This window comes from Reinekea sp. (genome assembly GCF_046710285.1).
Classification (GTDB): domain Bacteria; phylum Pseudomonadota; class Gammaproteobacteria; order Pseudomonadales; family Natronospirillaceae; genus Reinekea.
In genome coordinates this window covers 115,344-172,099 of the sequence record NZ_JBKEGY010000004.1, presented here as the reverse complement: position 1 = coordinate 172,099, position 56,756 = coordinate 115,344, and the positions used below count along the sequence as shown (strand labels likewise).

Genomic DNA, 56,756 nt, shown 5'->3' with positions numbered 1-56,756 from the left:
ATTGAGATGGGCGACAAAGAAACCCGATTGGGGAGTTAAGCGAATGTAGCCTTTATCGGTTTGTGCTTTTTCAAGCGCGACTTGGATTTCTTGCTCGTGCTCAGCGACCCAATCTGATAGTTCGCCTTTCATGGTTTTATGCAGATAGGTAAATATGGGTTCTTGTGATCGCAAGTGCAAATTATTGTCAAACTCATACTGATCAACAAAGTCGAAATATTTAGAGAGCATTCTATAGCCGTTTTCCAACCCAAATTGTGTAGCCCATTGCTCTGAAGACCAAGGTAAATCAGCGTTAATACTGCGTAATATGGCAATTAATTCATGCAAATGCGATGTACCAACGGTTGAACACACTAAGGCTCCACCTGGCAAAATATGCTGACTCAGTGTTGCGAGCAGGTCATCGAGGTCATCAGCGTAGAATAAGTTGTGATTAGCAATAATGACATCAAACTTTTGCTCACCAAGATCTAGCTGATTAAAGTCGATTACATCATAGTTCAGTGACTTTAATGACTGTGCGTAAGGCTCCAGTATCTCTTTTGCTTTATTCAAATACAGCTTCGAGATATCGGTAAGCAACACCTCGGCATTTTCGCATCGCGGCAATAAATCTTGCCACAAATTACCATTACCCGCACCGAGTTCTAACACGGTTTTACCTTGTAAATCGGGCATCAAACCAGCCTGCCACTGGTAAAATGTTTGTTTGCCTTTGGTAAAATCGTATAGCCGTATACGAGCAAAAGTTTCATCATCGGTATTCATTTCTATTGAAGACTGCATAAAAAACGTACCTACTTGTGTCGATTTTCAATCTATTACGATGCATTAAATGCAAAACAGACTTAAGTGTTATTGTTATAGGAGAGCCAAGTTATTGTATTTCGCGGGCCATTGTAGGGCGGCTTTTTTGAAACGCAATAACTAGGCAAAACGATCAATTCCAGCGAAACACAAGGTAGGTAATCTTCAGCAGAGGCTTGCCTTACTTGCTATTGAACAGAGCCGGCCATCATTAATCAAACTGAATAACGTATCTCGCTTCTTATTTAGAACTGATGTCTTTGCAACTTTATCCCCTATCCAGCCCACTAAATTAGCCTCAGAACACCCTCAGTATGCACTTATAAACCGCTAAGTCTTTGGCATCAATCAAGTTTTCCTTAGAAACGAGAGCATGTAGGCTCGTCTATGGGCTGGTTTGCTGCTGCGCATACTTATATAATCAAATTAGGCAAAGTTAGTTGCCCACCTTTTTACATAAATGACTAAAGAGAGATCACTATGAGTCGCCAAGCGACGGTTCAGCGCAATACCAATGAAACGAAAATAAACGTTTCAGTCAACTTGGACGGTACAGGCCAAGCAACCCTTAACTCTGGTATGCCATTCCTAGACCATATGCTCGATCAAATAGCACGCCACGGCCTAATAGATTTAGATATCCATTGCGACGGCGACACCCATATTGATGATCACCACAGCGCAGAAGATGTTGGCATTACGCTTGGTATGGCGGTCGCACAGGCGGTAGGTGATAAAAAAGGTCTAACTCGTTATGGCCACAGCTATGTACCTCTAGATGAAGCGCTGTCTCGTGTCGTGATCGACTTTTCTGGCCGCCCGGGCTTAGAGCTTAACTGTGAATTTACCCGTGGCCGTATAGGTTCATTCGATGTTGATCTGTTTGGCGAATTTTTTCAAGGTTTTGTCAATCACGCCTTGGTGACCTTGCACATTGATAACCTTAAGGGTAAAAATTCACACCACCAAGCCGAGACCATCTTTAAAGCATTCGGACGCGCACTTCGCATGGCCTTGTCTGTTGATGAGCGTATGGGTGATGTTATTCCATCGACCAAGGGCAGCTTGTGAGCCAAAAACTTCTCACTATCATTGATTACGGCATGGGTAACCTACACTCCGTGGCCAAAGCCTTGGAGTGCGTCGCCCCTAATTTCAATATAGAAATCACCAATGACCGTGCACGCATTTTAGAAGCTGATCACGTGGTTTTACCCGGGGTTGGCGCTATTCGAGATTGCATGGCCGAAATTAGACGTCAAAAAGTTGATGAAGTCGTGGTTGAGAACCTTGCTAGCGGCAAGCCATTTCTAGGTATTTGCGTAGGCATGCAGGCGCTTATGGAGCACAGCGATGAGAACCAAGGTGTCGATTGCTTAAATCATTTTGATGGTCGAGTTCACCGTTTCAAATCAGGATTGGTTGACAAACACGGCTTACCGATGAAAGTGCCGCATATGGGCTGGAACCAGGTGCGTAAAACCAGCGAGCACCCCATTTGGCATAACATTGCTTCTGACAGCCATTTTTACTTCGTCCACAGCTACTTTGTTGAAGCGCATGACGAATACAGCGCTGGCGTTTGTAATTACGGCACTGATTTCGCGGCGATGATTTATCGAGACAATATTTTTGCGACGCAATTTCACCCAGAAAAAAGTGCCGATGCTGGTTTGCAGCTGTTGAAAAACTTTACTCAATGGGACGGGACCAACTAAATGCCACTCGCTAAACGTATTATCCCCTGCTTAGATGTAGACCAAGGTCGAGTAGTCAAAGGTGTTAACTTTTTAAATATCCGCGACGCCGGTGACCCGGTCGAAGTGGCTCGCCGTTATAATGAGCAAGGTGCCGACGAAATTACCATGCTCGACATTACCGCGACGCATGAAGGCCGCGATACCATGATCGACACGGTAAGAGCCATTGCCGGCCAAGTTTTTATTCCCCTTACCGTGGGTGGTGGCATTCGTAAGATTGAAGATATCCGTGCCATGCTTAATGCCGGTGCCGATAAAGTTGGTATTAACAGTGCGGCCATTCATAACCCTGAATTCGTCAAACAAGCCTCTGAACGTTTTGGCGCTCAATGCATTGTCGTCGCGATAGATGCCAAGCAAGTTGGTGATCATTGGGAAATATTTACCCACGGCGGTCGCAACCCGACCGGTATTAACGCTGTTGAATGGGCGAAAAAGATGGCCGACTACGGTGCAGGTGAAATACTTCTAACCAGTATGGATCAGGACGGCGTAAAAAATGGTTTTGACTTAGCCTTAACTCGCGCCGTTGCCGATGCCGTTGATATTCCAGTTATCGCCAGCGGTGGCGTTGGTAATTTAGATCACCTAGCGGATGGTGTACTCGAAGGCCACGCCGACGCGGTTTTAGCAGCGAGTATTTTTCACTTTGGTGAATACTCAATTCTAGAAGCCAAACAGCACATGCAGAGCCGCGGTATTGAGATGCGGGTTTAGTAGAGAGAATAAGTTGAAAGTAGTCAGCTAAGCGTTCAGCTTACAGGGTCATTTAACGCTTAGCGGCTCACCCCTAAAACAAATGAGTTCTATTCATTTTTTATGAAGTAATGCCGTTCAACATTTTTAGTCACCTCACCCCACCTAGACGCTTTCACTCTTGCTTGATGAATGTCGAATGCTTCCTGGCTAATAAATTCTTCATATACATTATATTTAAATGGGTCTTGCTCATCAGGTGTGACCTGAAAAATCAAACATCCACTTTCTTTCAAGGTTAAGTTTTTATGGTTTTCCAGCTCAGCTTTGACTTGGTCTAAGTCAGCGGCGGGAACAAGTATGTGCCCTTTCAATATCACTTTATAAGTCACAACTTTGCCACTTCGTCATTATTTGAAAACGCTCCCATTACTCACTAGGCTTACGCGCCAGCAAGGTTGCAAACTGCAGCTGCGCTCCGTTATGCATGGTACCTAAGTCTTCGTTATACTTTATTATCTCCCAGCCTTGATACTCTTCACTTAACTGACCTGTATTCAATGTAAACGGGAATCGGACTGGGCAGGGGAATTCTTCTGTGCTCATTGCGCAAACAATCAGGTTATAGCCGCCTGGTAAGGTATGGGACTTCATGTCTTCTATGACAGCATTCACACGAGATGGATCGAGAAACATTAGGGTAACAGTACAGTTTATAAAGCCATAGTCTTGATCTAAGCTCGCTTGGTTAATATCGTACAGGTTCGGTGTAATATTAGTCATGCCTTCTTCATTGATAATGTTTTGCAACATATCAATAGCACCCTGATTCGCATCGACGGCATCAACGTTAAACCCAAGCTGCCCTAGATACAACGTATTGCGACCATTCGAACAACCCATGTCCAAGGCATCGCAAGGGCCAATAAGTTTGCAAGCATCTACTACTTCACTGTGCACTGCAGATAAGCCGTAACGGCTATTTAGATCAACGGTCATGGGTGGCTCTTTTCTTAAATAAATAGGTGGAGGCTACTTTCAAACAAGTAATTCTTACCTTAGTTGAAGCGCACTGTTTCGCCGTCTCTGGTAAACGCCATATAACTTGATAAATCACCACCTTGCTGAACATTCTCCACCATTTTTGTTAGAAACGGTTCGGCAGCCTCGGAGTCGGGTTCAACACCATTGTGGCCAGAAAGTGAAGCAACCAATACTATTTGCCATTGTTGCTCAAGCTGCTCTGATTCTTTGACTAAGTCGGAAAAATCGCCTAATTCTTTCAACGATTTATCAACGCACATAACAGGGTCTAATGTGCCGCCTTGACCAGCTTGGAAGTTTGCTTTTTCTTCGTCTTTATAATCATCTGGTAGAGATACCGTTAAGAAAACGAACAGTAAGCGCTGTGGTTCAGCTTGCAGATGAGCTGCTTTTAAAAGAGATTCATAATCTGTAATATTAATTTTAATTTCTCCCATAGGATTTTTTTGTATGGCGAAAACACAAATATTAGATAGCTAGAAATGTGTGACGCAAAACGTCTAATCGAGTATTACTTACTAACCTATTACTATCTTTGAGGTTCAGTAAGCAACCAAAATGCGTATTCCAGTTGAAGTAATGATAGTTGGAAATCACGCGTAACTAAATACCACCAAAGTGGCAATAGTTATCTTTATGTCCAGAAGTGATTACTAATACTGAAGAAGCTCGTCATTGTTTTGATACAGTCAGGCTATTACTGCTAACAACCTGACCCGTTTTGCTACAGTTCAATTTTTGAATTCAACTTGCTTCTGCATTAACCAGCTGATCCCACAGGCCAATTTTTTGCATCATCTGTTTTCCTGCCATGAGCTTAATGCGTTGCAGCGGATGTTTATTGCCACCCCATAAGTATCGTTTCACCCATTGTTGCTTATAGGCATCAAACTGTCGGAACCAGGGTGCCGGCAGTGACCCGCCTCTATTGAGTAATAACCGAACAGCCTCTCCTCCTATCATTGCTGATGCCAATTGAGTGCCGAGTATTGAGCTTGGACCCGTTTGTTTTTCACCGTCAGCAAACGATAAATCCATGTAAGAACGCTGAAGCCCTTTTGGTGCCAAGCCTACTAAAAACTTCAAAATTTGTTCGGCGTAGGTATCTGTCACTCTGAAATCAAAAAACTCATCAAAGCTCATGCCTTTATTGGGTAGATATACTTGCAAGGTAGCGGAAAAACCTAAAGGGGCTGCGGTCATCGCTGGCAGCTGTGCATCTTTTGCCGCTTGAAATAACGCACGTCGTGCGTCAATCGCATAAAAATCAATACCATCCAAAACTAGATCACAACCAAACACAAATCGATCTGCGTTCTCACGCGATACAGGTTCTCTAACTATTTCAACAACGGCAGCGGGGTTAATGATAAGAATCCTATCTCGTACCGCTTCGGCTTTATTTTGATGCATGCTCAAAGTCGTTGCGCCAAGCTGACGATTAATATTTGCGATATCGAATGTATCGGGGTCACACAACCTGAACTTCCCTACGCCTAAACGGGCAAGTGTTTCTGCTACGGTGCTACCTATTCCACCGCAACCAGGAATTGCAACTAGGCAATCCATTAAGTGCTTCTGCTCTGCAGGACTAATTAATCCAGCGTTACGCGAGAATGCTTGTTCACATGACCAAGGCGAATTCATGAGCAACTCCTCCGTTTCGTTTAGGTTGGTTGGCTAAGTTAACGTCTAAAGGGCAGGCATAAAGCAGCACAGGTAACTGAGCGTGACCGTCAAAACTAATCGTTTTTGCGCCGACAACTTCGCCGATCATTTTACGTTTATAGAAGTTCAATAAGCGTTCATTAAAATAAAGAACCACGGTGTCCACATTAAATGTACCTGCTTGAGCCCAAAAATATTCAAAAGATTGTTTTCTTAACAACGCGCTGTGAAACAGAGGTGACATTGAAAAACGCCATGCATTCAATAGAGAACCCTGTGCTCGCAACTTATTGATTTCACTTTCAAAATGTCGAGAAACGGGCATGCCGTCGGCGCTATCGAGCGTAAATGAGAAAGTACCTGCCAAACGACCACTTTCGTGCGCAATTGAGATTACGTGCGTGCTTGGGTGGGCATCGAATACAGAGTCGGTCACCGCAGCTAAGGCATTTTCTGGTGTTACATCGCCTTCCATTAAAAGGTTTGCTGCCGCTAGCCGATGCAATTTATCCATGTCGGATACTTGTTGGCTAGGATTAAGTCGAGAATAGCTGAACGTCTGTACGGCATTCTCCTGAACGGGAGAACTAGTCGTTAATATCGACTTAGCTGTTGAAGTCATATTTTCACCTTATAAGCGAAGAGGCTTAGTACTCATTAGCGTACTCGCGCGACTAACCTCTTGTTAATAAAATGACGTTGGCCGCTAATGTTTTCGACCCACGTCACAACTTTGATCGGGGAATACAACTTCTAAGACAACATTTTGACGCTTTACCAAAATAACACTAAAAACTCACCGACAATTAACCATATTGCAAAGCTAGTGCCAGCTAGACTTTCTTTGCCCGTTTCTGAAACGCTTTAAGGAAGAATGCGCATTTTCGCCTAAAAATGGACTAAGCTAGGCAAAATGTAGTTTAATTACATTTACTTAATTCATATCAAATACTCTGCGGCTCGATGAGATACAATGCAGACAATTACTTAAAGCAAAGGCGACCCTTCCATGATTAAGAAGATCGGTGTTTTAACCAGTGGCGGTGATGCACCTGGTATGAACGCGGCACTGCGCGCAGTTGTGCGCACGGCATTAGGCAAAGGTTTAGAGGTATACGGTGTACGTGACGGTTATTTAGGCCTACACCAAAACCGAATTGAAAAACTTGAGCGCCATGATGTATCCAACATGATCAACCGTGGCGGTACCTTTTTAGGTTCGGCGCGCTTCCCGCCATTTAAGGAAGAGTCTGTACGAAAAGAGGCCATTAAGAACCTAGAAGCTCACGGTATTGAAGCGTTGGTCGTGGTCGGCGGCGATGGCTCATACATGGGTGCCAAAATGATCACCGAAATGGGGTTTCCGTGCATTGGCCTACCAGGCACGATCGATAATGATATTACCGGAACCGATTACACTATTGGCTTTCATTCAGCCCTTAATACTGTGTTAGATGCAATTGATCGTCTACGTGATACTTGCTCGTCACATCATCGCATATCTATTGTTGAAATTATGGGCCGCTACTGCGGAGATCTAACCATTCAAGCCTCTATTGGCGGTGGTGCTGAATTTACGGTTATCCCAGAAAAAGAGTTTGATGAAGAAGAGCTAATTAGTGCTATCAGCTCAGACGTCAAAAAAGGCAAGAATCACGGAATTATAGCCATTACTGAACACGTCACCGATGTGAGTGCACTAGCGCGCCGCATTGAATCTCGTACCGGCTTAGAAACTAGAGCCACCATTCTTGGTCATACGCAACGTGGCGGAGCACCTTGTGCGTTTGACCGTGTTATGGCAAGTCAAATGGGGGCCTTTGCGGTTGAGCTTTTGCTGCAAGGAGAAGGCGGCCGTTGTGTGGGCATTCAGTCTAATAAGCTGGTTCATCACGATATTATTGATGCCATCGAAAACATGACCCGCCCTTTTAACCAAGAACTATACGATTTAACGAAAACATTGTCGTAAAACCCCCTCCATCTCTACGATAAAAGGCGCTAATTTAGCGCTTTTTTTTTGCATTGATTACTCTTTTAAGTCAAAAAACAATCTAAACTTTTCTGTAATACTTCAAGGGCTGAATAGCATCATTTATAAAATTTATATCGACTAAAGTTATTAATCCAAACCTCGTTTATATATATATCAAATTTATGTCATCTATTTACTTGCAACTGACGTAAATACTGTACTTAAAAATCGGAGTAGATATTAATGAATGCTCGTGCCCAAAAGATTGTTTACCCCATCATCGTACTTGTCATTGGCGTGGCTGTTGCTGGCTGGTTAGTTAAAACACCGAAATCGAGCATTTCAACGGTTGATCAAAGCGAGATTGATCCATTAGCAGACGCTCCGACCATCACCGCTCTAAATGCACAAGAAGGCACTTACGCGCCACAATTGTTGCTTTATAGCCAGCTCAAAAGTGCGCAACAAGTTAAAATTAGCAGCTCAATTGCTACCGACATTATTTCAGTTGATGTCAATGAGGGTGATCGAGTTGAAAAAGGTGCCCGCCTTGTCGTTTTAGATACCGCACCGTTGCAGCGCCAACTTGACCAGCTTGAGTCCAAAAGACTTGATCTAGCTGCACGTTTCAACTTAGAAAAAAAGCAGTTTGATGCAAACAAAGCCGCGTTGCCCATTGAACAAAATCTAGTGGATATTGCCCAGCGAAGTGTCAATAGGCTTACTAATTTAAAAAGCCAAAACCTGACTTCAAATGCAGATATTGAAAATTCTGAGCGTGCGCTCCAAAATCAAATCCTTTCGCTGCAGAACCGTGAGCTGTCGGTCAGCCGGTTTGAAGCTGTAGAGCAGCAATACCGAGCCCAGTTTGCAGAGTTAGACAGTCAGATAACGCAAGCACGCTCAGCACTTGAAAAAGCATTTATCAATGCGCCATTTTCTGGCCAAATTTCAAAAATCAAAGTCCAAAATGGCGCTAACGTAACAGTTGGTGCTGAGTTGCTAACTCTCGTTGATCTTCGTCAACAGCAATTAGTTGCCTGGGTAGCGGCGAAAGCAATCGAAAACGTTATCATAAATACACCCCTAACCGGTTATGTAGAATCGAATAATTCACTAAAGCCCGTTGTGCTCAAGAGCATCGACCCAACCGCTGAGGCGGGCAGTTTACGAATACTATTTTCCCTTCTAGATCCAAGTGCGGCATTAACGCTCAACCGATATTACCGTCTTTGGTTAGAGCTACCTAAGACAAACGCATTCGCCGTTCCTGAATCTGCCATCTATAGCAATGCTTATGTCTATGTTGTCGAAGACAGTGAGCTGAAGCGAGTTGATGTGAGTATTATTGGTGACCGCCAAGAAGCCGGTGAACTTTGGCGATTGGTACAAGGTGACATTAACAACAACAAAATATTAGTTACACGCTTGCAAGATGCGACTCAAGGCTTAAAAGTTCGCTTAGCAAATTCCATTGACCCGATTGCTTCACGCTAGGAGTATGACAATGCATTCTATTTTAGAAGCGTTCGCAAAACACCGCATAGCGCCGAACGCCGTGATGTTTATCGTTATATTCCTTGGCTTAGTTGGCTTAAACCGAATAAACACACAGTATTTACCCGATTTCGACTTCAGTGTCGTTATTGTCAGTACTCCATGGGATGGCGCCAGCGCCGAGGATGTTCAAGAGGGTCTAGCAATACCTGTAGAGCAAGCTATCTTAAATCTCGCAGATGTTGACAGAGTATCAACCACCAGCATTGAAGGCCGAGCATCAATGACCGTCACGCTAAAAGATTCAGCAGAATCGGTTAGCAAAATGATGACTGAAATTGAAAAAGCGATAGCAAACTTACAACTGCCTACTGGTGTGGGTGATTCAGAAATTGAAGCCCTTACTATTTTAGACCCCGTCGCCGACGTGCTCCTTTACGCAGATATGAGCTTAGCTGAACTTCAGAATTTGACCGACAGAGCCGAGAAAACTTTAAAATCTTCTGGCATTAGTCAAATAGCCATTACCGGTCTACCAACACAGCGAATTGAAGCAACTATCGCAGTCGATGACTTATTAAGCTTAAACAAAGGCTTGAGAGTAATTAGTCAGCAACTTAGCAATAAAAATGTTAATGCACCGGCAGGTATTACCGGAGAAGAAGGCGTTGCCGCGCAAATCCGTATTCGCAATGAGGCCCTGTCGTCAGAATCAATTGCACGTAAAGCGGTGTCAATAGGCGAAAGTATTATTCCACTAAAGCAAATCGCCGATGTCAGCTATGAAAACGACGAAAATGAAACAAGAATTTATTATCAAGGCTTACCTGCCGTTAAACTATCGTTAAGCCGAGGTCCTGGCGAAGACACGCTTGAAATGGCTGAGATTTTGGCTGGTTGGAAAACAAACTTTGAAACACAAATACCAGAGTCCGCATCGATTCACGTTTACAATGAAGCTTATGATTTTGTAAGGTCACGAATCAAGATCATTTTGGAGAATGGGTTAGGTGGATTCCTTGTTGTCTTAGTGGTTCTCTTTGTGTTTTTAAATCATCGTTTAGCATGGTGGGTTGCCGCTGGTGTCCCAGTTTCTTTTTTAGCAACCTTTATCTTATTGGAATTAACCGGTAACTCTATAAATGTTATCAGTTTACTCGGTTTCCTAATTGCACTCGGAGTGATTGTTGACGACGCTATTGTAGTGGGTGAAAACGCCTATGCAAATATGGAGCAAGGCGACGACGCAGAAACAGCAGCCATTAAAGCGGCGAAAAAAATGTTACCGGCTGTTTTAGCTTCTTCCGTAACAACGATTGCCGCATTCTTACCGTTGCTACTTGTCGGTGGTACCGCTGGTGCGTTTGCTAAAGGTGTTCCGATTGTTATTATCATGGCTATTGCCGCCTCGCTGATAGAGTGCTTTATTATTCTACCAGGTCACCTAGCGCACAGCTTTAAAAAAGGTGACGTGAAAAAACCTAGCAAGTACCGTGTTGCTTTTGAAAAGTACTTTAATCATTTTCGTGAAACCTATATTCGAGCAATGGTCACTAAAGCAGTAAACTACCGTGCTACAACCTTTAGCGTTGTGGTTATCTTACTGGTGCTATCGATAACTTTAGTCACTTCTGGTCGCGTTAAGTTTGTATTCTTTCCTGAAATACAGGTACCGGAACTTCAGGTATCCGCTAATTTCTCAGAAGGCACATCAAGCGCAACCGTAAAGGGCTATTTGGAAAACTTAAAGACGGCACTTCTAGAGTTTGAAGAAGAAGTTGATCAAAAACTGGTTGAAACAATCGTGCTTGAAACCAACAAAGGTGCTGTTGAAAATGGCGGCCTATATATTCAATTTGTCACCAACCGCGATGCCTCCATTACTAACCAAGATATTATTGATTCGTGGCGCAAGAAACTACCTAACCCTGCGAATTTAAAAGAGCTAACCTTTGTCGAAGGCGCTCAAGGCCCTTCTAGCAATGGTATCAGTATTAGACTCGTCAATGAAAATATCGATCAACTTATGCAGGCAACAGACTATGTGAAGGAAGAATTGTTAACCCTTAATAGTTTAATAGAAATCGAAGACGATATTCCGCTAGGGTCAGAACAATTAAATCTAACCCTGACTCCGGATGCTGAGGCACTTGGACTTAGCCCAACAGCCCTAGCAGCGACATTACGGGACTTAGTTGATGGCGTTAATGTGCAAAGCTTGCAAGTGGATGGCAAAGACATTGACGTTGTCTTCAGGATTGATGGCAAAGATACCGACAATTGGTTTTCTTTAGCACAAATGCCTGTCGATGTTGGCAATGGTGAATTGCGACCGTTATCCGCACTTGCACAACCTACTTCGGGCCGCTCCATTCAACAGTTGAGTCGAGTTAACGGTGAACTAAGCTCAGTTATCACTGCTAAAAAAGTAAATTCATCCATTAACATCACAGAAGTAAATCAGTTAATTAATACTCAGGTACGCGCCAACCTCACCGCTAAATACCCGAATGTCAAACTTGAACTGGAAGGCGATCAAGCTTCTCAAGATGACTTTTTTGCCGATGTAAAAATTGGTGGGATGCTTGGAGCTTTGCTTATTTTCATCGCCCTCGCTTGGGTCTTTGAAAGCTGGACTTGGCCGTTTGCGGTGATGAGCGCGATTCCATTTGCGTTAACTGGCGCTATTGCAGGGCATTGGGTTCTTGGTTTGGAGCTTAGCGTTCTGAGTATTTACGGTCTTTTCGGGCTGTCGGGGATTATCATTAATGATTCGATCGTATTGGTTAGTTTTTATCGTGATTTACGCAATCAAGGCAAGGAAATAAAAGAAGCGGTTATTGAGGCAAGTGTTCGGCGTTTTCGTGCCGTTTTACTGACAACCTTAACCACTGTCGGTGGCTTAAGTCCATTGCTTTTAGAGACATCTTTTGATGCGCAGTTCTTGATACCTTTAGCCGCCGTTATCGCGTTTGGATTGATGTACGGGATTATACTGATACTATTTTTTGTACCTGCCATGCTGGTCAGTATTGAGAATTTTACCGTTAAATTTAAAAGCAAGAAATCAAACGGACACGCTTCAACCCCAGTGTTTGAAGGTAGTTTGTAACTAACTATTAGAGAACCCCCTACTTAGGCATGTTAAGACGATTTCTTAACATGCCTCTTTTTTTATCGGTTACTCATTCAGAGCAATGATAAAACTTAAGCAGAAGTTATTTAACCGTGGGCAATTTTCTTATCAGTAAAGAGGTAATCTTTAAGTTCTTTATCGAAGGTTGAGTCTTTACGTCTAATCCACTCTAGAACCATAGCTGCGTGCTCTTTTTCTTCATCACGGTTGTGAATCAAGATAGCTTTTAGGTCTTCATCTTTACAGGCGTCAACTCGCTGGTTGTACCAATCAACAGCTTCTAGCTCTTCCATTAGTGAACTAATAGCTCGGTGCATGTCGCGAGTTTCATCTGAAATTTCATTAATGGGTTCGTGATAACCTTCATTGGCCATTTTTTGCTCCTCATTGATGTATATGACACTAAACACTCTAACAAAGTAAGTTCTAACTTACATTGCCAGATGTCAATTTTATTGAGCCTAAGCCCTTCTTTTTAATGCCCGACTCGGCCACAGCTGTATGGGGTCAGATGATGGTTTATAGCGTAATAAACTATCGTAGTCAAAGCCGCGCCAACTGGAAAGGTATTGACGAATTATAGGCATGCCCATGGTTTCTTCTGGAATGGTAGCGGTATTTTCATGCTGATCAATTAGATGCCAATATATTTGGTGGCGGTAAGTAAAAACACTCACCTGCTTAAGATTATCAATAATAATTCGAGTCAGCACACCGTTGTTGCGATACCAATGTAACTCGCCATACTCAATAAATACACCTTGAGGGTGCTGCTTGTCTAAAGACCACCATTTTACCATTGTTATCTTGCCTCAAACTTAGGTAGACCTTTAAGCGGGTCATTAGGATCATCGTCAATACGATCGAACTGTACCGTCACTCGGCGGTTTTTTGCACGTCCAGCAGCCGTATCATTATTCGCAATGGGGTAACGCTCGCCATGGTAGCGAGTCAATATCATTCCCGCATTTATTCCTCTATTCACTAAATAGTCTGTTACTTTATAAGCCCTTTGCTCTGTGAGCCTGCGGTTATCGTATCGACTCCCCACGCTATCACTGTGCGCATCAATATAGATGGCGGTGACCAAGTCATCTGCCTTTAAATAAGTAACAATGTCGTCAAGTTGTATTTTAGCGCGCGCATTTAGATCGACTCCGCCATTTGCAAAACTCACTGAGCTGCGCTCTATTTGGCGGTAATTAACCGGCAATAAACCTGCTTGGCAGGCTAGATAGTCGTTATAGAATTGCTTGAAATTAACCGGCGACACTTGCACCCGCACTCGGTCATCGCCAAATTTGGCTTTACGAGTCAAGGTTGGTGCCATGCCCAAACCCAGTTCATCCATCATTCGACCTGCTCGAGCGGTTTCGATCCGTATGGGGATATGTTTATCAGTGACACGGGTATAGCCTAACTCGTCTGTTAAAGCGCTCGACCGCCAAGGAGGAGCCTCTATCGTTAAAGCGGCACTGCCTTCGGCCATTAAGTTGCGGGTAGACTCTAGATAAAACTCTAAGGTCTCTCCAGCTTCATGGAAAAACACCGCAACACCGTATTGAGGGATAGGCTGATAAAAGCTGCAATAGTACTGGTTAGCGTCCATGTGCCACTCAGTATCGGTCAACCCCGTGCCAAATTGCACCGCAGGGGCCAGCCCAGATAATAAAAAGGCGCAGGCTAAAATTGCCAAATAGGAAAATATTCGCCTGTTCGTTACGTGTTTTTGCCGCATTTTATCCAGTCCATTCATACTTATCATTCATAGTGCAAAGCATGCGCCAACATTTTCATTATTGGACAGAGAGGCCTACCATCATTAACATAAGCGACCCCGTAGGTTTTAGCGCCTGCGTCAATCTCGTATTTGGAGTCTTTGTGTCCGAAATTGCACCAGAAAACCTGCTTTGTCATCGTTTTCGCGGTTATTACCCTGTTGTTATCGACGTCGAAACCGCCGGCTTTAACGCCCAGACCGATGCTTTACTTGAAATTGCTGCCGTTACCTTAAAAATGGACGAATTTGGTGTGCTATCACCCGATCAAACACAGTTTTTCAATGTAGAGCCGTTTGAAGGCGCTAATTTAGAAAAAGCAGCGCTAGATTTTACCGGTATTGACCCATACAACCCTCTCCGCCAAGCCGTTGATGAATCTGAAGCATTGAAAGAAATATTTAAGACGATACGCACAGGCATGAAAGAAGCAGGCTGTAAGCGCGCCATATTAGTGGGCCATAACGCAACCTTTGACCACAACTTTGTCATGGCAGCCTCTGCCCGAGCGAATAGCAAACGCAATCCATTTCACCCGTTTTCAACCTTTGATACCTCGGCATTATCGGGATTAGCCTATGGCCAAACCGTTTTAAAGAAAGCTTGCGAGCTATCGGGTATCGAGTTTTCAGATAAAGAAGCCCATAATGCCGAATACGACACTATAAAAACGGCTGAGTTATTCTGCAATATAGTGAATAAATGGAAAGCACTTGGCGGCTGGCCACTACCTGGGGTTGAACAAACAGAGCCCGCAGAACCTTCGGAGTCATAACATGAAATGCATGGCAGATTTATGCGTCATCCCGTTCAACGGCCAAATATCGGTTGCAGATGAAATAGCCCAATGTCACCGTATTTTGAAGCAATTCGATATTGAAATCGCCTTACATGGTTACGGTACTAATTTACATGGCGAGTGGGATGAAGTGTTTGCGGCAATTAAAGCTTGTCATGAGCAATTACATGAGCAAGGCATCGTACGTATTTCGTCTACCATCAAAGTAGGCACACGTACCGATAAAGATCAAAGTATCGATGATAAAGTGCATGCTGTAGAAACTCGGTTATTAAACGAATTCTAGGTTTTAAATCGGAACCGGCCCTGCGCTATGCCTAACGACAAGTTGAGTGGGGAAAGAAATATGTTGTATGGCCTTATTGCCATGTAACTGATCAAGAAGTAGATTCATAGTCCGCTTCCCTATTTCATACCTTGGCTGTTGTACCGTGGTTAATGCTGGTTCGCAATATTCACCAAATTGAATATTATCAAAACCAACAACTGATAATTGAGAAGGGATAGCTACATTTAATTCCTTTGCAATGTTCAATACGCCTATTGCCATTGCATCATTTTGACAAAAAATTGCAGTTGGTGGATCCTCTGACAGTAAAAGTGTCCGGCCTAAATCATAGCCAGATTGAAAGCTAAAATTACCTTCTAAAATATAATCCTCTCTAAGCGGCAATTGCATCCGATTCAGTGCCAACTGGTAACCAAGATGCCGCTCGAAGCTGATAGTACTTGAGCTTGGACCCGTTATAGTAGCAATAGAGCTGTGCCCTAAATTGCATAAATATTGTACCGCCCTTGCCGCGCTTTGCTCATTTTCTATTTGCACATCGCTATAAGGTGAACCTGGGAAATATTCACTAGTCATTACAATCGGCATTTCTCGATTGCCACTTTGTGTCGCTAAACTCGAAATATCGACCTCCGCTGTCAATAAGATAATGCCATCAACTTGTCGACTAATGAATAAATCCATAAAAGAGCTTGTTCTTGCTTGGCTTTTGCGTGCATCGCCTAACAGCAAACTGTAACCCGCCTTATGAGCGATTGCTTCGATTCCATGGATGATTTCATAAAAGAAGGAATCACCAATATCAGGCAAGATAACCAAAATAGTTTTAGATTCTTGCTTGCGTAAGCTTCGCGCCATAATATTGATAGAATAGCCAAGTTTTTTGGCAACAGCGTGTACTTTTTCACGAGTAACAACGTTAACTTTGTCAGGGTTCGACAAAGCACGGGAAGCAGTGGCAGTTGATACACCAGCCTGTTTAGCAACATCTTTCAGCGTATACATAGATTAATTTATTAAACTTCTCTTTGATATTCCAATAGTTGAACGAATTGACACAGAATAAGTTGCAATTATAGATCAACTTTCAATCGATGTTCAATCGGAGGTGGAGCAGAACTATCACGCACGATCAATTGAGTAGGCAAGGTCATCTCTGGATTTGGCTTTTTACCCGCGAGTATATCTAGCAACAATTTCATCGCTGTTTCGCCTATCAAACCTCTAGGCTGATGCACTGTCGTGAGCTTGGGATCACAATACTCACCGTACAATATATTATCAAAGCCAACGACTGTTAATTCAGAAGGTACAGCTATATTCATCTCTTTAGCGACTTTTAACACACCAATGGCCATTTCATCGCTATGGCAGAAAATGGCGGTGGGTCGATTTTCACTGATTAATAACTGTTGCCCTAAGCTGTAACCCGCGTAGAAGTTAAAATCTCCTTCAACAATCCAACCTTCCTCAATAGGTAGCTTCCATTTTTTCATACAATTACGCTGACCTTGCAGGCGAGCAATCGTTAACGGATTGGTCAATGGTCCGCATATACAAGCAATTTTATAATGCCCCATCACAATGAGGTATTCGATGGCTTTTGCAGCTGAATATTCATTATCAATGTGAACTGTTGGTAAACTGATTTTTTTAAAATACTCACTTGCCACAACCATAGGAAATCTAGCATCGCCTTGCTCATCCACAAGCAAATTAATGGGCACTTCCGATGTTAACAATAAAACTCCGTCAACTAGCTTGCTGTCGACTAAATCAAAGTAATGTTGAGTTCGTTCGTTATCGTTATTTGCATCGCCTATTAGAACTTTATAACCACGACGATGTGCAAAATCTTCCATGCCATTAATTATATCCGCAAAAAATGGATTGGACAGGTTTGGTACGACAACAACTACTGTTTTTGTTTCGTTCGTCCGCAAGCTTCTCGCCATTGCATTTGGTGAATAGCCTACTGATTTCGCAGCATCTTCAACTTTTTTCCGAGTTGAGACTGCTACTTTTTCTGGTGATGAAAGTGCACGCGAAACGGTCGCAGTTGAAACACCTGCTATTTTTGCGATGTCCTTAACTGTGGCCATAAATGACCTTAGTAGTTAAATTGCACACTAATTCGCTATTCCTTGAAACGACTTGTCGTTAAAACGTGGCTCATAATGTAAGTTATTTATGACCACGACTAAAAACTCAAACATATAGACCTGCATGAAAAACAATTTCTAAAAAATACGGTGGCTTGCACTTATTAATCCTTGTAGGCACCACCAATAAACTGAAAATAGCCTAGAAAGAACGAGAGGCTGAGACTTCAACCTCTCCATTACCTTTATCACTCGTCAATATCACAACTTAACGAGTTTCAAGAGGCATTTCAAATAACCCGATGATTAAAATGCAGCATCTGGGAAGTAGAAATCTTTTGCATTCTCTGGTGTCACTAATTCAGCTTCCAAGATAACACGTGAAGGTGCATGGTAAAGACTGCCCACTAATTCACCTTTTGCACCAGCAACAGCAAAGACGATACCGTCAGCAACCATCGACGGGCTGTAAGTCACTGTAGATCGAACAACATCATCTCCGTCCATGACCATTTTAATGATATCTTTAGAGCCTGCACCACCTAATACAGTTTTGATATCAGTACGGCCAGATTCCTTGATTGCCTGCATAACGCCTTTCAACATGTCATCGTCTTGGCACCACACTGCATCAATTTTAGGGTGCTTTTGTAAGAAGTTTTCCATGACAGCTAGTGCTTTTTGTGTAGACCAGTCACCAGGTTGAGAATCTAAAACTTTAATATTAGAGTGGTTTGCCATAACCTCATTGAAGGCGTCAACACGTTGTTTATTAATAGGTATTTGCAAGCCTTCAATAACAACAATATTGCCTTTACCGTTCATTTCTTCGGCTAACCATTCTGCGCCAACTCGACCTAAGCCTGCATTATCTCCCGCAATATACAGGTTCTGAGCAGAGGTTCCTAATTCACGGTCAACAACGACTGTGTAGATCCCAGAATTAAACGCTTCTTCGATTACTTTTTGCAACGTTGCAGGGTTATGAGGAAGAATAACCAATGCATCAATGCCTTTAATCATTAGATCTTCAACGTCGCCTACTTGCTTTGAGCCTGAGCTCGCTGCAACAACGAAGAATTCAACATCATCATGCTTCTTGGAAAGCTCATCAGTCGCCTTATTTGCCCACCAAAGCAATCCGGCTGTCCAGCCATGGTCTGCAGATGGAACACTTACGCCCACTCGATACTTATCTGCGGAAAAACTAGCGCCTGCTATGGTCATTAACATTGCAGCAGCTGCTACTATTTTCATGATCTTATTTTTGTACTTCATGAAGTGTTATCCTTCTAATTGAACACTGAGGTTTAAAATAGATTGAGACAATCCCAATCCGACTACTACCCTATTGAAGCTCTCTTTTCCTTCAATTGGTTTTTTGCTTTGTAAGCAAAGCAAATTCATTTATCGATCACCTTTAAATTGAGCTAATACAGCGATCAAGATCACCAGGCCTTTCACCGTACCTTGTAAGTACGGCGAAACACCCAATAAATTCAACATATTATTAATGATACCTAAGATGATAGCGCCAATAACGGTGCCCCAAATTGTACCGCGCCCACCCGATAGCGCTGTGCCGCCAATGACAACCGCTGCAATCGCATCGAGCTCATAAAATAGGCCTGCATCACTTGGGCTAACTGAATTTAAGCGTGAGGTTAATAGCACCGAAGCAATACCTACCGTAGCGCCCGCGATGACAAAGGTCACAAAATAAACTCGTCGAACATTAATTGCAGAGTATGAAGCAACTTTTGAGTTAGAACCTACTGCGCAAACATGACGACCGTAGGCCGTATGTTTAAGTAAAATATGAAAGCCAACCGCTAGGATTAAAAACGTCCAAACTGGAAACGGTATGCCTAAGAAATAACCACCACCGATATCGGCGTAATTCGAATTTGTAGAAACCACCTCGCCAGCATCACTAATATAGAGCGTAATTGAACGAAAAATGGACATAGTGGCTAATGTTGCAATAAATGCCGCTACCCGACCCCTAGTAATAACAACACCATTTATCGCACCTAGCCCACCTCCGATAACAACCGCAGCACTCATAGCCAAGACGACAGGCCACCAACCATCACCTAACCAATTTACTAATAAAATAGTTAAAGTGCCTACCAGTGCGACCATGGAACCAACTGATAAATCTATACCACCGGCAATAATCACAAAGGTCATGCCCAGTGCAATAATCCCGGTATACGAGACTTGTCGAAGTACGTTCGTGATGTTTCTTGGTACAAGAAAGTGTTCACTCGCAAACGCTGAAAAGGCGATCAGAATCAACAAAGCGATCAATGGTGCATAAGTTGCAAAATCAAATCTTGGTAACTTAAGCAAGATTTCCTTCATCGGCGATTTTTTTACATTTGTTACTTTCGTATTCATTTTTTTATTCTCTCAAGCTGTTTTTTGCTTTAAACCAGAGGCGTAATACATAATTTCTTGTTCATTAATATCTTCACCGGTTAACTCACCCATGATCTCACCAGATCGCATGACGATGACGCGGCTGGATAAACCAATTATTTCTTCAAGCTCTGAAGAAATCACAATGACGGATATACCTTTTTCAGTCAGAGAGTGAATAAAGTGGTAAATTTCCTTTTTAGTATTAATATCAATGCCACGAGTGGGCTCATCTAAAATCAAAATCTCAGGTTCGGTATCCATCCATTTAGACAAATAGACCTTTTGTTGATTACCTCCACTTAAATTCAGAAGATGTGTACCTAGCGACGCCGCCTTAATGTCGAAACGTTCAACATATTCTTTAGATTTTTCGACTTCTTTCTTTTTCTGAATCAAGCCTTTCACATAAGATTTTAATGAAATTAGGGTAATATTTTCCGGTATATCAAAGTTCATCACCAAGCCTTTGCCTTGGCGATCTTCAGATAAATATGCCAAATTCAATTTAACCGCATCTGCCGCATTTTGAATTACCACATCTTGACCCATTACCTGTATCGAACCTGAATCTTTTCGGCGCAAGCCCATTATGGCTTCGGCTGTTTCTGTTCGACCAGCACCAATTAACCCAGCAAAACCTAATACTTCACCTCTTTTCAATTCAAAGTTTATATTTTTAAGTATGTCCTTAATCTTTAAATCTCGAATCGAAAGCACGACTTCATCACTGGCTGTTGATTTTGGTGGGTAGATCTTATTAAGCTCACGTCCGACCATTTTTTCAGCCATATCTTGCTCATCTATGGCCTCAACTTCATCAATGCTAATTAGGTGACCATCACGCAAAATTACTAAACGATCACACAATCGTTTTATTTCTTTCAACTTGTGAGAAATAAACAGAATTGTGACACCACGTTCTTTCAAGCGCTCAACTAGTTTAAACAAGATATTCACTTCATGATTTGTCAATACCGTAGTGGGTTCATCCATAATTAAGATTTTTGAGTCATTAACGAGCGCCTTGGCAATCTCAACCATCTGTTTTTGCGCCACACTGAGTGATTCAATCAGTGAATCTGGATCAATACTTGTTTCAAGGTCATCTAATAGCTCCCTAGTTCGTTCACGCATTTTGGATTTATTGAGAAAAAGACCTTTTTTCTTTTCATTACCTAAGAAGATATTTTCAAAAACATTCAAACTACTGATTAGATTAAATTCCTGTGGGATCATAGCGATGCCAAGGTCCTTGGCATCCTGCGTTGAATCGATATCAACATGAACGCCTTTCACAAGAATTTCACCCTGTGTCTTGCGATAGATGCCACTGATAATTTTCAACAACGTTGACTTACCAGCACCATTTTCCCCCAAGACACCGAGCACCTCACCTTCATAAATATCTAAGGTGATCTTGTGCAATACGCGCACACCAGAGAATTCTTTTACTATGCTTTTTATCTGCATATATGGGTTGTCTAACGCTACGCTATCCATTATTTGTGCCCATCGAGAGAAGTCCAGACGCCATTATCACGAGAAGATTGAACAACCTTTTCAATGAATTCCATGCCGGCAATACCCGCCGCAATACCAGGGATATGGTTAGAAAATTCAGGTGCGGGCAGGTTTTCGTTGTGAGCCAAAATGGCATCAGCAACGTCACTGTACAAGTTTGCAAAACCTTCAAGATAACCTTCTGGATGGCCTGCCGGTGTACGCGAAACTCGATTCGCAACTTCGCCAACGCCATGCCCTGCACGGGTTAGTTTTTGGACTGGCTCACCAAAAGGTGAAAACCATAATTCATTTGGATTTTCTTGGGCCCATTCCAACCCACCTTTGTCACCATAGATTCGTACTTTTAAACCGTTTTCATTGCCGGGAGCCACCTGACTACTCCAGAGCAGACCTTTAGCACCATTGGCGTAACGCAACATCACGTGAGCATTATCATCAAGTACACGGCCAGGCACGAAAGCGGTAAGCTCTGCTGAGACTTCGGTTACATCTAAGCCTGAAATAAAGCTAGCGAGATTAAACGCATGAGTACCAATATCACCCAACGAGCCTCCTGCCCCAGCTTTTTCAGGATCGGTGCGCCACTGTGCTTGCTTGTTGTCTGTTTGTTCTTGAGCATCGGTTAACCAATCTTGAATGTATTCAGATTGCACTAAGCGAATATCACCTAACAATCCATCGGCAACCATTTTTCGTGCTTGGCGCACTAATGGGTAGCCAGTGTAGTTATGCGTTAAGGCAAATATTTTTCCGGATTCCGCAACGATTTTTTTCAGCTCTAAGGCTTGCGCTAAATCTATAGTGACGGGCTTATCACAGATAACGTGAATGCCCTGCTCTAAGAACGCTTTGGCGACCGGAAAATGCATGTGATTCGGCGTCACAATAGAAACGGCATCAATACCGTCTTCACGAGCTGCTTCTGCTTTCGCCATTTCTTCAAACGAGGCATAGCTACGTGTCTCATCAATACCTAACGCAAGTGCCGAGCGCTTAGCGCGAACGGCATCTGATGACAACGCGCCGGCTACTAACTCATATCGATCATCAATTCTTGACGCTATCCGATGAACAGCACCAATGAAAGCACCTTCACCACCACCGACCATCCCAAGCTTTAACTTTTTAGACATGGCTTACGACTCCCATCTATCTAAACCAAGTGATTTTCGATTAGCAGCGTCATCAACCCCACTATCGGCAAAATCATCGAACGCTTTGTCTGTTACTCGAATAATATGCTCATTAACAAACTTCACACCTTCTTCCGCACCTGCTTCTGGATGCTTTAAACAACACTCCCACTCAATCACAGCCCAGCCATCGAAATCATATTGAGCGAGCTTTGAGAAAATACTCTTAAAGTCTACTTGACCATCTCCAAGTGAACGGAACCGCGCTGCACGATCAGTCCACCCTTGATAACCGCCATAAACGCCCTGGCGGCCAGTCGGGTTAAACTCAGCATCTTTGACATGGAACATCTTGATACGGTCCCGATAAATATCAATAAAATCGAGATAATCAAGTTGCTGTAACAAGAAGTGGGAAGGGTCGAATAAAATATTGGCTCTTGGATGGTTATCCACTGCCTTTAAAAACATTTCGAAGGTAACTCCATCATGTAAATCTTCGCCAGGGTGTATTTCGTAGCACACATTCACACCGCAACGGTCAAACTCATTCAGAATAGGTAGCCAAAGACGAGCAAGTTCCTCAAAACCTGCTTCGACTAGCCCTGCTGGTCTTTGTGGCCAAGGGTACATATACGGCCAAAGTAAGGCTCCTGAGAATGAAGCATGGTTTGTTAAGCCTAAATTCTTAGAGGCTTGAGCGGCTTTCATCATTTGATCTACGGCCCAAGCTTGACGTGCCTTGGGGTTGCCATGAACACTTTCAGGTGCAAATCCATCAAACATTTGATCATAAGCGGGGTGAACAGCAACTAATTGACCTTGCAAATGCGTAGATAACTCAGTGAGTTCAAGGCCATACTTAGCCAACTTTTCTTTTACCTCGTGGCAATAGCTTAGGTCGCTTGCGGCTCTATCTAAATCAAACAAGCGAGCATCCCACGATGGCATTTGAACCCCTTTAAAACCAAGTCCACCTGCCCACTTGGCAATAGAATCGAGTGAATTAAAGGGCGCTTCATCACTAGCAAACTGCGCCAAGAACAGCGCAGGACCTTTTAAGTTTTTCATAGCTGAAACCTCAAATGTTTTTATTTTCTGAGTAGCGCTCAATATGCATTGCGATAACTGAGCTGCAAAAATGTAATCGATTGCATTGAATTGCAAATAAAAAGCGGCCAATTATTATATTTAGAGTTGGTCACGCCTGATTAACTCATGCTAAACCTTGTTCAAGACCTATGTCAACGACAAAAACACCCTTTATCTATAACCTTTTATACCCTTTTAGCTTATTTTTAGAGTGAAAAACAATAATAAAAACAAAAACATTCACACCACAATGTAATCGTTTGCATTAAATCGAATAAAAAACACAGCTGAGCTTGGCATTGCACCTCATTCTCCGAGACATCAAACTCTGCCTCCCTTATAATCCGCGACCCTTCAAAATATTTAGGCCACGACTAATATGACAACACAAACCGATCGACTCGGCACGGCCCCTATTGGCAAGCTTTTTATTACCATGTCGTTGCCAATTATCATGGGGATGTTAGTGAATGGCCTCTACAACATTGTTGATGCCATTTTTGTAACGCGTGGTGTAGGCAGCCTGGCCATTGGCGGCATTTCAATTGTCTTCCCTGTCCAAATGCTAATATTTGCCTTTGCTGCCGTATTAGGCAGTGGTGCAGCATCTATTGTTTCCCGCAAGTTGGGCGCGAAAAAACACGATGAGGCACGTCATACCGCGCAAACCGCCTTAAGCTTTAGTATTTTCTTCTCGGTTATTTTAGCGGCCATCGTTTTGATCGCGATGAAACCTATTTTACGGTTGCTGGGTGTAACCGAAGCGCTCTGGCTGTATTCGGTCGATTACCTAACGCCTATTTTATTTGCCACACCTATCGCAATTATTGGGACGGTATTCAATGACCTGCTGCGCGCCGAAGGCAAAATGCAGTTTATGATGATGACCATGTTGCTTGGATCAATTCTAAATATCATTCTCGATGCCGTCTTCATTTTTGGCTTTGGCATGGGCGTTACTGGTGCCGCCGTTGCGACAGTTATCTCTCAAACCTGTGCCATGCTATTAGCCTTTAGCTTTTATTTTCGTGGTAAAACCACGTTACATTTATCACTTAAAGACTGGAAGATAGATTGGAAGGTATTGGTTGGGATTATTGCATTAGGATTACCCTTTTTCATCTCACATGCGGGCGCCAGCTTTATGATAGCCACAGCAAATAACGCTTTATCAAGCGTAGGCGGAGATGCAGCTGATATTTACATCAGTGCTTATGGCTTAGTTGGCCGAGTCATTATGTTTGTTATCTTGCCATTGATCGGCATTATGATCGCGTTCCAAACCATTGTAGGTTACAACTATGGTGCGCAAAACTTTGAACGAGTAAGAAAGACTGTCAACATGGGGCTGGTTGCTTCGTCAGTGATTTGTATTTCGGTTAGCGCCTTAATGGTATTTCAGCCAGAGCTGTTTTTAAGCCTGTTTACCAGTGATCCTGTACTACTTGCTAAATCCGCAGAAATTGCGCGGGTTATTTTCCTTGGGTTTTCTTTAGCTGGCGTCACTTTTATGATCACCGGTTATTTCCAAGCAACAGGGCACGCGCGCATGGCGCTCTTTGCCTCCAGTGCTCGGGTCTATATTTTTCTAATACCCTTAGTGATTATTTTACCGAAGTATTTAGGCATAGATGGCATTTGGTTTGCGTTTCCTATTGCCGATATCTCAGCTTGCTTATTAGCAACTGCGTTTTTTATTCGTTACTACCGAAAGCTTCTAGTTCGCACCAGCTAAAAAAATGGGCGCTTGAGTAATCAAGTGCCCTTAAGCCTTGTTATAAACTTTTCTCAATAAACTGCTTCAATGCGGACCCTGGCTGAGCACCGACAGCAACATCAATTGGCTTACCATCTTTAAACATCATTAAAGTGGGTAGGCCACGTACACCGTACTTAGATAACACTTCAGGATGGTCATCGGCATTAAGCTTAACGATAGACACCTTGCCTTCGTATTCACTACTCAATGTATCCAAAACTGGTGCAATCATCTTACAAGGGCCACACCAATCGGCATAAAAGTCGACCAGAGATAAACCAGAACCTTGCTCGACTTGATCTTTAAATTTAACCGCATCAATCATCGTTACATTCGACATTTTCTAATCTCCTTTGATTTAATGCAGCCAGTCTAACGGGCAAAATAGCACTGCACTAGACGGCAAAATGCGCCTATACTGTTCCATAAATGGCACAATCGAAGAAAAATCATGGAATTAGATAACTTAGCTCTTTTTATTGAGACCATTAACCAGGGTTCAATCACCAAAGCCGCCGAAAAACTCAACAAGCCAAAATCGACCATATCAAGGCAGTTGTCGGTGCTAGAACAGCAAATTGGTGTAAAACTCATGGAACGTACAACACGACGTCTCGAGTTGACTGAGGCTGGGCAAGCACTCTATTCCCGTTCAGCCCCCTATATTGAAGAACTCAAAGAAATAGGCGAAGAAGTAAATGCCTTTGCTCGCGAACCAAAAGGCATGCTTAGAATTCTCTGGCCACAAGAACTGTTCACCGAAACCATGTCTGAATTAATCACTGAGTTTTTACAGGCCTACCCTCAAGTGCAATTTTGCGGCACACAATACAATGGCGTGACACCGAACTTACAAAACGATATTGATATTCACTTTGTACTGCACCAGCACGCCCTACCCGACAGCGACTGGATTGCTCGCTCGTTGATGAGTATTCCTCAAGGCCTTTACATTGCGGCACACTGCGCAAAAAAAGCACCCATTCAACTGAAAGAGCTATCGCAAAGCCCCTGCATTTTACAAGGCGGCGAACACCAATGGTTGTTTCGCAACCAAGACTCAATTGATGCCATTGACGTATCGGGTCGACTCACGTTAAACAGTCCCGACATGCGCCTGCAAGCGGCGATTCGTGGTTTAGGCATTGTACGCTTACCAGTTTATGTTGCAGAACCTTACATACGACGTGGCGCATTAGCGCCTTTAACGTTTAAAGAAAAACCACTGGCTGATCAGCTCAGCGTTATCTACAAAAGCCGCCAACTGCCGTTAAAAACACGTCTATTTTTAGAGCATTTTCAGGGGCATTTGGGACGGCTATACAGTCAGGTTTGAGACCTTTCTACTGATATTAATTGCTCATAATAAGCCTCAACTCTGGCATGAGCTGTACCGTCAATCAACAATATGACGACCAGCATGGCAATCGTTGTGATCACACTTGCACGCCAAACAGGGGCATCACTAAAGACAATAATCAAGGCACAAGCGGCAATAATGAATGGCACGGCTTTAAATACAATGGTTTTGTATTCGTTTAAAGTACTTTCGGCTCGGGCAATTTCTGCACTCACAAAAGCCGAAGGGTCCTGGTTATATGCCTTTTCGAACTCCACAATTCTTGCTTTATTCGTAAAAAACAAACCTAGCCCGATGATTGTTAAAAGCGCGCCTGCCACCAAGGTAGGTATAATATAGGCTTTTGCAATATCGGTTTTCCCTAGGTTCCAAAACCCTGCGCTGGCTAAAATAAACATAACCCCAAAAAGTATAAAAAAACGGCGTTGAAAAAACTTCAGCTTTTGCCCAGCTTGTCGCAACTTTCAAAATGTCCATGTTTTAATCCCCCATGCGGTTATCAACTTAACAGCTCCAATTGAATGAACATCACTTTTAATACGCAGCATACTCTCGTCTATATCCAATTGCTCTAAAATGACCAAGTTAGAGAAGTTTCTTTTTCCGACAGCGACCATAGTTTTTCGATCACCTGTCGATCATGAGCAATAGGATCTAATTTGCATTCACCTACAGGCCCACCAAAATGCATGAAACCTGTTGGTCCATAATAAGCCCGCTGCTCAAGATTATTTTCTGTGGCACACATAACTTCTGGATACGAGCCTTTCTCAGCAGATTACACCAAAGGTGTTACCGTCATCAAAGACCAAGCAAGTCTTGTCATTAAGCCTGCTTTTTGATTAATTAAAGATGTTTTAGACGAGCCTGGATGAATCTAAGCGAGGCAGCGAGCAAAGTTGGTTACGAAAGTTCCTCTCAGTTCAGCCGAGAATTTAAACGCATGTACGGTCAGTCTCCTAAACATTGGAGTGCACCAAGTAATCTTCCTTAATTACCTCTCATGTGCTTTCTGGTGCGAGTGCCATGCAACCTATACCTGCATCGGTCGAATTGATTTTTAGTTTATTAGCGGCTTCTCCAACAAACTTCACATAATAGATTAAATAGTTTTTTTACAAATAATCAATTTAAATGTTTGTGATGATTCATTAATTTCTTTAAATTCTATCAAGCCATAGCGATCAAAATGTTCCATCACAGCCTTTGAGGCATAAAAAAATAAATTAACAGTTAATTAACTTTTATTGGCTTCCTAATTCGTACGTTTCATGTGGAGAAGACACACAAAAAAGGGCGCCTGAAAACCATATATTCTCGGTTTGCGCAAAGAGTTAGATGGAAACTTCTTCCTCTCGAAGCGTTAAGACTTCATAACCTGTTCTGGTCACCAAGATAGTATGTTCCCATTGAGCAGAAAGCTTCTTATCCTTAGTAATAACTGTCCAGCCATCTTTTTTGGTTTTAATTTTATGCCTACCTTGGTTGATCATAGGTTCGATGGTAAAGATCATCCCTTCCTCAAGAGTCAATCCTGAGTTAGGCTGTCCATAATGAAGCACTTGTGGATCTTCATGCATTTCTCTACCAATGCCATGGCCGCAATATTCACGCACTATACTGTAGCCTGCCGATTCAGCATGTTTTTGGATAGCATGTCCTATATCGCCCAACCTAGCCTTTGGTTTTACTGTTTTAATTCCTTGCCACATTGCCTCATAAGTCGTTTTTACTAACTGTTTAGCTTCAGGGCTAGCAGTACTCAATACATACATTTTACTTGAGTCACTAATAAACCCATTTTTTTCTAAGGTGATATCTATATTAACGATATCTTTTGATTTTAACTTGTAGGTTGACGGGACACCATGACACACGACATCGTTAACGGACGAATTAAGACAATACTGATAGCCATATTGCCCTTTACTTGCAGGACGGGACTTTAAAACATCAACAATATAAGTTTCTACTTGAGTGTCGATTTCCATCGTTGTTATACCTTCGTATATAAACGAATCTAACATTTTAAAAACTTGAGCTAAAAGCTTTCCAGACTCTCTCATAAAATTTATTTCAGCTTCAGTTTTGATCATTGTCTTATTCATCGATCGCCTCCGAAATGGTTAAAACTTCCTTTAAAAGCTGTCTCTTCATAATTTCATGAAAAGTCAGGGTTGGATTCAACTCTGCAAGCATCCCCATTTTTATCCAGAATTCTGCTTGTGAATTGATTGATCGAGACATGACACTGCTAGATTTTCTAATTTCATCATGCAATTCATCTGATATTTTTACGATACCCATTATTCAAACCATATACGAAACGTACATGAACAACATATCCCATGTATAAACATGTCAATCGCTTACGTGTAGTCTTTCTCTGAAACACCTCGTGTCATAGGCACCTTTATATCAAGGCAACAAGAAAGCCGCTGTTTCAATACCCTTGAGTTTGAATTGCTAAATTCAGTTCGGCCGTTAAATAATGGCTAAGAATAACTGGGGGCTCAAGTTGAGCTGACAGGCTTGAAACCTAGGTTGTTAGCAGTCCGCTCTAGCAAACGAACTCAGGCGTTGCCGCACCATAAATCGCCTTTAACAAACAATTGATGGTGGCAACTCGATGTTATTAACACAAGACCTACGCAGAACTACGGCAAGGTAATAAAGTTCTCACGATAAAACTTAAGCTCTTCAATAGACTCAATAATGTCATCCAGTGCGCGGTGGCTGCCTTTCTTTTTGAAGCCATTGAGTAATTCTGGGTGCCAGCGAGCGGCGAGCTCTTTTAAGGTGCTGACGTCGATATTGCGGTAATGGCAATAGCCATCAAGTTCAGCCATGTATTTAATCATAAAGCGGCGATCTTGCCAGATAGAGTTGCCACATAACGGTGAACAACCGCGTTCTACCCATTGCTCAACAAAGGCCAAGGTTTCTTGGGTGGCTTGCTCTACGCTGATGGTGCTTTGTTGTACTTTAGCCGTTAGGCCTGATGCGCCATGATGAGTGGTACACCATTCGTCCATCGCCTCTAACACACTGTCGGGCTGATGAATCACCAACGAAGGACCTTCGGCAATGATATTGAGGTCTTTGTCGGTCACTAGTGTGGCTATTTCTAAGATTTGATCGGTTTCGGGGTTTAAACCCGTCATTTCCAAGTCAATCCAGATTAAATTGGTTTTTTTATCCATTAAACTCAACCTTTTGGGTTTGAAACGGTAGACTGTAGTTCATTATAACTGATCTCAACCTAGAGCGCGCATGAGTAAACGAAAACTATCACGTCAACAGCAGTTTCGAATCGATAAAGTTCAGCAAGAACGACTGGCGCGTGCTGAAAGGAAACACGAGAAAATTGAACAAACTCTAGCCTCAGACAACCTGAGTGAGGCGCTTGACGGGTTAGTTATCGCTCACTTCGGTGCGACACTCGACATCGAAGATGCACAAGGCAATATAACCCGTTGCTCAGTACGCAGTAATTTACCGGTATTGGTCACGGGTGATGAAGTTATCTGGCATGCCGATGAAAAAGGCGAAAGCCAAGGTGTGATTGTCGCTTTGAAAGAGCGCAAGTCAATTCTGACTCGGCCCGATTATCGCGGTAAGTTGCGCCCGGTTGCCGCCAATGTCGATCGCATTATTATTGTTGCCTGCCCTTCACCACGCACGCCGGTGAACCTAATTGATCGCTACTTGGTGGCTACGGCACACGATGATATTCAACCAGTCATCCTGCTGAATAAGCACGATTTAATCGACCAAGCACCTGAAATGCTCACCGAATTAAGCCAATACGAAGCCTTAGGCTGCGAAACGCTGATTGCCAGCATTAACAGCAATGAAGAGCTTCAAGCCATTAAAACCTTGGTAGCGGATGGTAACTCGGTGTTTGTTGGACAGTCGGGGGTGGGGAAATCGTCCATTATTGCTGCATTATTGCCGGGTGAAGATATTCGAATAGGTGAAATATCCGAAGCCACCGGCAAAGGCAGGCACACCACCACCACCGCAAAAATTTATCATATTCCCAGCGGCGGCCAACTCATCGACAGCCCAGGCATACGTGAATTTGGCTTATGGCACATCACCGAAGACGATTTAGACAAAGGCTTCCCAGACGTCACCGATCATGCCCAATATTGTAAATTCAATAACTGTACTCATACGCATGAGCCAAAGTGTGCAGTTAAACTGGCAGTAGATGAAGGGCAATTATTGGCTCGACGCTTAAACAGTTACTTGTCCATTCGCGATTCGATAGATGAAGTGACTATGCGGTCTTAACGGGTTGGCTATTGAGGCTTGTCTTGTAGCTTAAGGCGATGTAATACCTTGTATGGTCCTTGCACTTCGTTCGTTTCATACTGAGCGTATATTATTTCATTCACGGTGAATTCAACATCATTAGAGGGCAACTCAGAGATACGCTCTACAATTTCTTTTGTTTCGTATGCCTTATCATAGAAGCCGAGCGTCACATGAGGTGTATAGTCACTCACTTCGTGCTCAGGGGCCCCTTTTAACGGTTCACGCAAGGTATTTAACTGACCACTCCGATCGCGCACACCAAGATAAGGACACACTGAAAAGCTATCACAACCAGATAACTGTATCGTAAAGGGTGAAAGTTTAACGCGCTCTAGCTGTTCAATTTGTTTAGCAACTCTCACGTTTTGATTATTCTGATTTGAAATCAATCCAGCTGTCGCCAAAGTGATATGAGGCTGGCGTAAATAGTCTTGATGCAAGTATTTAGATAAGCGAGCTTGATGGTCTTTTATCTTAGTCAAGCAATCTGAAGCGGTGACTTCAATTGCCCAAAACCCAAAATGTTTAACGCCTTGATGCCATTCGATAAAATCTCGCACTTGCGTTGCACAAGTTGTTTGTTCTGCTAAAAATTTAGTGAACATGGTTAATCATCATAGGCGGTTCAATGGTTAATAAATACTGTTTCATAATTAATTCACCAATTTAAACACCGGTACAATATCGTTACTGACCATATCGTGTAGTAAATCTCGATAACCTGTTCGTCCAGAAGGTAAGTTCTCTTGCGAAGTGATCGCAATGGTTAAGTTAAGTTCGGGCAACACATAGATCATCTGTCCACCATAACCCCAGCCGTAATAGCCTTCCACACCCCCAAAAGGCTCAATAAACCAGCCATAGCCATATTGGCCGCGATGAAAACGTGATTCCGTTCTAGGTGTCCAGCTTTGCTCTATCCACTGTTGCGTAATGATGCGCTGACCCGCTTCTGTTATACCACCCCTACGGTAGAGCTCACCAAAGGCTAGCAATGACCGCGGTGTCATGCCCACCTGATTACCCCCCATTGGAATACCCTGAGGGTCAGTCTCCCAGCTTTGTATTCGCACGCCAGAACCTTGCAGCCATTTATTTGCCAAACGATAGGTGTGTTCTTCACTTTGCGACATAATTATTGCAGATAACAGATGGGTATTACCGGTTGAATATTGCATTTTACCGCCCACCTCCTCGACAAAAGGCCAAGCAAGGGCTGTTTTTACCCAATCGCTACTGGTGACCCATCGGCCGTAGTTTCGACCTGAGGTTCGCTCTAACCCAGCTTGCATAGACAATAAATGGCCAATAGTTATGTCATTTAATTGGGCGTCTGGGCTTGCCGGTAAATCATCACTCAACAACAACGCAACAGATTGGCTTACTCCCTCCAGTACGCCACGTTCAATAGCAATACCTACAATGGCAGACATAACCGATTTTGATGCTGACTTAATGTTAGTAACCGCTTCGATGTCGGCATTGTTATAGGCCTTAGACCAAACAACTTCGCCATTATGAGCAACTTGTACTGTTTTTATATTGGCAAAACTCTGAGCTGTTGCATCCATCGCGGTCAAGTCTACGCCGCTGGCTTGAGAACTAAACAAACCAAACATCATAAGTAAGCACCAAAACCGCATAGAACGTAACTCCTAATATTAACCAAAATCATGGGATTTAAGCGTTTCAGACTATCGGCATAATCTAGACTAAACCAGAAAGTTTACAGAATATTCATTTAAAACTAATCATCCGCTTGAAGCCTTAATGACCAGTCAAGTCAATTTCAATAGTGATAAATAACGATAGAGCCTCTATCTAAATAGTGATAGGTTTATAGTTATCTTACTCACAGGAGATTATCAGATGACACAAATATACTCAGGGTCTTGCTTATGTGGCGCCGTTACATTTGAAATAACAGGCGAATTTAAGAAGTTTTTCTTATGTCATTGCAGCCGATGCCAAAAAACATCTGGCTCTGCTCATTGCGCTAACTTATTTGCGCCGGGCGCCAAATTAACATGGCTCAGCGGTGAAGATAAACTGAGCTTTTACCATCACCCCGATACCAACTTTGCCCGTAACTTTTGCTCTAACTGCAGTTCACTGGTTCCTATTCGTAATGAAGCTAGAGATATCGTCGTTGCTCCCGCCGGTTGCTTAGACACCGATATTGAGATAACACCTCAAGCTCATCTCTTTACCGACAGCAAAGGCAATTGGGATAACATTCTTAACGATATCAGTCAGTTTGAAAAACTACCGGGTTAAGGTTAAGGTTTGACCCGTTATTTTTATGCATTAAGAGACTGTTAAAATGGAAAAGCTGACAGAGCAGCCGACGACCGATTTAAATACTGGCGTGATTCGGCTCAGCAATGTGGATGAATTCATCACGCACTCGACAGAAATTATCCCAACCGCAATACGCAGCATCAATATCATCAGCCATGATTTAGCATTATCTTGGTTAGGCCAAGAAGCAGTGATAGATGCATTGAAGCAGTTTATTTTAACGAATAGACGTGCACGCATACGATTGCTAGTAGGCGAGACTCGCAGTGCACTGAGTGCAAACCACCCATTAATACCTTTAATTAAAAAGCTATCACGCATTGAAGCACGCATCATCGAAGAAGAAATTTTAGAAAAAGAACCGTTAAAATATGAATATATATTGGTAGATCGCAGCGGTTTAGTAGTGAAGCAAAAGCCTGATCAATTCATAGGTTTTGCTCATCCCGATGACAAAACCACCGTGAAAAACCTGCAATCGAGCTTTGATCAATACTGGCGTTACAGCCAACCCTCCCCTGAATTAAGATACTTTTCGATTTAGGCTTACAAAATTTAACGTACTTGAACACGATTCATGTAACGCACTTTATTTTTAAGTTTATAAACTTTATCGCTAAAACCGTAGTTGAACGACAAACGAATAAGCGAAGGTGCCGCACGGCATAAATCCGGGTTAATTTGCCGCAAGGTCACATCACCTTCACTCACAACCAAATAAAAATCCGCTGCCGATGTGCAACCATTTGACATAACTGACGCTTCTAATCGATCATTAAATACTGTTGGATTAAACAACAAAGGAACCGAATAATCACGACCGGGTAGCACACTGCAACCCGTTATCAACACTAATGCAATGGCAATCAACGTTGCTTTCATATTAACCTCGCTTGCGGCCTGTTATTAGTATGCTAGAAAGTGCGAACAGCAATAGTATGGGCATTGATCCAGTGCCTAGTCGGTGTACTTGACCATTAGCCAAACGCTTTGTATTAGCGTCTAAATTAAGTTCAAGATTACCTGTTTCAATCCAATCACGTAGATTATAAATGTCGGTATAAACTCCATAGGCATTGGTACTGTCTATTCCGCATTGAGAAGCCCCCCAACTAACAACACCTAATAAAGTATCCGTAACCGGGTCAATCAACGGACCGCCACTGTCTCCTTGACAAGAATCATAACCTGGATCACCAGCGCAAATCATAGTAAATTGATTGTAGATACCACCAATATTTGATCTCAAACATTCTTCACTTGTTCGCGGAGTGAGATTTACATTAAGCAACGTCGCACTTGCTGAAAAAGTACTACGGTTAGTATCACTAATGGTGTCACCATGACCAATTACCTGTACATTCTTTGCTGAGCTATTTCTAGCCAAGTAATCAAACAAATCCATACTAGGTAAAGCTAATGCTAAATTATTTATAATCGTCGGCAACGTGATTATTGCGATATCGAATTGAAGATTTCTTGTGTTATATAGAGGGTGTATTTGAATATCCTTCACAGGCACTTCTATAACAGTATTTTCATCATCTACACCAGTATAAATTATTTTACCTGTTCGTTTATATTCTCCATATGTTTCCATATTATTCGAATTTAAACCGATGCACTGATTATTAGGAGAACGCCCAGTATAGCTTGGTGTATTCTTGCAATACTCATATTGCATTCCTGTATTACCAGTCGAATTAAGGTTCGAATAATTACCAACGAGCAAATAAAGACTAGAGTTCGAACGATACCCATTCACACAATGAGCCGCCGTAATAACCTTTCCACTGCCAATGTAGCTTGCACCGCAAAAAGGATTCCAGCTAAAGTCCCCGCTCAACCCTGGCCCTGTGTAGAATTTATCTGATTGCCAATCATAAACATTCAACAATGAAACAAAATACTCATGTTCAGTAGCACCTGCCGCCGTCCCATTAATTATACGCGGCGCTATCCCTCGCGAATCAACAGGCTCCAGCTCGGCAATCGCAAGCAAAGGTAGTAGCAACAAAACACCTAATAATTTCTTCAACGAAACAACCCCACACAATGATCTGTTAATCCTAACCTACAGATGGCTATCTTGCGAATTCGGTACAGTGTTTTTATCAAGGAAGTTGTAACTCTTTTACTGAACAGGCACGCCAAGCCTACACGGTTTAGTTATCTGGTGATTGGCAAAGGGTTTAAGGCTAAAAAGCTGTAAGTTTTCAGCTGCCAGCGGTCAGTAATGATAAAAACGGCGCATTGGTGAGCTTGGGTGGTTGAACCATTGTTTAAGGCTGCGAGCTGAGGGCTACGAGTTAAAAAATCAAAATGGTTTCGTGGTGAGTATGGATGCCGAGGTTTAGCGGTGCATGGAGGCACGTAATGCGACCGAGAAATGGGAATTAACCGCTCAGGCGGTGTTTTTGGCTGGGATATGATCAGAGAGCGGTCACGACCGCAACACTCTATAGTAATAATTGGTTGGTAAATTGATTTACATCTAGTTAGCGGGAAATACCTTTGGATTAGCTACTATCAATAGACCTGAATGGTACTATTGATCTTACTAATATAACGCTTTTGAAAGCAGTATGGCGTTCAACACGTGATGGAGGAATCAAAATGTATCGAGTACAAGATAAAGTAATCGTTGTGACCGGCTCAGCACAGGGTATGGGCGAAACGCATGCACGTCGACTCATAAAAGAAGGCGCCAAAGTCGTTTTAACTGACCTTAATGAAGAAAAAGGCCAAGCCTTAGCCAAAGAACTGGGTGAGAACGCGTTGTTTATTAAACAAGACGTTACCTCAGAAGCTGATTGGGTAAACGTAATCAAACAAACTGAAGAGCGTTTTGGCCCTGTTGAAGTTTTAGTAAATAACGCCGGTATTACCATGGCTAAATCTATTCTAGACATGACCGCAGAAGAATACCGACGCATCCTTGATATAAATCAATTATCTGTTTTCTTAGGCATGAAAGCTGTTATTCCGGCAATGAAAGAAGCAAAAGCAGGCTCAATCATCAACATATCATCGATGAATGGTTTAGTAGGCGGCGCGATTGGTTATACCGATTCTAAGTTTGCAGTACGCGGTATGTCTAAAGCAGCTGCCCTTGAATGCGCACCGTTCGGCATTCGAGTAAACTCAGTACACCCCGGTGTCATAGCAACCCCGATGATAATGCAAGGCGACACAAAAGATGCTGTAGAAGCATTCGCGAAATTCATTCCAATGAAACGCATCGCACAGCCTGAAGAAGTGACCAACATGGTTTTATTCTTAGCGTCGGATGAGTCTAGCTACTCAACAGGTTCCGAGTTTGTGATTGATGGTGGATTGACGGCGCAATAGTTTTTTAAGCTGCAAGCAAGTGATAAAGGCGGCACTCTGGGGACGGGGTGTAGCTTTTTTTTGCCTGCGGGTAAGGTCAAAAGAAGGCCTGAGCTGAAAATTGAATTTGTAGGAGTCTTCGAAATGCAGTGGAGAGACGATTTTTAAGATAAGTGCAGTTCTGGGCTGCTCTATATTACTCAGTGTTGGAAAGAATAATAGAAATGCGAAGGCTTTTTACGAAACTTTAGGTTGGCAAAATATAGGTACTAGATCGGATAAACCCTATGCCGATTTTTACGAGTTTAGAATTTAAGAACGTAAAAAATCAACAGATTTAGTTAATCGGCAATACCCCATCCAATATACCATCGGCTGAAATGTACAATCATTAAAAACAAAAGCACTGGCTGATTTTTTGAAACCTAGTTTTTCATAAGCGGGAACTGCATTTTCTGTTGAGGTTAGCTCAATGTAGTCAACTAAATCGTCTACCTCTAATTTTGCAGCATCAAACAACTGTTTAGCTATACCCTTTCCATATTCCCGTGGAGCTACGAATAAATATGCTAGTTTTCTTTTGGATGAAAATAAAAGCACACCTGCAATAGTCCTACCTTTACTATATTTCAAACAAATATTGTCGTTATCAATCAACGATCCTAACTTGTCGATATTGAGATCATTTTGGTAAAAAGTCTCTATCGCGTCTTGCGACCACGATGGTTTCACAGAAATATCGAAAGACTCTTTGATTACCTCAATGGTTTCTACGAGGTCATGTTTTAAGAGTGGTCTAATCTTCATTAAAATTACGATCTCTTTTTGTCAAACTAAGATTATGGAACCATTATCCGAGAGTAAACTTAGTCAGGCATTTTATGCAAGGGTTTAAAATTGTTTTAGGCTGCGGGCTACGAGTTAAAAAATAAAACGGTACCGTAGTGAGCTTGGGTGGTTAATTTCTATTGCTCGGGAATCTGAGGCTTGGATGCCGATGTTTAGCGGTGCATGGAGGCACGGAAAGCGACCGAGCAATGGGAATTGACCATCCAAGCGGAGTTTTGGCTTAGAGCTGCGGATGTGGTTAAGGCATTCGCGTCTTCGCTTTGCTTCGAGCGCTCCTACATTAGACTAAAAGCTGCGGCTGCCGGCTTGTTCTAGTTTGGATAAGATGAAGCGGAGTTTAATTTCGCCTTCTTCTCTGAAGCGTAGGGTTTCGTTGCGTATTCTTAGAGCATAGAGTTCATTTATTTTTTGGCATTGCAGGCGAATTGCATCGAGGTCTTCGTTGTGGCGAATGGGCATGTCGATGAAAAACTGCCATTCATGGGGAGGGAGTTGACCTTCTAGCAATCGAGTTAAGATAGATTGAAGGTCTTCTATATCGGGCTGATATACGGGTGTTTTGCCGAAGGCCATCGCGAGAGCGACGCCGCCGATCACCGCAAAGGTGACGACGAAAACCAGCAAGAAATCAGCCACGTTTTTGTTACTTAACCCAAGCGCGAGCGTTGCGGAACATGCGCATCCAAGCGCCGTCTTCTTCCCACTCTTGTGGCGCCCACGAGTTAGTCACCGAACGGAACACACGTTCAGGGTGTGGCATCATAATCGTAATGCGACCATCAGGTGTGGTGAAACCATTCATACCCAAAGCCGACCCGTTCGGGTTCGATGGGTATTGTTCCGTCACCTTGCCGTAGTTATCAACATAACGTAAAGCAACCAAACCACTTTGCGCCGCCAACTCTAAATGCGCTTGGTCTTTGTATTCAGCCAGACCCTCACCATGAGCAACCGCAATTGGTAGTCGAGACCCGGCCATGCCCGCCAAGAAAATTGACGGAGACTCCGGTATTTCTACCATCGCCGCACGGGCTTCAAACTGCTCAGATTGGTTACGCACAAAGTGCGGCCAATGTTCCGTGCCATCAATAATTGAACGCAAGTTTGAAAGCATCTGACAACCGTTACAAACACCCAGTGCAAACTTATTTTTATCGGCAAAGAACTCAGTAAACTGTTGTTTCGCCCCTTCGTTAAACAAAATAGATTTTGCCCAACCTTCACCGGCGCCAAGAACGTCACCGTAAGAGAAACCGCCACAAGCCACCAAGCCATTAAAATCTGCCAAGCTAACTTTGCCGGTTAAAATATCGCTCATGTGCACATCAACCGAATCGAAACCCGCGCGATCAAAAGCCGCCGCCATTTCAATTTGGCCGTTAACACCTTGCTCACGCAAAATAGCCATTTTAGGACGTACGCCTGAAGCAATTAAAGGTGCAGCAATATTGTCGGAAGGATCGAAGCTTAACTTAGCGTGTAAGCCTGGGTTATTAGCATCGAGTAATAAATCGAATTCTTGCTTAGCGCAACGTTCGTTATCACGCATCGCTTGAATGCGGTAACTTGTCTCGCTCCACATACGCAATAAATCGGTGCGTGGCTTCACGTACAACTCATCATTATTGGCAATGACTCGCACTAAATCGTCATCATTTGGCTGGCCAATAACGTTCACGCAATCGGCCAAGCCTGCCGCATTAAATTGCGCCAACACATCTTCAGTTTCAGATTGTTTAACCTGAATCACCGCTCCGAGCTCTTCACTGAATAGAGCAGCAATGACATCTTTTTCAGTAAAACGATCTGTCACGATATCAATACCGGTTCGGCCTGCAAAAGCCATCTCGGTCAAAGTCACAAATACACCACCGTCTGAACGGTCGTGGTAGGCCAACAGTTTTTGATCTTGAATCAAACCCTGAATTACCGCCCAAAACGCTTTTAAATCTTCTGCGTCATCAACGTCGGGGGCAACATCACCTACTTTGCGATACACCTGCGCTAATGCACTGCCCGCTAAACGGTTTTGGCCTTTACCAAGGTCAATCAGAATTAAATCGGATGCACCTTCATTGGTTTTAATTTCCGGCGTTACCGTTAAGCGCACATCTAGAACCGGTGCAGCACCTGTTACTATTAAGCTTAAAGGAGATGTTACCGATTTTTCTTTACCGTTTTCTTGCCAAGTGGTGCGCATCGACATTGAATCTTTGCCGACTGGAATGGTTAAATCTAACGCAGGGCACAACTCTAAACCAACAGCTTTTACCGTATCGTAAAGTGCTTCATCTTCACCTGGGTGACCTGCCGCAGCCATCCAGTTTGCCGACAATCGAACATTTTTCATTGCACCGATGTAGGTAGACGCCAAGTTGGTTAAGGTTTCGGCGACAGCCAAACGGCCCGAAGCGGCAGGGTTAATTAAGGCGACTGGCGTACGTTCACCCATTGCCATTGACTCACCCGTGTAAGACTCATAACCCGTAGTTGTGACCGCCGCGTTAGCAACTGGAATTTGCCATGGGCCTACCATTTGATCACGCGCAACCATACCGGTAATAGAACGGTCACCAATGGTAATCAAGAAGCTTTTGCTAGCGACTGCAGGTAATCTTAAGACACGCTCAATTGACTCATTTAAATCGAGGTTGTGCGTGCTGAAACTATCTTTTTTAAACTCAACACGATCAAAGGCGCGCAGCATTTTAGGCGGTTTGCCTAACAGAACATCAAGCGGCATATCGACTGCGTTATTGTTAAAATGTGAATCACTGACGACTAAATCATTGCCATCATTGGCTTCACCAATCACAGCATAAGGGCAGCGCTCTCGTTTGCAGATAGCTTCGAAAACAGGCATTTGCTCCGGCGTAACGGCTAAGACATAACGCTCTTGAGATTCGTTTGACCAAACCGCTAATGGCGACATACCGGGTTCATCATTCGGAATATCGCGTAGCTCGAACTTACCGCCACGGCCGCCATCGGCAACCAGCTCAGGCATAGCATTTGATAAGCCACCGGCGCCTACATCATGAATAAAGGCGATTGGGCTATTTTCGCCCAACTCCCAGCAGCGGTCGATCACTTCTTGGCAACGACGTTCCATTTCTGGGTTACCACGCTGAACCGATGCGAAATCTAAATCTTCATTGCCTTCGGCACTGTCAACAGAGCTTGCTGCACCGCCGCCAAGGCCAATTTGCATGGCAGGGCCGCCGAGTACAATTAACTGAGCGCCAACGGGAATGTTGTCCCACGCCTTTTCTACGTGCTCTTCCTTAATGTTGCCATAACCACCGGCAATCATAATCGGCTTATGGTAACCGCGCACTTCCGTGCCATTGGCACCGGCTGCTGATAACTCATAAGTGCGGAAATAACCCACTAAGTTTGGCCGACCAAATTCGTTGTTAAATGCCGCGCCACCTAATGGCCCCTCAATCATAATATCGAGCGCACTGACAATCCGGCTAGGTTTGCCGTAGTAGCTTTCCCAAGGTTGTTCAAAGCCTGGTATGCGTAAATCTGAAACGGTAAAGCCCGCTAAACCTGCTTTTGGCTTGCCACCCGTGCCGGTTGCGCCTTCATCGCGAATTTCACCACCCGAACCTGTCGCTGCACCGGCAAAAGGTGCGATAGCCGTAGGATGGTTGTGAGTTTCAACTTTGAATAAAATATGAATATTTTCTTCGTTGTAGCCGTATTCATGTTGATCATTGGTGTAAAAACGCTTGCCATTGAAGCCGGCGAAAACCGCCGCGTTGTCTTTATAAGCCGACAACACACCTTCACTATTGTTCGCATAGGTGTTTTTGATCATTTTGAAGAGTGACCAAGGTGATTCCTCACCATCGATCACCCAACTGGCGTTAAATATTTTATGTCGGCAGTGTTCTGAGTTAGCTTGCGCGAACATCATTAATTCGACATCAGTCGGATTACGGTTGAGTGCAATATACGACTTAACCAAATAATCTATTTCATCTGCTGCCAGTGCCAACCCTAACGATTGATTAGCCGATTCTAAAGCAGCGTGACCGCCCTCTAGAACATCAACAATAGTTAACGGCGCAGGATCATGCTGAGTAAATAAAGTGTCAGCAGAAGGATCGGTGAAATAGACCGACTCCGTCATGCGGTCAAACAACGCCGCAGAGGCTAGCTTAACTTGGCTCTCGCTCAAGGGTTCGGCAGCGTTAAGTACATAGCGAACACCACGCTCAAGTCGCTTAACTTTAGATAAGGCGCTATTATGCGCAATATCGGTAGCCTTCGTAGACCAAGGTGAAATAGTCCCTTGGCGCGGCGTCACCCAAACAGAGATACCATCAACTTCATTACCCGCAGCGCTAGGCCCATAGTGTAAGAGTTGATCAAGCACCTGCTGCTCGTAATCGGTCAGCGGTTCGTGGATTTCAGCGAAATGCACAAACTCGGCATAACAGTCTAAAATCTCTGGAACGATGGATTGAAGTTGGGCCGTTAATTTTTCACGGCGAAATTGAGATAGTGCAGTATTACCACGAAGCGTCAGCATCAAATAAACCTGTCCGGACAGTTGGGATTGATGGGGTCTGAAAATCGGCGGTATAGTAATAGATTTCTATCTAAAATGGCAGTTAATGAGGCAGTAAAAAACCCAGATGCGCTTTTATTTTGTAAATCCTATTCAAACAATCTTTCGCCTTATGGCTGTAGCCCTCGCCATGGCTGCGGGAACCTATGCAATAGTTAAAGGCTTTGAGTGGCGTTCCGATTGGGATCAAGTTGTTGACCGAGATAAAATAATCGTCGCGGTACGTGAAAGCGAAGGTGTATTCTGGCCTATTGGTCAGGAGTTTTCAGGCTTTGAGTACGATGTATTGTCAGAAATTGAAACTCAACTTGGTGTTTCTGTGTCAACATTTGCGGTGCGAAATTTAGATGACTTATATCGCGCGTTGGAAGTAGGCGCCGTTGACATGGCAATTACGGGCACGAGTAATCCCTCCGATTTGTGGCAAAAAAGCATTCCTTATTTCGTTACCAATTTAGGCATAGTGCGAAAAAAACAGCGCTTCGATACCGAAGACTCATTAGTCGGCGGCATTTTAGATCCTGCTGCTCATGCCGCTCCGGCCAGTTCGCTCGCGCAACTATACCCCAACATTGAAATTCAATACGAACCAGGCCGTTTGAGTGCCGAACTGATGACTCTCGTCGATATAGACACGCTTGATTTAGTGCTGTTAGATGAACGCGACTTCCAATTACAACAGACTGTCTTCCCCGATTTATATTTCACGCCAGTAGACAGCGCTTCGAAAGAGATCAGTATCTTATTTCGCAACACACACGACGGCTCAATTCGCCGGAAGGTTGATACTGCCATTCGCAATATCCAAGACTCAGGACTCATGGTCCAAATGATCGACCGGCATTTTGGCCATGCTCGTGAATTTGATTTTGTCGATAATAGAACCTTTGGACGTCACATTGTGTCTCGTCTGCCCATTTACATGGATTGGTTTGTTGAGTACGCGGCAGAAAACCAGCTCGATTGGCGCTTGTTGGCATCCGTTGCTTATCAAGAAAGCCATTGGCGATCGAATGCAGTGTCGCCAACCGGAGTGCGCGGCATCATGATGGTGACGCAAGCGACAGCAAGAGATATGGGCATCACCAATCGCTCTAATCCACAACAATCTATTGATGCTGGGAGCCGATACTTACGAAGTTTGATCGACCGAGTGCCGCAGCAAATTACCGACCCTGACCGCACTTGGTTTGCTTTGGCCTCATACAACGTCGGCGGAGGCCACGTTGAAGATGCTCGTAAGATTACTGAAATTGAGGGTGGCAACCCGGATATTTGGATCGATGTACGCCAAAGCTTACCTAAATTGGCATTAAAGACCTATTACCCTTGGACAACCTATGGTTACGCCCGTGGCAATGAGCCCGTGGTGTATGTGGCGAACATTCGGCGTTATTACGACACAATGAAGAAAGCCTTCCCTAAAGAAGGCGATGTGATCGAGCCAGAACGACTCGACCAACTGCCTGAGGCAAATGTACCTATTTTTACGGGCATTTATGATTAGAAGCTTAACTGAAAGCCGGTAGACCATTGCAAATCGTTATTTGCATCCCAAACTATTTCAGAGAAATTCACCAACGACGCTGTTAGCATCTGATGAATACCGACACGCCAGAGGCCATCGTCTTCACCATCGACAGCGTAATTCACAAAAGTCACTGATCTAGCACCTTGGAATTGCACTCCGAGGTCCCAAGCTAAGATTTCATCTTGAAATACCGTGGCCGCCACGAGCGCGGCTGTCCCGCTAACCCAACGAACTTTAGTGCCCCATTGATTCTCATCTGCATCGGTTTTCCGATAGGTCGTTGCAAACGACCCCTCTGGCGACTGCACCACTGCCGCTAAGCTCCAGGTAGCATCGTCTTGGTTTTCGTCCATCACCAACTGCCCAGAAAACACCAATGCCTCACCCGATTGAAAATCGGCCCGTATGGCTTTGTTTTCGGTCTCTAAAATATGCTTTGCAACCGCCAAACCGCCCCGCTCTACAGAAAGCACCGACATGGGATCCGCTTCAAGAAATGTGGCTTCTAATGACCGTAACTGGCCACCCCATAACGAAAAAACACCCTGCTGCCAATTCACAAAAACTTGCTGTTGATCTAATTCGAGCTCATCACTAAAAGGCTCAAAGCCCGCCCGCCAATGCGCCGTAAAGGTACCATTGGGCATCGATTCTACGGCGGTTACCCCGATATGTGCATTCGGCATCTGCAACAGCCAGTGCTGCGCTTCTACAGCTTCTGAAACATAAGCCGCTTGTATTTGAAATTGACCTGTTGGCTGCGCTTCTATCGCCAAAACAGGCATTGTTGCACTCAGGGCAATGGCCACCCCAGACACTCTACAATAATATTTAAACATGAATAACTCTGATAAATAGTTAAGAAAAGACCACAGTTTTATTACCATGTACCAAGACACGGTCTTCAAGATGCCAGCGTAAGCCTCGCGCTAAAACCGACTTTTCACAGTCTTTGCCTAAGCGCACCATATCTCCGACTGAGTCTCGGTGCGATATTCGCACAACGTCTTGGTCGATAATTGGGCCAGCATCTAAATCGCTGGTCACGTAATGACAGGTTGCTCCGATCAGCTTAACACCACGCTCTTGTGCTTGGTGATAAGGTCGTGCGCCAATAAAAGAAGGCAAGAAACTATGGTGAATATTAATAACTTTATTCGGCATTGCGGTACACAAAGCTTCGGGTAAAATTTGCATGTAACGTGCTAACACAATCGCATCGGCTTTATGTTCGGCCACTATTCGCTCTACTTCCGCAAAATGCGGTGCTTTGTCGCCAGGGTCAACCGGAACATGGAAAAACGGAATGCCGTGCCATTCTACTAACCCGCGTAAATCATTGTGGTTAGAGATAACGCAAGGTATATCGCAAGGTAAATCACCACTATGCCAACGATTGAGGATATCTGCCAAGCAATGGCTATCACGGCTGCACATCAAAACAATACGCTTTTTAAGCTCGGTATCTGTGACTTCAAACTCCATATCTAGGTCGCGTGCAATTGGAGCAAACATTTCAGCCAGCTTCTCTGCACTAAATGGCAAAGAACTCGCTTTAATTTCGTTTCGCATAAAAAACCAGCCCTGCTCTAAATCGGCATGGTGGTTTGCCTCTAAAATACTGCCGTTATATTGGGCTAAAAAACTGGATACCCGTGCAACTATTCCTACTCGATCTGGACTAGACATAACCAGACGATAAACGCGCTCCATAACTTCTCCGTAGACGATAAATAGCTAAGAATGACAAAATGAAATAAATTCATCGTTAATATCTGTTTTCACATAAGAATCAATGATATATGATGCGCGGTCCTTTGACGACTGATAGTTGACTTAGGCCAGTTTCCCTATACCGTATAGAGGGTAAACTACTAAAAAGATCCAGATTTTATAAACCGAATTTGTCACTTTAAAGTGTCTCATCTACACTTTTTAGAAAGCGAATCGCTGAAATGGGAAGAACGCTATGCTGACACGTGAACAAATGTTAGCCGCACCAGAAGACGATTACATGAACGAAGCTCAACTTGAGTTCTTTCGTAGTCTGTTGGACGAACAAGCAAAAGAAGTCCGTGAATCGTTAGCCGCTGCGCGTGCGCAACTCGCGAGTTTTGAAAATGAACCCGACGAGCTAGATAAAGCCTCCATCGAAGAAGAGCGTCGAATGGCTTTGCGGTTTTTGGACCGTCAAACCAAGTTATTGCCAAAAATTGATCAAGCAATAAAGCGCATTGATAGAAATGACTTTGGCTACTGTGAGGTCACTGGCGAAGAAATCGGCATTATGCGTTTATTACTGCGCCCTACGGCCACTTTATGTGCAGAAGAGAAGCAGCGCCAAGAAATGAAAGAGCGTAACTTCCGAGATAGTTAAACGTACCTGTAGTAATTGTTTGAAAAGAATCCTCGCTTCGGCGGGGATTTTTTTTGTCTAAGCGAGAACTTTCGGCACAACCCTTGCTGATACTAAAGTCAGACATAAAAAGCGGAAAGAAAATGGACATCAGTACAAATGCAGTTCAATCCTATCAACGCCATGAGAATTTAGCAGGCTGGGTAGCGGGAACTGAACAGCCGAAAGCTGTTAATGACTCGAAAGCAGACGAAAAGCTTGATACTGATCTCAATGTCAACATCAGTGATAAACGCACAATTTATCAATGGATCGCCCAAACCTATGAAAAAAACTTAGACACATCGGCAACCATTAGCCCAATTGCTCAGTCTCTATTTGATTACGGCATCATTGGAGTTGATGAACAGCGGACAATTAACCGCCTGTCGGGGAGTGATGGAGATATTTCGATTCTACAAGCTGTTGAAAAAAGCTTGTCTTCAGTTGAGTCTTACCATGAAAAAACAATCATGAACGGGCTACTGAGTGTTTTTAGCACTCTCGAAGCAGCCCGACATAACTACTACTAAAATAGTGCTAGAGAAAATCTGATAACACCTTCAACAACTCGACTTCCTCTACTGGCTTTACCAAAAACGCTTTTGCACCTTGACGCTGCCCCCAGACCCGATCTGTCTCTTGGTCTTTGGTTGTCGCTAAAATAACCGGGATATGCTTGGTAGATGGGTCATGTGTAAGCTTGCGAGTGGCTTGAAAGCCATTTAACTCGGGCATCACGACATCCATTAGGATTAAATCAGGTTGTGCACTTTTAGCAAGCGCAACGCCCGACGCGCCATCTTCGGCCACAATACAATCGAACCCATTGGCTTCTAGAATTTTGGTGAAATGCGCAATTTGGCTCGGTGAATCGTCTACAACTAAAATAGTGGCCATTCAAAATACCTCAAACATCGATGTTTACATAAAAATATAATCTTTTAGGAACTATAGACCCATTCACAATCCATGCAACTATTTCCCACTAAAGCTGTGCTCTAGGTTTAACAATTAACACTCGGTTACAAAATTTACCAAATGAAATTAGCGCAAAGTCGATTCCACTGCTAGGTTTTTAAAACGGTGTTATTAGTTAAAGAAGTAGACGGATCATGATCAAGAAAGAAAATATATTAGAATCTGCCCGTAAAGTTCTAACCGAACAGGGTATCAACAAGCTTTCGTTGCGTAAAATCGCCGCTGAGACTGGCTGTGCCGCACCTTCTATTTACTATTACTTTAAAAATAAGCAAGAAATTGTTGCGGGTTTATGGGAAGAAGTGGCACCAGATTTAGAGCAGCAGATGGTTTCCGCTGGCGACAAAGGACAAGTATATCGTGCTTTTTGGCAAGCTCGACCAGATGATTTTCGGTTGTTTATCACTAACGCTGATTACTTTCCGCTAGTGCACGAAACTGAAGCCTACCAAACACTCAAGTCTATGCTTGGAGGTCAAATACATCAGTTAAACGGTGAACTCATTGAGACCATTTATTTAACTCTCTAAATGAGAGATTCGAACGAAATTAGTAACTTTCTTAAGATCAACCCGACGACCTTGGGTTGATCTTAATTTCTTATAGCTGGGCTATTAGGTTTTCAACCGTTTGCACATCATTCGCTTCTAGCCCGTCGGCTACACTATTGCCATGGACAAAATCAGATAATCGATCACGCCATAGACTTGCCTGTGCATCTTGGCCGCTGAACTTAATTTCGACTAATTCAACTTGCGGTATCAAGTACCCAACACAAAATAGATCTTCATCGGCACAACGCTGCTCAATACCCCTTAATTGGGCAACGGCCGCTAACGACCAAGCCTCTGCGGTTAAATCGGACATACAGCACCCGTCCCCTTTAGACCACAATAGCCAGCTGGATTTTTAAATAAATACTGCTGATGCTCTTCTTCAGCAAAATAAAAAGGCTGCTCTGTATTAATTTCAGTCGTAATTTCACCAAAACCTTGCGCTGTCAATTGCGTTTGGTATCGAGCCTTAGAGCCCTCAATCTCAGCTAACAAAGCTTCACTCGCATAAATTGCAGAACGATATTGTGTGCCTATGTCGTTGCCTTGCTTCATGCCCTGAGTTGGGTCATGCGCCTCCCAAAACACTTTAAGTAATTGTGCTAGTGAGATTTGATCTGGTTGAAACACAACCTGAACAATCTCAGTGTGCCCCGTTCGGCCCGAACAAACATCATAGTAAGATGGATTTTTTGTTTTGCCACCCGCGTAGCCTACTGCCGTATTCAGCACACCTTCTAACTGCCAAAAAAGACGTTCAACACCCCAAAAACAGCCCGCTGCAAGCCAAATTTGTTGAGCATTTTCAGGTACGTGCCGCATGTCTATCTGAAACACACTATGGTGATAATCAAGCTGCATTGCAGTTGCTCTATCTGGTATTACATCTATATCGTCAAGCAAGCTTGCCAACTTAGTCATAGTTTTCCCCTTTGTGGTTTGCACCCTTTATAAGACCACTCTATAGTAAATTCAATGTTGGCAACTAAGGAAGTTGTTATGAAAGACGATAAACGACGATTCCAACGCATACCTTTTGAGGCAACTGTTCACGTAACTATTGGCAAAGACTCGGTAATTCAGGGGTCGTTAAGAGACATTAGCCTAAAAGGCGCCCTTATAGCTTTAGCAGAGCAGGCGCACATGCCCGCTCAGAGCACCGACTGTGAAATCACAGTAAAGCCTGATGAAAGTGATTTCAGCATACAATTAAGTGCCCAAGTTGCCTACATAGATACCGAAACCCAAACCTTTGGTGTGAATATCACCAAACTAGAGCTAGATTCGGCGACTCACCTACGTCGACTAATAGAAGTTAATCTTGGCAGTGAAGCGGCTTTACAACGTGAATTAACGAATTTGATCAGCGCGTTAGCAAGCTAACTCTGCACAGAACAACAATAATATTAACGCCCTAACTTAGCGCATTTGTGCGAGTTTTGAGTGCGCTGTCAGGGAGTCAATACACTAAAAGTCTAACAGCATGATGCAAAAAATGAAAAAGTACGTTGAAGTTTTAACCAAGATATGGGAAGTTTCATCACCAATTAGCGAATTAACCATAACCGCTACCAGCCTCTTGGCCGTTTTTTTGAACGTTTGGACAAAAAAACAACTGAAAGCGCTGAAATATTAGGCAAACAGGTCAATATGCTTCAACTTGGTACGCTTTTTGTAAGGTTTAAACTCCTTACCAGTATCTAATATCGACCCTTTTGCGGAGCAGATATTCGCTCCAAACAATGAAAAGCAAAAAGCTTCTACAAGAAGTTATAAAAAAACATAATAAGAGGATCACTCATGAAACCATTTACTAAAACGCTGGCTGCTGCGCTAGTTTCTTCTGCTGTTTTCTTGGTCGGCTGTTCATCTGACGATGAAACAGCTGCGACTGCAACAACTGCAGCCCCAGAAGCTAAATCTGGTCCAACACACCCAGTAACAGGCGAAACACTTGCCGCTGATCAGACTTTCACTTATTGGGCACTAGACGAGCATAGTTCATTCGACCCACAAATTGTTGAAGATGTATCTGGTTCAGAGCACGTTCGTAACCTTTTTGAAGGTTTATTGAACCAAGATGAAGATGGCAACTTAGTTCCTGGTGTTGCTGAACGCTTTGAAGCATCTGAAGACAAAATGACTTACACCTTCTACTTACGTAAAGACGCTAAGTGGAGCAATGGCGATCCAGTTACTGCTAAAGATTTCGTTTACGGATGGAAGCGTGCTGCCAACCCTGAAACAGCATCTCCTTATGCTTGGTTCGTTGAGTTGATGTCTATCAAAAATGCCCCGCAAATTATTGCCGGCGAAGCAGAAGTTGACTCATTAGGCGTAACGGCAGTTGACGATTACACGTTACAAGTTGAACTAACCGACTCTCTACCTTACTTCCCAATGATGGTAGTTCATACCACTACGTTCCCTACACATCAGGCGACTGTTGAGAAATTTGGTTCTGAGTGGACTAAACCTGAAAATATGGTTTCGAACGGTGCTTACACGTTATCTGAGCACGTAGTTAACGAACGCGCTGTATTGGAGCGTAACGACCAATACTGGAACAATGATGCGACAATTCTTGAAAAAATTGTTTCAATCGTTGTACCTGACGAAAACCAAGGTCTAATTCGCTGGAAAGCAAATGAATTTGATCTAATGAACTCTGTTCCTACTGGTCAATTCAAGTCACTTCAAGAAGAATTCCCTGGCGAAGCTTTAGCTTATCCACGTTTGTGTAACTACTACTACACCTTCAACTTAAGTGAATCTGGACCAGAAGAGTTTAAAGACGTTCGTGTTCGCCAAGCACTTGCGTATGCCATTGATCGTAAAGTTATTACAGAGCAAGTACTACAAGGTGGCCAGCCTGAAGCTTACACATTCACACCTGCCGCAACCGCTAGCTTCACTGTACCGCCTGTTGAGTTCGGCCAAATGACTCAAGCAGAACGTGATGAAAAAGCGAAAGAGTTGTTAGCTGAGGCTGGTTACAGTGCTTCTAACCCACTAACATTCGACATGCTTTACAACACTTCAGAAGGCCACAAGCAAATCGCAACTGCGATTTCTCAAATGTGGAAAACTAAACTAGGTGTTGAAGCTGTTCTGAATAACATGGAATGGAAAACATTCTTAGAAGAGCGTGGCAACCAGAACTTTGCACTTGCACGTGGCGCATGGTGTGGTGACTACAACGAAGCATCTACATTCCTTGATTTAGTTCGCTCTAACTCAGGTTACAACGATGGCAAATACAACAACCCAGAAGTCGATCGCTTAATGGACGAAGCTAAAACACAAGCTGATCCAAGTGCTAACTATACTGCGGTTGAGCAAATATTAGCCGAAGAAATGCCAATCATCCCTGTTTATCACTATGCTGGTAACATTTTGCTTAAGAGCAATGTTAAAGGCTGGCCGGTAAATAACGTTGAGCAAAACTGGTACGCGCGGAACTTATATAAAGTTGCTAAGTAAGCGTTAAATTGCTTTAACTCTAAACATCGTCGGTAACCCCGGCGGTGTTTTTTTTGTTATAGATATAATCAAAAAGACGCCATGCAAATAATTTTCGAAACTACAAAAGTAGCCGACTATCATTTGTAAAGGTATGATTACATTTTTCGCTAAGCGATTGATTTGGCTCACTTTATTAATGCTTTTTAAGGGTCGCTAATCATCAATGAACAGGCTAAAATTCTGCCTTTCGTATAGATAAAAACAGGACACCGCTATGTTCAGTTTCATAGTAAAGCGTTTGCTAACCGCAATTCCAACGCTGCTAATACTTATAATAGCTTCATTTATATTGATGCACAGCGCTCCAGGAGGACCATTCACTTCTGAGCGTAAACTGCCCCCTCAGGTAGAAGCCAATATCAACGCCAAGTATGGTTTAGATAAGCCGCTGTATTATCAAATGTTCGATTACGTACGCGACATTGTCGTCGATTTCGATTTCGGGCCGTCATTTCGATATAAAGACCGCTCAGTCAACGATCTAATTTCCGATGGTTTCCCTGTGACTCTGACCTATGGCTCTATTTCTGCCTTAGTCGCCGTCCTATTTGGTGTAACTCTCGGTGTCGTCGCTGCACTCAACCACAATAATTGGAAAGACTACGCGGCGCTCAGTTTTACCTTCACCGCACAAGTACTACCCAACTTTGTTATGGCCCCCTTATTGGTGCTGTTGTTCACTCTTTACTTAGGCTGGCTGCCCGGCGGTGGTTGGGAAGGTGGGAAACCGCAATTCATCATCATGCCTGTGATAGCGCTGTCAACAAGCTACATGGCCACTATTGCTCGTATTACTCGATCCTCAATGCTTGAAGTCCTTAATTCCAACTTTATCCGTACGGCTAAAGCAAAAGGGGTTCCTTACTCCCGCATTATTATGAAGCACGCATTAAAGCCTGCCCTACTTCCTGTACTTTCTTATATGGGCCCTGCATTTGTTGGCATGATCACGGGCTCGGTTATTATTGACATGTACTTCAGCACCGGCGGTATTGGCGTGTTGTTTGTTAACGGTGCTTTGAACCGTGACTATTCTACGATCATGGGTATTACCATTCTAATTGGGACCTTAACTGTCTTACTTAACATGCTGGTAGATATTCTATACGCATGGATAGACCCTAAAATTCGTTATTAAGACAGTGAGGTTAAAAAATGATTGTTAACTCTAAAAAAGTAGAAGAACTCGCTGAGAATATCTTAGACGCGGAAGAGATCGAAGGTCGTTCACTTTGGCGTGACGCGGCGAAACGTTTTTCCCACAATAAGGCCGCGGTTGGTGGTGTTATCACCTTAGCGCTTATATTAATTTTCACCCTAGTTGGACCTAGCTTTGCGCAATGGTCTAATGAAGAAATTGACTGGTCGGTTCTGGGTCAAGTTAAGCAACTTGGCGCGCCTTCGTTCGAAACGGGTCACTATTTCGGCACCGATGATCTTGGTCGCGACCTTTATTCACGGGTTATCCAAGGTACCAGCATCTCATTAAAAGTCGGCATCATTGGCTCCATTGTTGCTGTTGTAGTTGGAACGCTTTATGGCGCAACCGCGGGCTATATAGGTGGCCGTGTAGATAATGCCATGATGCGCTTAGTTGATATATTTATGTCGATCCCCTATATGTTTGTTTTAATCTTATTGCTCGTTGTTTTTGGTCGATCCTTAAACTTACTCTTTGTGGGTATCGGTCTTATTTCTTGGCTTGATATGTCACGTATCGTCCGAGGGCAGACTTTATCGATTAAAAACAAAGAATATATTGAAGCCGCGATTGCAGCTGGGGTTTCAAACTTCACCATTATTTTGCGTCACATCGTACCGAATTTAATTGGTATCGTTATTGTGTATGCATCACTGCTGGTTCCGGGCTTGATTCTCACGGAATCCTTTATTTCCTTCCTTGGTTTAGGTGTTCAAGAGCCAGACACCTCTTGGGGTGCGCTAATCAGTGCGGGCGCTAAATCTATGCAGTACGGCACGTTATGGCAAATAGGGTTTCCATTATTCTTCTTTGTCATCACACTGTTCAGCATGTTCTTCATAGGCGACGGCTTGCGCGATGCGCTAGATCCGAAAGACCGATAACCAGGAGCGAATTATGAGTTTATTAGAAGTTAAGGATCTCGGCGTTCAGTTCCAAACTGGTGATGGTATTGTCAGTGCGGTTAACGGGGTCACGTTTAATTTAGAAAAAGGCAAAACACTCGGTATTGTGGGTGAATCTGGCTCCGGTAAGAGCCAAACGGTATTCTCCATAATGGGATTACTAGCTCAAAACGGCTGGGCAACAGGCAGTGTTAAGTTTGATGGTCTGGAAATTTTAAACCTTCCTGAACAAGGCTTGAATAAAATTCGTGCGCAAAAAATTGCCATGATTTTCCAAGACCCAATGACGTCATTGAATCCCTATCTGAAAGTCAGTGAACAACTGATGGAAGTACTCATTCTGCATAAGGGTATGAATAGACAAGAGGCGCTTGCAGAATCGATTCGTATGCTAGATGCCGTTCGCATTCCTGAAGCCGCCTCGCGTATTCACCTTTACCCACATGAATTTTCAGGTGGTATGCGTCAGCGCGTTATGATCGCAATGGCATTACTATGCCGACCTGAGCTTCTCATTGCTGATGAGCCAACAACGGCTCTCGATGTCACAGTTCAGGCGCAGATCATGGACTTACTTGCTGATCTGCAAAAAGATTTCGGAACCGCAATTATCCTCATTACTCACGATCTTGGCGTAGTCGCAGGTAGCTGTGAAGATACGTTGGTCATGTACGGGGGTAAGGTAATGGAATACGCCCAGACCGATGATCTGTTCAAATCACCATCGCACCCTTACACCAAAGGCTTATTATCCGCGATCCCTCGTTTGGATCACATTGGTGCTGAGCTAAACACGATTCCTGGTAATCCACCGAATATGATGAATATGCCGAAAGGTTGTCCATTTTCTCCACGCTGTGCTCATGCGATGGATCAATGTCACAACGAACCAGCAGCCCTAGTCAATTTTGATGGTACGCGCTTACGTGCTTGCCACAAACCTGTGGAGGAAATCTAATGACGGCGCAAAAAGAAAAACTGTTATCAGTAGATGATCTCAAAGTTTACTTTGATATTTACCCTCCAAACGCTATGCCATGGACAAAACCAGGTGTACTGAAAGCTGTTGACGGCGTAAGTTTCGATTTATACGCAAGCGAAACTTTAGGTATTGTTGGTGAATCTGGTTGCGGAAAAAGCACACTGGCCCGTGCCGTTATTAAAATGGTACCGGCCGAAGCTGGCAAGGTAATGTGGCTCGGCAAAGATCTTCTCAGTGCAAGCAAGCGCGAGATGAAAGCGGCCCGCCGTGATTTACAGATGATATTCCAAGATCCACTCGCGTCCTTAAACCCGCGTATGACGATTGGCGATATTATTTCTGAACCTCTTAAAACACATCACCCAGATTTAAACTCAGCGCAACGAAAGCAGCGAGTGAAAGAAATGTTAATCAAGGTTGGCTTATTACCTAACCAGATTAACCGCTACCCGCATGAATTCTCAGGTGGCCAGTGTCAGCGTATTGGTATTGCCCGTGCACTTATCTTAGAGCCGAAATTAATCATTTGTGATGAGCCCGTTTCAGCACTAGATGTATCCATTCAAGCGCAAATTATTAACTTGCTAATGGAACTGCAAAAGGACATGGGCTTATCGCTCATATTTATTGCCCACGACCTTAGCATTGTTCAACACATTAGTACTCGAGTCATGGTGCTTTATTTAGGGAATGTTTGCGAAATCACCACCAGCGAACAGCTCTACAAAACACCACGGCATCCGTACACTCAAGCGCTAATCTCTGCCGTGCCCGTGCCCGACCCTGAAATTGAACGCAACAAAAAGGTAATTATTTTAGAAGGCGATTTGCCCTCTCCAATGAACCCACCTTCTGGTTGTGTATTTCGAACGCGCTGCCCTAAAGCACAAGATTTATGTGCTCAGAAAAAGCCAGAGCTCATTGATGTAGCAGATCTTCATGAAGTGGCTTGTCACTTTCACGATTAAAGGGTTTTTAAAGCTGCAATTTTTGAGTTACAAGCTTCAAGCTTCAAAAATTTAGCTTTGGATTTATAACTAGAAAGCCAACCCATTTAGGGTTGGCTTTATTTTTGCGAGGTTAGTTTGCTAAGTCTATTTGATAAACGGCAAAACCTAACTCATCGGTGTCTACTTTGGACATTTTACGCTTTTGATTTTCTTCAATAAACGCTGCTGCTTTTTCACTGTCTTGAGTTTTAAAGCGAACATCTAATTTAACGTTTGTTTCAATCGTCTTAAACGTCCAGTTGTGATCTGCACTTGGGTTTACTTTGCCTTCATATTTGCCAGTGGCGACATTCAACTTCGAGGTTTGAGTAATATAGGCTGCTAGCGCTTCGCGGTTTGTATCGGGAAGTTCCAAAATAACATGTTCAGATCCGGTACCTGCAAACTTACCACCAAACGCACGGTAGTTATTTGAAGCAACTATGAATTCTTTCTTAAAGAAATCATTACCTGAGAATACCTTACCATTAGCATCTTTAAAGCTAAGGTTAACAACTCGAGAAGCATCGGCGTTCACCACCTTACAATCACGGTCAAATTTAGTCGGAGCCGTTACATCAAACTGATAAGTTAAGCCATCGATAACATCAAAGTTATAAGTTGGGTGGTTAAAGTTAATCAGGTTTTGAGCTTCTGTTGACTTAGGGTCAATTTGGTTAAATTGATTCGCCGAACATTCAAGCCAATCTTTCAACTCCGCACCTGTGGCTTTAACTGCAACCATAGTATTAGGATACAAGTACAAGTCTGCAGCATTCTTAAAGGTCAATTCACCTTTACTAACTTGAACATACTGATCCGTATCACTGGTAGTGCTGTGACGTCCACCTGCTTTAAACGGAGCAGAAGCCGATAACACAGGCAGGTGCGCAAGATTAGCTGGTAACTTAGCGGTAACGTTTGCAATTTGTGCATCAGACACAATTTGAACGCTAGGATCATCTTGAACCAAGGTCAAAAAGCTATACATATTTGCAGCAGCAACACCGATAGGCTCATTAACGAAAGCCAGTGTACCCTCATGCTCAGTTGCAACAGATTCACGAATGTTCGCATCAGCCTCAACTAAAGGCGTTTTGTTTTTACCGTCGAAAATTGGTAGAGACTTCGTTTGCGCATCGGTTACCTTCCAATTACCTGTAGAGCCTTCCAAGGTTAAATCCACAATACCTAAGTTATCACCCCAACGTCCTGGCATAACCGAAGCAACGCCATTAAGGAGACCCTTCTCAACATCGGTATTAGGTAGGTCGGCATAGCGAGCGGACGGGAAAACAGAGTGACTGTGCCCGAACATGATTGCATCAATACCTTTAACTCGCGTTAGCGAATAAGTAGCATTTTCTGCCATCGGGTCTCCTGGGTTTTCCGAAGAACCGATTCCAGAGTGTGGAATTGCGACAATAATGTCGGCTCCCTTATCTTTCATTTCAGGCAC

Annotated in this window: 59 protein-coding genes (2 of these 59 cut by a window edge); 25 read left to right on the top strand and 34 right to left on the bottom strand. The window is 43.4% G+C overall.

Translation table 11 applies throughout. The features are described from left to right. Positions 1–789: the 5' portion of a class I SAM-dependent methyltransferase gene (locus ACI882_RS04900; RefSeq protein ID WP_411744918.1), read on the bottom strand. It extends 3 nt beyond the left edge of the window; 789 of the gene's 792 nt are visible here — the first part of the coding sequence; the start codon lies at positions 787–789; its stop codon lies beyond the left edge, outside the window. Positions 790–1,290: 501 nt separating this feature from the next. Here ACI882_RS04900 and hisB point away from each other — a divergent pair. Genes hisB through hisF form a run of 3 tightly spaced genes read left to right on the top strand, consistent with a single transcriptional unit; the run spans position 1,291 to position 3,287 of the window. Further along, positions 1,291–1,881: an imidazoleglycerol-phosphate dehydratase HisB gene (gene hisB / locus ACI882_RS04895; protein WP_411744917.1), complete on the top strand. Its 591-nt coding sequence runs from the start codon at positions 1,291–1,293 to the stop codon at positions 1,879–1,881. After that, a complete protein-coding gene (gene hisH / locus ACI882_RS04890; RefSeq protein WP_411744916.1) occupies positions 1,878–2,528 on the top strand; it encodes an imidazole glycerol phosphate synthase subunit HisH in 651 nt (216 codons plus the stop codon). Before hisB ends, hisH begins: the two co-directional genes overlap by 4 nt. After that, positions 2,529–3,287, top strand: a complete 759-nt coding sequence (gene hisF / locus ACI882_RS04885; RefSeq protein WP_411744915.1) for an imidazole glycerol phosphate synthase subunit HisF — start codon at positions 2,529–2,531, stop codon at positions 3,285–3,287. An 89-nt stretch (positions 3,288–3,376) separates the two neighbouring features. Here the strand turns inward: hisF and ACI882_RS04880 are convergent, their stop codons facing one another. The 5 genes from ACI882_RS04880 to ACI882_RS04860 all read right to left on the bottom strand — a co-directional run bounded on the left by ACI882_RS04880 (position 3,377) and on the right by ACI882_RS04860 (position 6,600). Next, positions 3,377–3,658: a putative quinol monooxygenase gene (locus tag ACI882_RS04880; RefSeq protein ID WP_411744914.1), complete on the bottom strand. Its 282-nt coding sequence runs from the start codon at positions 3,656–3,658 to the stop codon at positions 3,377–3,379. Positions 3,659–3,695: 37 nt separating this feature from the next. Beyond that, a complete protein-coding gene (gene tehB, locus ACI882_RS04875) occupies positions 3,696–4,265 on the bottom strand; it encodes a tellurite resistance methyltransferase TehB (protein WP_411744913.1) in 570 nt (189 codons plus the stop codon). 59 nt (positions 4,266–4,324) lie between these two features. Continuing rightward, a complete protein-coding gene (locus tag ACI882_RS04870; RefSeq protein ID WP_411744912.1) occupies positions 4,325–4,747 on the bottom strand; it encodes a ribonucleotide reductase subunit alpha in 423 nt (140 codons plus the stop codon). Positions 4,748–5,054: 307 nt separating this feature from the next. Further along, positions 5,055–5,957: a ThiF family adenylyltransferase gene (locus ACI882_RS04865; RefSeq protein ID WP_411744911.1), complete on the bottom strand. Its 903-nt coding sequence runs from the start codon at positions 5,955–5,957 to the stop codon at positions 5,055–5,057. Beyond that, on the bottom strand, positions 5,935–6,600 hold the full coding sequence (locus tag ACI882_RS04860; RefSeq protein WP_411744910.1) for an N-acyl amino acid synthase FeeM domain-containing protein: 666 nt from the start codon (positions 6,598–6,600) through the stop codon (positions 5,935–5,937). The genes ACI882_RS04865 and ACI882_RS04860 overlap by 23 nt, the downstream gene beginning before the upstream one ends. A 387-nt stretch (positions 6,601–6,987) precedes the next feature. Here ACI882_RS04860 and pfkA point away from each other — a divergent pair, with 387 nt between their 5' ends. The 3 genes from pfkA to ACI882_RS04845 all read left to right on the top strand — a co-directional run bounded on the left by pfkA (position 6,988) and on the right by ACI882_RS04845 (position 12,562). Further along, a complete protein-coding gene (pfkA, locus tag ACI882_RS04855) occupies positions 6,988–7,950 on the top strand; it encodes a 6-phosphofructokinase (RefSeq protein ID WP_411744909.1) in 963 nt (320 codons plus the stop codon). A 246-nt stretch (positions 7,951–8,196) separates the two neighbouring features. Next, positions 8,197–9,450, top strand: a complete 1,254-nt coding sequence (locus ACI882_RS04850) for an efflux RND transporter periplasmic adaptor subunit (RefSeq protein WP_411744148.1) — start codon at positions 8,197–8,199, stop codon at positions 9,448–9,450. Between the two features lie 10 nt (positions 9,451–9,460). Beyond that, positions 9,461–12,562, top strand: coding sequence for an efflux RND transporter permease subunit (locus ACI882_RS04845; protein WP_411744147.1), 3,102 nt, complete (start codon positions 9,461–9,463; stop codon positions 12,560–12,562). A 110-nt stretch (positions 12,563–12,672) separates the two neighbouring features. Here the strand turns inward: ACI882_RS04845 and ACI882_RS04840 are convergent, their stop codons facing one another. From ACI882_RS04840 to ACI882_RS04830, 3 genes are all read right to left on the bottom strand, one after another. Continuing rightward, the gene (locus tag ACI882_RS04840) at positions 12,673–12,960 is read right to left on the bottom strand and encodes an encapsulin-associated ferritin-like protein (protein WP_411744146.1); all 288 of its coding nucleotides are present in this window, start codon (positions 12,958–12,960) and stop codon (positions 12,673–12,675) included. Between the two features lie 87 nt (positions 12,961–13,047). After that, complete coding sequence (locus tag ACI882_RS04835) at positions 13,048–13,386, bottom strand: hypothetical protein (RefSeq protein ID WP_411744145.1); 339 nt, start codon at positions 13,384–13,386, stop codon at positions 13,048–13,050. A 2-nt stretch (positions 13,387–13,388) separates the two neighbouring features. Then, entirely contained in the window at positions 13,389–14,324 is a 936-nt protein-coding gene (locus tag ACI882_RS04830; RefSeq protein ID WP_411744144.1) for a flagellar protein MotY, read from the bottom strand. A gap of 143 nt (positions 14,325–14,467) precedes the next feature. On the opposite strand from ACI882_RS04830, the gene rnt reads away from it, so the two are divergent. Continuing rightward, positions 14,468–15,139 (top strand): ribonuclease T, encoded by a 672-nt coding sequence (gene rnt, locus ACI882_RS04825; RefSeq protein WP_411744143.1) that lies wholly within the window; start codon positions 14,468–14,470, stop codon positions 15,137–15,139. Position 15,140: 1 nt separating this feature from the next. After that, complete coding sequence (locus tag ACI882_RS04820; RefSeq protein WP_411744142.1) at positions 15,141–15,449, top strand: MTH1187 family thiamine-binding protein; 309 nt, start codon at positions 15,141–15,143, stop codon at positions 15,447–15,449. 3 nt (positions 15,450–15,452) lie between these two features. Here the strand turns inward: ACI882_RS04820 and ACI882_RS04815 are convergent, their stop codons facing one another. The 7 genes from ACI882_RS04815 to ACI882_RS04785 form a co-directional block, all read right to left on the bottom strand. Further along, a complete protein-coding gene (locus tag ACI882_RS04815) occupies positions 15,453–16,457 on the bottom strand; it encodes a LacI family DNA-binding transcriptional regulator (RefSeq protein ID WP_411744141.1) in 1,005 nt (334 codons plus the stop codon). A 68-nt stretch (positions 16,458–16,525) separates the two neighbouring features. Beyond that, positions 16,526–17,554, bottom strand: coding sequence for a LacI family DNA-binding transcriptional regulator (locus tag ACI882_RS04810; protein WP_411744140.1), 1,029 nt, complete (start codon positions 17,552–17,554; stop codon positions 16,526–16,528). Positions 17,555–17,860: 306 nt separating this feature from the next. Further along, a complete protein-coding gene (locus ACI882_RS04805) occupies positions 17,861–18,832 on the bottom strand; it encodes a substrate-binding domain-containing protein (protein ID WP_411744139.1) in 972 nt (323 codons plus the stop codon). Positions 18,833–18,961: 129 nt separating this feature from the next. Further along, on the bottom strand, positions 18,962–19,957 hold the full coding sequence (locus tag ACI882_RS04800; RefSeq protein ID WP_411744138.1) for an ABC transporter permease: 996 nt from the start codon (positions 19,955–19,957) through the stop codon (positions 18,962–18,964). 12 nt (positions 19,958–19,969) lie between these two features. Further along, positions 19,970–21,481 carry a sugar ABC transporter ATP-binding protein gene (locus ACI882_RS04795; protein WP_411744137.1) on the bottom strand — a complete coding sequence of 504 codons (1,512 nt, stop codon included), beginning with the start codon at positions 21,479–21,481 and terminating at the stop codon, positions 19,970–19,972. Then, positions 21,481–22,638: a Gfo/Idh/MocA family protein gene (locus ACI882_RS04790; protein ID WP_411744136.1), complete on the bottom strand. Its 1,158-nt coding sequence runs from the start codon at positions 22,636–22,638 to the stop codon at positions 21,481–21,483. Before ACI882_RS04790 ends, ACI882_RS04795 begins: the two co-directional genes overlap by 1 nt. Before the next feature lie 3 nt (positions 22,639–22,641). Continuing rightward, positions 22,642–23,709 (bottom strand): sugar phosphate isomerase/epimerase family protein, encoded by a 1,068-nt coding sequence (locus ACI882_RS04785; protein ID WP_411744135.1) that lies wholly within the window; start codon positions 23,707–23,709, stop codon positions 22,642–22,644. A 400-nt stretch (positions 23,710–24,109) separates the two neighbouring features. Between ACI882_RS04785 and ACI882_RS04780 the strand changes: the two genes are divergently transcribed. Next, complete coding sequence (locus ACI882_RS04780) at positions 24,110–25,465, top strand: MATE family efflux transporter (protein WP_411744134.1); 1,356 nt, start codon at positions 24,110–24,112, stop codon at positions 25,463–25,465. Between the two features lie 40 nt (positions 25,466–25,505). Here the strand turns inward: ACI882_RS04780 and trxA are convergent, their stop codons facing one another. Next, positions 25,506–25,829, bottom strand: coding sequence for a thioredoxin (gene trxA / locus ACI882_RS04775; RefSeq protein ID WP_411744133.1), 324 nt, complete (start codon positions 25,827–25,829; stop codon positions 25,506–25,508). 111 nt (positions 25,830–25,940) lie between these two features. Between trxA and ACI882_RS04770 the strand changes: the two genes are divergently transcribed. Further along, on the top strand, positions 25,941–26,825 hold the full coding sequence (locus ACI882_RS04770; RefSeq protein WP_411744132.1) for a LysR family transcriptional regulator: 885 nt from the start codon (positions 25,941–25,943) through the stop codon (positions 26,823–26,825). Here the strand turns inward: ACI882_RS04770 and ACI882_RS04765 are convergent. Then, entirely contained in the window at positions 26,816–27,247 is a 432-nt protein-coding gene (locus tag ACI882_RS04765) for a hypothetical protein (RefSeq protein ID WP_411744131.1), read from the bottom strand. The genes ACI882_RS04770 and ACI882_RS04765 overlap by 10 nt on opposite strands. A gap of 473 nt (positions 27,248–27,720) precedes the next feature. Here ACI882_RS04765 and ACI882_RS04760 point away from each other — a divergent pair, with 473 nt between their 5' ends. Next, positions 27,721–27,843, top strand: coding sequence for a helix-turn-helix domain-containing protein (locus ACI882_RS04760; RefSeq protein WP_411744130.1), 123 nt, complete (start codon positions 27,721–27,723; stop codon positions 27,841–27,843). Between the two features lie 340 nt (positions 27,844–28,183). Here the strand turns inward: ACI882_RS04760 and map are convergent, their stop codons facing one another. The 3 genes from map to orn all read right to left on the bottom strand — a co-directional run bounded on the left by map (position 28,184) and on the right by orn (position 30,052). Beyond that, positions 28,184–28,957, bottom strand: a complete 774-nt coding sequence (gene map, locus ACI882_RS04755; protein WP_411746234.1) for a type I methionyl aminopeptidase — start codon at positions 28,955–28,957, stop codon at positions 28,184–28,186. Beyond that, entirely contained in the window at positions 28,950–29,156 is a 207-nt protein-coding gene (locus tag ACI882_RS04750; protein WP_411746235.1) for a ParD-like family protein, read from the bottom strand. Before ACI882_RS04750 ends, map begins: the two co-directional genes overlap by 8 nt. A gap of 350 nt (positions 29,157–29,506) precedes the next feature. Further along, positions 29,507–30,052 carry an oligoribonuclease gene (gene orn / locus ACI882_RS04745; RefSeq protein WP_411742939.1) on the bottom strand — a complete coding sequence of 182 codons (546 nt, stop codon included), beginning with the start codon at positions 30,050–30,052 and terminating at the stop codon, positions 29,507–29,509. A gap of 70 nt (positions 30,053–30,122) precedes the next feature. Here orn and rsgA point away from each other — a divergent pair, with 70 nt between their 5' ends. Then, on the top strand, positions 30,123–31,148 hold the full coding sequence (rsgA, locus tag ACI882_RS04740; protein ID WP_411742938.1) for a small ribosomal subunit biogenesis GTPase RsgA: 1,026 nt from the start codon (positions 30,123–30,125) through the stop codon (positions 31,146–31,148). An 8-nt stretch (positions 31,149–31,156) separates the two neighbouring features. Here rsgA and ACI882_RS04735 read toward each other — a convergent pair whose 3' ends face one another. Beyond that, entirely contained in the window at positions 31,157–31,777 is a 621-nt protein-coding gene (locus tag ACI882_RS04735; protein WP_411742937.1) for a 2'-5' RNA ligase family protein, read from the bottom strand. A gap of 48 nt (positions 31,778–31,825) precedes the next feature. After that, positions 31,826–32,815 carry a serine hydrolase domain-containing protein gene (locus ACI882_RS04730; RefSeq protein ID WP_411746236.1) on the bottom strand — a complete coding sequence of 330 codons (990 nt, stop codon included), beginning with the start codon at positions 32,813–32,815 and terminating at the stop codon, positions 31,826–31,828. A 226-nt stretch (positions 32,816–33,041) separates the two neighbouring features. On the opposite strand from ACI882_RS04730, the gene ACI882_RS04725 reads away from it, so the two are divergent. Next, on the top strand, positions 33,042–33,449 hold the full coding sequence (locus ACI882_RS04725; RefSeq protein ID WP_411742935.1) for a GFA family protein: 408 nt from the start codon (positions 33,042–33,044) through the stop codon (positions 33,447–33,449). A gap of 46 nt (positions 33,450–33,495) precedes the next feature. Beyond that, the gene (locus ACI882_RS04720; protein ID WP_411742934.1) at positions 33,496–34,017 is read left to right on the top strand and encodes a hypothetical protein; all 522 of its coding nucleotides are present in this window, start codon (positions 33,496–33,498) and stop codon (positions 34,015–34,017) included. Positions 34,018–34,028: 11 nt separating this feature from the next. Here the strand turns inward: ACI882_RS04720 and ACI882_RS04715 are convergent, their stop codons facing one another. Next, on the bottom strand, positions 34,029–34,355 hold the full coding sequence (locus ACI882_RS04715; RefSeq protein ID WP_411742933.1) for a hypothetical protein: 327 nt from the start codon (positions 34,353–34,355) through the stop codon (positions 34,029–34,031). 1 nt (position 34,356) lies between these two features. After that, complete coding sequence (locus ACI882_RS04710; RefSeq protein WP_411742932.1) at positions 34,357–35,511, bottom strand: S1 family peptidase; 1,155 nt, start codon at positions 35,509–35,511, stop codon at positions 34,357–34,359. 578 nt (positions 35,512–36,089) lie between these two features. Between ACI882_RS04710 and ACI882_RS04705 the strand changes: the two genes are divergently transcribed. Next, positions 36,090–36,824, top strand: coding sequence for a glucose 1-dehydrogenase (locus tag ACI882_RS04705; protein ID WP_411742931.1), 735 nt, complete (start codon positions 36,090–36,092; stop codon positions 36,822–36,824). A gap of 291 nt (positions 36,825–37,115) precedes the next feature. Here ACI882_RS04705 and ACI882_RS04700 read toward each other — a convergent pair whose 3' ends face one another. The 3 genes from ACI882_RS04700 to purL all read right to left on the bottom strand — a co-directional run bounded on the left by ACI882_RS04700 (position 37,116) and on the right by purL (position 42,195). After that, complete coding sequence (locus ACI882_RS04700; protein WP_411742930.1) at positions 37,116–37,610, bottom strand: GNAT family N-acetyltransferase; 495 nt, start codon at positions 37,608–37,610, stop codon at positions 37,116–37,118. Positions 37,611–37,937: 327 nt separating this feature from the next. Then, a complete protein-coding gene (locus ACI882_RS04695; protein ID WP_411742929.1) occupies positions 37,938–38,288 on the bottom strand; it encodes a hypothetical protein in 351 nt (116 codons plus the stop codon). Between the two features lie 7 nt (positions 38,289–38,295). Then, positions 38,296–42,195: a phosphoribosylformylglycinamidine synthase gene (gene purL / locus ACI882_RS04690; protein ID WP_411742928.1), complete on the bottom strand. Its 3,900-nt coding sequence runs from the start codon at positions 42,193–42,195 to the stop codon at positions 38,296–38,298. Positions 42,196–42,346: 151 nt separating this feature from the next. Here purL and mltF point away from each other — a divergent pair, with 151 nt between their 5' ends. Beyond that, on the top strand, positions 42,347–43,741 hold the full coding sequence (gene mltF, locus ACI882_RS04685; protein WP_411746237.1) for a membrane-bound lytic murein transglycosylase MltF: 1,395 nt from the start codon (positions 42,347–42,349) through the stop codon (positions 43,739–43,741). Here mltF and ACI882_RS04680 read toward each other — a convergent pair. Then, positions 43,738–44,604, bottom strand: a complete 867-nt coding sequence (locus ACI882_RS04680; RefSeq protein ID WP_411742926.1) for a hypothetical protein — start codon at positions 44,602–44,604, stop codon at positions 43,738–43,740. The two genes, mltF and ACI882_RS04680, sit on opposite strands and share 4 nt — an antisense overlap. A 19-nt stretch (positions 44,605–44,623) precedes the next feature. Further along, positions 44,624–45,478, bottom strand: coding sequence for a formyltetrahydrofolate deformylase (gene purU, locus ACI882_RS04675; RefSeq protein WP_411742925.1), 855 nt, complete (start codon positions 45,476–45,478; stop codon positions 44,624–44,626). Positions 45,479–45,734: 256 nt separating this feature from the next. On the opposite strand from purU, the gene ACI882_RS04670 reads away from it, so the two are divergent. After that, complete coding sequence (locus tag ACI882_RS04670; protein ID WP_411742924.1) at positions 45,735–46,142, top strand: TraR/DksA family transcriptional regulator; 408 nt, start codon at positions 45,735–45,737, stop codon at positions 46,140–46,142. Between the two features lie 122 nt (positions 46,143–46,264). Continuing rightward, entirely contained in the window at positions 46,265–46,693 is a 429-nt protein-coding gene (locus tag ACI882_RS04665; RefSeq protein ID WP_411742923.1) for a hypothetical protein, read from the top strand. A 7-nt stretch (positions 46,694–46,700) separates the two neighbouring features. On the opposite strand, the gene ACI882_RS04660 is transcribed toward ACI882_RS04665, so the two are convergent. Beyond that, positions 46,701–47,060, bottom strand: a complete 360-nt coding sequence (locus ACI882_RS04660; RefSeq protein ID WP_411742922.1) for a response regulator — start codon at positions 47,058–47,060, stop codon at positions 46,701–46,703. A gap of 215 nt (positions 47,061–47,275) precedes the next feature. Here ACI882_RS04660 and ACI882_RS04655 point away from each other — a divergent pair, with 215 nt between their 5' ends. Next, entirely contained in the window at positions 47,276–47,671 is a 396-nt protein-coding gene (locus ACI882_RS04655) for a TetR/AcrR family transcriptional regulator (RefSeq protein ID WP_411742921.1), read from the top strand. A gap of 70 nt (positions 47,672–47,741) precedes the next feature. Here the strand turns inward: ACI882_RS04655 and ACI882_RS04650 are convergent, their stop codons facing one another. Together ACI882_RS04650 and msrA are read right to left on the bottom strand one after the other, a co-directional pair. Continuing rightward, on the bottom strand, positions 47,742–48,008 hold the full coding sequence (locus tag ACI882_RS04650) for a hypothetical protein (protein ID WP_411742920.1): 267 nt from the start codon (positions 48,006–48,008) through the stop codon (positions 47,742–47,744). Beyond that, entirely contained in the window at positions 47,996–48,616 is a 621-nt protein-coding gene (gene msrA, locus ACI882_RS04645; protein WP_411742919.1) for a peptide-methionine (S)-S-oxide reductase MsrA, read from the bottom strand. Before msrA ends, ACI882_RS04650 begins: the two co-directional genes overlap by 13 nt. A gap of 78 nt (positions 48,617–48,694) precedes the next feature. On the opposite strand from msrA, the gene ACI882_RS04640 reads away from it, so the two are divergent. The 6 genes from ACI882_RS04640 (at position 48,695) to oppF (ending at position 55,276) form a co-directional block, all read left to right on the top strand. Further along, positions 48,695–49,078 (top strand): PilZ domain-containing protein, encoded by a 384-nt coding sequence (locus tag ACI882_RS04640; RefSeq protein WP_411742918.1) that lies wholly within the window; start codon positions 48,695–48,697, stop codon positions 49,076–49,078. A 417-nt stretch (positions 49,079–49,495) separates the two neighbouring features. Further along, positions 49,496–51,178: a peptide ABC transporter substrate-binding protein gene (locus ACI882_RS04635; protein WP_411742917.1), complete on the top strand. Its 1,683-nt coding sequence runs from the start codon at positions 49,496–49,498 to the stop codon at positions 51,176–51,178. Positions 51,179–51,434: 256 nt separating this feature from the next. Next, complete coding sequence (gene oppB / locus ACI882_RS04630) at positions 51,435–52,358, top strand: oligopeptide ABC transporter permease OppB (RefSeq protein ID WP_411742916.1); 924 nt, start codon at positions 51,435–51,437, stop codon at positions 52,356–52,358. Between the two features lie 17 nt (positions 52,359–52,375). Further along, positions 52,376–53,305: an ABC transporter permease subunit gene (locus tag ACI882_RS04625; RefSeq protein WP_411742915.1), complete on the top strand. Its 930-nt coding sequence runs from the start codon at positions 52,376–52,378 to the stop codon at positions 53,303–53,305. 13 nt (positions 53,306–53,318) lie between these two features. Further along, the gene (locus ACI882_RS04620; RefSeq protein ID WP_411742914.1) at positions 53,319–54,284 is read left to right on the top strand and encodes an oligopeptide/dipeptide ABC transporter ATP-binding protein; all 966 of its coding nucleotides are present in this window, start codon (positions 53,319–53,321) and stop codon (positions 54,282–54,284) included. After that, positions 54,284–55,276 carry a murein tripeptide/oligopeptide ABC transporter ATP binding protein OppF gene (oppF, locus tag ACI882_RS04615; protein ID WP_411742913.1) on the top strand — a complete coding sequence of 331 codons (993 nt, stop codon included), beginning with the start codon at positions 54,284–54,286 and terminating at the stop codon, positions 55,274–55,276. Before ACI882_RS04620 ends, oppF begins: the two co-directional genes overlap by 1 nt. 112 nt (positions 55,277–55,388) lie before the next feature. On the opposite strand, the gene ACI882_RS04610 is transcribed toward oppF, so the two are convergent. Further along, positions 55,389–56,756 carry the 3' portion of a bifunctional 2',3'-cyclic-nucleotide 2'-phosphodiesterase/3'-nucleotidase gene (locus ACI882_RS04610; RefSeq protein WP_411742912.1) on the bottom strand. Its footprint extends 660 nt past the window's final position, so 1,368 of the gene's 2,028 nt are visible here — the last part of the coding sequence; the start codon falls outside the window, past its right edge — the gene reads right to left on this strand; its stop codon occupies positions 55,389–55,391.

What these genes read in the sequence shown, in the direction of transcription:
- purU (WP_411742925.1), bottom strand. Translation starts at nt 45,478, where the DNA reads ATGGAGCGCGTTTATCGTCTGGTTATGTCTAGTCCAGATCGAGTAGGA.
- ACI882_RS04820 (WP_411744142.1), top strand. Translation starts at nt 15,141, where the DNA reads ATGAAATGCATGGCAGATTTATGCGTCATCCCGTTCAACGGCCAAATA.
- ACI882_RS04655 (WP_411742921.1), top strand. Translation starts at nt 47,276, where the DNA reads ATGATCAAGAAAGAAAATATATTAGAATCTGCCCGTAAAGTTCTAACC.
- ACI882_RS04840 (WP_411744146.1), bottom strand. Translation starts at nt 12,960, where the DNA reads ATGGCCAATGAAGGTTATCACGAACCCATTAATGAAATTTCAGATGAA.
- ACI882_RS04700 (WP_411742930.1), bottom strand. Translation starts at nt 37,610, where the DNA reads ATGAAGATTAGACCACTCTTAAAACATGACCTCGTAGAAACCATTGAG.
- ACI882_RS04790 (WP_411744136.1), bottom strand. Translation starts at nt 22,638, where the DNA reads ATGTCTAAAAAGTTAAAGCTTGGGATGGTCGGTGGTGGTGAAGGTGCT.
- ACI882_RS04865 (WP_411744911.1), bottom strand. Translation starts at nt 5,957, where the DNA reads ATGAATTCGCCTTGGTCATGTGAACAAGCATTCTCGCGTAACGCTGGA.
- ACI882_RS04750 (WP_411746235.1), bottom strand. Translation starts at nt 29,156, where the DNA reads ATGGGTATCGTAAAAATATCAGATGAATTGCATGATGAAATTAGAAAA.
- tehB (WP_411744913.1), bottom strand. Translation starts at nt 4,265, where the DNA reads ATGACCGTTGATCTAAATAGCCGTTACGGCTTATCTGCAGTGCACAGT.
- ACI882_RS04780 (WP_411744134.1), top strand. Translation starts at nt 24,110, where the DNA reads ATGACAACACAAACCGATCGACTCGGCACGGCCCCTATTGGCAAGCTT.
- hisF (WP_411744915.1), top strand. Translation starts at nt 2,529, where the DNA reads ATGCCACTCGCTAAACGTATTATCCCCTGCTTAGATGTAGACCAAGGT.
- ACI882_RS04625 (WP_411742915.1), top strand. Translation starts at nt 52,376, where the DNA reads ATGATTGTTAACTCTAAAAAAGTAGAAGAACTCGCTGAGAATATCTTA.
- ACI882_RS04760 (WP_411744130.1), top strand. Translation starts at nt 27,721, where the DNA reads ATGAATCTAAGCGAGGCAGCGAGCAAAGTTGGTTACGAAAGTTCCTCT.
- orn (WP_411742939.1), bottom strand. Translation starts at nt 30,052, where the DNA reads ATGGATAAAAAAACCAATTTAATCTGGATTGACTTGGAAATGACGGGT.
- ACI882_RS04830 (WP_411744144.1), bottom strand. Translation starts at nt 14,324, where the DNA reads ATGCGGCAAAAACACGTAACGAACAGGCGAATATTTTCCTATTTGGCA.
- ACI882_RS04765 (WP_411744131.1), bottom strand. Translation starts at nt 27,247, where the DNA reads ATGTTTATTTTAGCCAGCGCAGGGTTTTGGAACCTAGGGAAAACCGAT.
- ACI882_RS04835 (WP_411744145.1), bottom strand. Translation starts at nt 13,386, where the DNA reads ATGGTAAAATGGTGGTCTTTAGACAAGCAGCACCCTCAAGGTGTATTT.
- ACI882_RS04850 (WP_411744148.1), top strand. Translation starts at nt 8,197, where the DNA reads ATGAATGCTCGTGCCCAAAAGATTGTTTACCCCATCATCGTACTTGTC.
- rsgA (WP_411742938.1), top strand. Translation starts at nt 30,123, where the DNA reads ATGAGTAAACGAAAACTATCACGTCAACAGCAGTTTCGAATCGATAAA.
- ACI882_RS04670 (WP_411742924.1), top strand. Translation starts at nt 45,735, where the DNA reads ATGCTGACACGTGAACAAATGTTAGCCGCACCAGAAGACGATTACATG.
- ACI882_RS04845 (WP_411744147.1), top strand. Translation starts at nt 9,461, where the DNA reads ATGCATTCTATTTTAGAAGCGTTCGCAAAACACCGCATAGCGCCGAAC.
- oppF (WP_411742913.1), top strand. Translation starts at nt 54,284, where the DNA reads ATGACGGCGCAAAAAGAAAAACTGTTATCAGTAGATGATCTCAAAGTT.
- mltF (WP_411746237.1), top strand. Translation starts at nt 42,347, where the DNA reads ATGGCTGTAGCCCTCGCCATGGCTGCGGGAACCTATGCAATAGTTAAA.
- ACI882_RS04635 (WP_411742917.1), top strand. Translation starts at nt 49,496, where the DNA reads ATGAAACCATTTACTAAAACGCTGGCTGCTGCGCTAGTTTCTTCTGCT.
- ACI882_RS04860 (WP_411744910.1), bottom strand. Translation starts at nt 6,600, where the DNA reads ATGACTTCAACAGCTAAGTCGATATTAACGACTAGTTCTCCCGTTCAG.
- msrA (WP_411742919.1), bottom strand. Translation starts at nt 48,616, where the DNA reads ATGACTAAGTTGGCAAGCTTGCTTGACGATATAGATGTAATACCAGAT.
- hisB (WP_411744917.1), top strand. Translation starts at nt 1,291, where the DNA reads ATGAGTCGCCAAGCGACGGTTCAGCGCAATACCAATGAAACGAAAATA.
- ACI882_RS04770 (WP_411744132.1), top strand. Translation starts at nt 25,941, where the DNA reads ATGGAATTAGATAACTTAGCTCTTTTTATTGAGACCATTAACCAGGGT.
- ACI882_RS04705 (WP_411742931.1), top strand. Translation starts at nt 36,090, where the DNA reads ATGTATCGAGTACAAGATAAAGTAATCGTTGTGACCGGCTCAGCACAG.
- purL (WP_411742928.1), bottom strand. Translation starts at nt 42,195, where the DNA reads ATGCTGACGCTTCGTGGTAATACTGCACTATCTCAATTTCGCCGTGAA.
- map (WP_411746234.1), bottom strand. Translation starts at nt 28,957, where the DNA reads ATGAATAAGACAATGATCAAAACTGAAGCTGAAATAAATTTTATGAGA.
- ACI882_RS04725 (WP_411742935.1), top strand. Translation starts at nt 33,042, where the DNA reads ATGACACAAATATACTCAGGGTCTTGCTTATGTGGCGCCGTTACATTT.
- ACI882_RS04785 (WP_411744135.1), bottom strand. Translation starts at nt 23,709, where the DNA reads ATGAAAAACTTAAAAGGTCCTGCGCTGTTCTTGGCGCAGTTTGCTAGT.
- ACI882_RS04715 (WP_411742933.1), bottom strand. Translation starts at nt 34,355, where the DNA reads ATGAAAGCAACGTTGATTGCCATTGCATTAGTGTTGATAACGGGTTGC.
- ACI882_RS04640 (WP_411742918.1), top strand. Translation starts at nt 48,695, where the DNA reads ATGAAAGACGATAAACGACGATTCCAACGCATACCTTTTGAGGCAACT.
- ACI882_RS04650 (WP_411742920.1), bottom strand. Translation starts at nt 48,008, where the DNA reads ATGTCCGATTTAACCGCAGAGGCTTGGTCGTTAGCGGCCGTTGCCCAA.
- ACI882_RS04620 (WP_411742914.1), top strand. Translation starts at nt 53,319, where the DNA reads ATGAGTTTATTAGAAGTTAAGGATCTCGGCGTTCAGTTCCAAACTGGT.
- ACI882_RS04735 (WP_411742937.1), bottom strand. Translation starts at nt 31,777, where the DNA reads ATGTTCACTAAATTTTTAGCAGAACAAACAACTTGTGCAACGCAAGTG.
- ACI882_RS04680 (WP_411742926.1), bottom strand. Translation starts at nt 44,604, where the DNA reads ATGTTTAAATATTATTGTAGAGTGTCTGGGGTGGCCATTGCCCTGAGT.
- ACI882_RS04810 (WP_411744140.1), bottom strand. Translation starts at nt 17,554, where the DNA reads ATGGCCACAGTTAAGGACATCGCAAAAATAGCAGGTGTTTCAACTGCG.
- ACI882_RS04660 (WP_411742922.1), bottom strand. Translation starts at nt 47,060, where the DNA reads ATGGCCACTATTTTAGTTGTAGACGATTCACCGAGCCAAATTGCGCAT.
- ACI882_RS04870 (WP_411744912.1), bottom strand. Translation starts at nt 4,747, where the DNA reads ATGGGAGAAATTAAAATTAATATTACAGATTATGAATCTCTTTTAAAA.
- trxA (WP_411744133.1), bottom strand. Translation starts at nt 25,829, where the DNA reads ATGTCGAATGTAACGATGATTGATGCGGTTAAATTTAAAGATCAAGTC.
- ACI882_RS04805 (WP_411744139.1), bottom strand. Translation starts at nt 18,832, where the DNA reads ATGAAGTACAAAAATAAGATCATGAAAATAGTAGCAGCTGCTGCAATG.
- ACI882_RS04795 (WP_411744137.1), bottom strand. Translation starts at nt 21,481, where the DNA reads ATGGATAGCGTAGCGTTAGACAACCCATATATGCAGATAAAAAGCATA.
- ACI882_RS04720 (WP_411742934.1), top strand. Translation starts at nt 33,496, where the DNA reads ATGGAAAAGCTGACAGAGCAGCCGACGACCGATTTAAATACTGGCGTG.
- pfkA (WP_411744909.1), top strand. Translation starts at nt 6,988, where the DNA reads ATGATTAAGAAGATCGGTGTTTTAACCAGTGGCGGTGATGCACCTGGT.
- ACI882_RS04665 (WP_411742923.1), top strand. Translation starts at nt 46,265, where the DNA reads ATGGACATCAGTACAAATGCAGTTCAATCCTATCAACGCCATGAGAAT.
- ACI882_RS04800 (WP_411744138.1), bottom strand. Translation starts at nt 19,957, where the DNA reads ATGAATACGAAAGTAACAAATGTAAAAAAATCGCCGATGAAGGAAATC.
- ACI882_RS04730 (WP_411746236.1), bottom strand. Translation starts at nt 32,815, where the DNA reads ATGCGGTTTTGGTGCTTACTTATGATGTTTGGTTTGTTTAGTTCTCAA.
- ACI882_RS04815 (WP_411744141.1), bottom strand. Translation starts at nt 16,457, where the DNA reads ATGTATACGCTGAAAGATGTTGCTAAACAGGCTGGTGTATCAACTGCC.
- oppB (WP_411742916.1), top strand. Translation starts at nt 51,435, where the DNA reads ATGTTCAGTTTCATAGTAAAGCGTTTGCTAACCGCAATTCCAACGCTG.